At 66.2% G+C, this 57671-nt stretch carries 48 protein-coding genes and 2 riboswitches (2 of these 50 cut by a window edge); of the genes, 21 read left to right on the forward strand and 27 right to left on the reverse strand.

Features of this window, described 5'->3' with window-relative positions; translation table 11 throughout:
- The 5 genes from CDO81_RS00275 to CDO81_RS00295 form a co-directional block, all read left to right on the forward strand.
- Positions 1 to 277, forward strand: partial view of a porin gene (locus CDO81_RS00275; RefSeq protein WP_088481178.1) — the 3' end only. The gene continues 770 nt to the left of window position 1, outside the view; 277 of the gene's 1047 nt are visible here — the last part of the coding sequence; the start codon falls outside the window, past its left edge; it ends in the stop codon at positions 275 to 277.
- 63 nt (positions 278 to 340) lie between these two features.
- Positions 341 to 787 carry a flagellar basal body rod protein FlgB gene (gene flgB / locus CDO81_RS00280; protein ID WP_088481179.1) on the forward strand — a complete coding sequence of 149 codons (447 nt, stop codon included), beginning with the start codon at positions 341 to 343 and terminating at the stop codon, positions 785 to 787.
- A gap of 78 nt (positions 788 to 865) precedes the next feature.
- Complete coding sequence (locus tag CDO81_RS00285) at positions 866 to 1942, forward strand: ABC-three component system protein (protein ID WP_088481180.1); 1077 nt, start codon at positions 866 to 868, stop codon at positions 1940 to 1942.
- The gene (locus CDO81_RS00290) at positions 1939 to 2433 is read left to right on the forward strand and encodes an ABC-three component system middle component 2 (RefSeq protein ID WP_088481181.1); all 495 of its coding nucleotides are present in this window, start codon (positions 1939 to 1941) and stop codon (positions 2431 to 2433) included. The genes CDO81_RS00285 and CDO81_RS00290 overlap by 4 nt, the downstream gene beginning before the upstream one ends.
- Positions 2424 to 4286, forward strand: coding sequence for a hypothetical protein (locus tag CDO81_RS00295; protein WP_158218119.1), 1863 nt, complete (start codon positions 2424 to 2426; stop codon positions 4284 to 4286). The genes CDO81_RS00290 and CDO81_RS00295 overlap by 10 nt, the downstream gene beginning before the upstream one ends.
- A gap of 86 nt (positions 4287 to 4372) precedes the next feature.
- On the opposite strand, the gene CDO81_RS00300 is transcribed toward CDO81_RS00295, so the two are convergent.
- The 23 genes from CDO81_RS00300 to CDO81_RS00410 form a co-directional block, all read right to left on the reverse strand.
- A complete protein-coding gene (locus CDO81_RS00300; RefSeq protein ID WP_088481183.1) occupies positions 4373 to 5110 on the reverse strand; it encodes a ZIP family metal transporter in 738 nt (245 codons plus the stop codon).
- Complete coding sequence (locus tag CDO81_RS00305; RefSeq protein ID WP_241516792.1) at positions 5107 to 5547, reverse strand: DUF6328 family protein; 441 nt, start codon at positions 5545 to 5547, stop codon at positions 5107 to 5109. Before CDO81_RS00305 ends, CDO81_RS00300 begins: the two co-directional genes overlap by 4 nt.
- A gap of 55 nt (positions 5548 to 5602) precedes the next feature.
- The gene (locus tag CDO81_RS00310) at positions 5603 to 8308 is read right to left on the reverse strand and encodes a heavy metal translocating P-type ATPase (protein ID WP_088481185.1); all 2706 of its coding nucleotides are present in this window, start codon (positions 8306 to 8308) and stop codon (positions 5603 to 5605) included.
- A 162-nt stretch (positions 8309 to 8470) separates the two neighbouring features.
- Positions 8471 to 8833: a cation efflux protein, CzcI family gene (gene czcI / locus CDO81_RS00315; protein ID WP_088481186.1), complete on the reverse strand. Its 363-nt coding sequence runs from the start codon at positions 8831 to 8833 to the stop codon at positions 8471 to 8473.
- Between the two features lie 32 nt (positions 8834 to 8865).
- Complete coding sequence (locus CDO81_RS00320; protein WP_088481187.1) at positions 8866 to 9057, reverse strand: hypothetical protein; 192 nt, start codon at positions 9055 to 9057, stop codon at positions 8866 to 8868.
- Between the two features lie 30 nt (positions 9058 to 9087).
- Positions 9088 to 10479, reverse strand: a complete 1392-nt coding sequence (locus CDO81_RS00325) for a heavy metal sensor histidine kinase (protein WP_088481188.1) — start codon at positions 10477 to 10479, stop codon at positions 9088 to 9090.
- Positions 10476 to 11159, reverse strand: a complete 684-nt coding sequence (locus CDO81_RS00330) for a heavy metal response regulator transcription factor (RefSeq protein ID WP_088481189.1) — start codon at positions 11157 to 11159, stop codon at positions 10476 to 10478. Before CDO81_RS00330 ends, CDO81_RS00325 begins: the two co-directional genes overlap by 4 nt.
- A 97-nt stretch (positions 11160 to 11256) precedes the next feature.
- Positions 11257 to 14436, reverse strand: coding sequence for a CusA/CzcA family heavy metal efflux RND transporter (locus CDO81_RS00335; RefSeq protein WP_088481190.1), 3180 nt, complete (start codon positions 14434 to 14436; stop codon positions 11257 to 11259).
- Between the two features lie 13 nt (positions 14437 to 14449).
- On the reverse strand, positions 14450 to 16063 hold the full coding sequence (locus CDO81_RS00340) for an efflux RND transporter periplasmic adaptor subunit (protein WP_088481191.1): 1614 nt from the start codon (positions 16061 to 16063) through the stop codon (positions 14450 to 14452).
- A 24-nt stretch (positions 16064 to 16087) separates the two neighbouring features.
- A complete protein-coding gene (locus CDO81_RS00345) occupies positions 16088 to 17230 on the reverse strand; it encodes a TolC family protein (RefSeq protein WP_241516793.1) in 1143 nt (380 codons plus the stop codon).
- A 266-nt stretch (positions 17231 to 17496) separates the two neighbouring features.
- Positions 17497 to 17877, reverse strand: a complete 381-nt coding sequence (locus CDO81_RS00350; protein WP_088481193.1) for a DUF2946 family protein — start codon at positions 17875 to 17877, stop codon at positions 17497 to 17499.
- Positions 17878 to 18032: 155 nt separating this feature from the next.
- Positions 18033 to 18383 carry a CzcE family metal-binding protein gene (locus CDO81_RS00355; protein WP_144397095.1) on the reverse strand — a complete coding sequence of 117 codons (351 nt, stop codon included), beginning with the start codon at positions 18381 to 18383 and terminating at the stop codon, positions 18033 to 18035.
- 144 nt (positions 18384 to 18527) lie between these two features.
- Positions 18528 to 18845 (reverse strand): hypothetical protein, encoded by a 318-nt coding sequence (locus tag CDO81_RS00360; RefSeq protein ID WP_144397096.1) that lies wholly within the window; start codon positions 18843 to 18845, stop codon positions 18528 to 18530.
- Positions 18846 to 19146: 301 nt separating this feature from the next.
- A complete protein-coding gene (locus CDO81_RS00365; protein ID WP_158218120.1) occupies positions 19147 to 20442 on the reverse strand; it encodes a hypothetical protein in 1296 nt (431 codons plus the stop codon).
- Positions 20443 to 20585: 143 nt separating this feature from the next.
- The gene (locus tag CDO81_RS00370) at positions 20586 to 20972 is read right to left on the reverse strand and encodes a P-II family nitrogen regulator (RefSeq protein WP_193466477.1); all 387 of its coding nucleotides are present in this window, start codon (positions 20970 to 20972) and stop codon (positions 20586 to 20588) included.
- Positions 20969 to 24136 carry an efflux RND transporter permease subunit gene (locus tag CDO81_RS00375; RefSeq protein WP_088481196.1) on the reverse strand — a complete coding sequence of 1056 codons (3168 nt, stop codon included), beginning with the start codon at positions 24134 to 24136 and terminating at the stop codon, positions 20969 to 20971. Before CDO81_RS00375 ends, CDO81_RS00370 begins: the two co-directional genes overlap by 4 nt.
- 13 nt (positions 24137 to 24149) lie before the next feature.
- Positions 24150 to 25331 (reverse strand): efflux RND transporter periplasmic adaptor subunit, encoded by a 1182-nt coding sequence (locus CDO81_RS00380; RefSeq protein ID WP_088481197.1) that lies wholly within the window; start codon positions 25329 to 25331, stop codon positions 24150 to 24152.
- The gene (locus tag CDO81_RS00385; RefSeq protein WP_088481198.1) at positions 25328 to 26644 is read right to left on the reverse strand and encodes a TolC family protein; all 1317 of its coding nucleotides are present in this window, start codon (positions 26642 to 26644) and stop codon (positions 25328 to 25330) included. Before CDO81_RS00385 ends, CDO81_RS00380 begins: the two co-directional genes overlap by 4 nt.
- 85 nt (positions 26645 to 26729) lie before the next feature.
- Positions 26730 to 27071, reverse strand: coding sequence for a cobalt-zinc-cadmium resistance protein (locus tag CDO81_RS00390; protein ID WP_144397098.1), 342 nt, complete (start codon positions 27069 to 27071; stop codon positions 26730 to 26732).
- A gap of 180 nt (positions 27072 to 27251) precedes the next feature.
- Positions 27252 to 27719: a Wadjet anti-phage system protein JetD domain-containing protein gene (locus CDO81_RS00395; RefSeq protein WP_158218121.1), complete on the reverse strand. Its 468-nt coding sequence runs from the start codon at positions 27717 to 27719 to the stop codon at positions 27252 to 27254.
- Between the two features lie 194 nt (positions 27720 to 27913).
- Positions 27914 to 28513 (reverse strand): hypothetical protein, encoded by a 600-nt coding sequence (locus tag CDO81_RS00400; RefSeq protein ID WP_144397099.1) that lies wholly within the window; start codon positions 28511 to 28513, stop codon positions 27914 to 27916.
- A 180-nt stretch (positions 28514 to 28693) separates the two neighbouring features.
- Positions 28694 to 29677, reverse strand: coding sequence for a hypothetical protein (locus CDO81_RS00405; RefSeq protein ID WP_088481202.1), 984 nt, complete (start codon positions 29675 to 29677; stop codon positions 28694 to 28696).
- A gap of 339 nt (positions 29678 to 30016) precedes the next feature.
- A complete protein-coding gene (locus tag CDO81_RS00410) occupies positions 30017 to 30295 on the reverse strand; it encodes a DNA-binding protein (RefSeq protein WP_088481203.1) in 279 nt (92 codons plus the stop codon).
- Positions 30296 to 30402: 107 nt separating this feature from the next.
- Between CDO81_RS00410 and CDO81_RS00415 the strand changes: the two genes are divergently transcribed.
- Both CDO81_RS00415 and CDO81_RS00420 read left to right on the forward strand, forming a co-directional pair.
- Positions 30403 to 30858, forward strand: coding sequence for a helix-turn-helix domain-containing protein (locus tag CDO81_RS00415; RefSeq protein ID WP_088481204.1), 456 nt, complete (start codon positions 30403 to 30405; stop codon positions 30856 to 30858).
- Entirely contained in the window at positions 30855 to 31571 is a 717-nt protein-coding gene (locus tag CDO81_RS00420) for a hypothetical protein (RefSeq protein WP_088481205.1), read from the forward strand. Before CDO81_RS00415 ends, CDO81_RS00420 begins: the two co-directional genes overlap by 4 nt.
- 396 nt (positions 31572 to 31967) lie before the next feature.
- Here the strand turns inward: CDO81_RS00420 and CDO81_RS00425 are convergent, their stop codons facing one another.
- Positions 31968 to 32396, reverse strand: coding sequence for a helix-turn-helix domain-containing protein (locus CDO81_RS00425; protein WP_088481206.1), 429 nt, complete (start codon positions 32394 to 32396; stop codon positions 31968 to 31970).
- 250 nt (positions 32397 to 32646) lie between these two features.
- On the opposite strand from CDO81_RS00425, the gene CDO81_RS00430 reads away from it, so the two are divergent.
- From CDO81_RS00430 to CDO81_RS00445, 4 genes are all read left to right on the forward strand, one after another.
- Entirely contained in the window at positions 32647 to 33669 is a 1023-nt protein-coding gene (locus tag CDO81_RS00430; protein ID WP_088481207.1) for a zinc-dependent alcohol dehydrogenase, read from the forward strand.
- Between the two features lie 11 nt (positions 33670 to 33680).
- Entirely contained in the window at positions 33681 to 34514 is an 834-nt protein-coding gene (locus CDO81_RS00435; RefSeq protein ID WP_088481208.1) for a universal stress protein, read from the forward strand.
- Between the two features lie 85 nt (positions 34515 to 34599).
- On the forward strand, positions 34600 to 35616 hold the full coding sequence (locus CDO81_RS00440) for a S1C family serine protease (RefSeq protein ID WP_158218123.1): 1017 nt from the start codon (positions 34600 to 34602) through the stop codon (positions 35614 to 35616).
- 46 nt (positions 35617 to 35662) lie between these two features.
- On the forward strand, positions 35663 to 38332 hold the full coding sequence (locus CDO81_RS00445) for a bifunctional acetate--CoA ligase family protein/GNAT family N-acetyltransferase (RefSeq protein WP_088481210.1): 2670 nt from the start codon (positions 35663 to 35665) through the stop codon (positions 38330 to 38332).
- On the opposite strand, the gene CDO81_RS00450 is transcribed toward CDO81_RS00445, so the two are convergent.
- Genes CDO81_RS00450 through CDO81_RS00460 form a run of 3 tightly spaced genes read right to left on the reverse strand, consistent with a single transcriptional unit; the run spans position 38316 to position 41426 of the window.
- The gene (locus tag CDO81_RS00450) at positions 38316 to 39014 is read right to left on the reverse strand and encodes an ABC transporter ATP-binding protein (protein ID WP_420893067.1); all 699 of its coding nucleotides are present in this window, start codon (positions 39012 to 39014) and stop codon (positions 38316 to 38318) included. The two genes, CDO81_RS00445 and CDO81_RS00450, sit on opposite strands and share 17 nt — an antisense overlap.
- Entirely contained in the window at positions 39007 to 40236 is a 1230-nt protein-coding gene (locus CDO81_RS00455; protein WP_088481211.1) for an ABC transporter permease, read from the reverse strand. Before CDO81_RS00455 ends, CDO81_RS00450 begins: the two co-directional genes overlap by 8 nt.
- Positions 40233 to 41426, reverse strand: a complete 1194-nt coding sequence (locus CDO81_RS00460; RefSeq protein ID WP_088481212.1) for an efflux RND transporter periplasmic adaptor subunit — start codon at positions 41424 to 41426, stop codon at positions 40233 to 40235. The genes CDO81_RS00455 and CDO81_RS00460 overlap by 4 nt, the downstream gene beginning before the upstream one ends.
- A 248-nt stretch (positions 41427 to 41674) precedes the next feature.
- Between CDO81_RS00460 and CDO81_RS00465 the strand changes: the two genes are divergently transcribed.
- The 10 genes from CDO81_RS00465 to CDO81_RS00510 form a co-directional block, all read left to right on the forward strand.
- Positions 41675 to 42538 (forward strand): LpxL/LpxP family acyltransferase, encoded by an 864-nt coding sequence (locus CDO81_RS00465; protein ID WP_206602054.1) that lies wholly within the window; start codon positions 41675 to 41677, stop codon positions 42536 to 42538.
- Complete coding sequence (locus CDO81_RS00470; RefSeq protein WP_088481214.1) at positions 42535 to 43455, forward strand: aspartyl/asparaginyl beta-hydroxylase domain-containing protein; 921 nt, start codon at positions 42535 to 42537, stop codon at positions 43453 to 43455. Before CDO81_RS00465 ends, CDO81_RS00470 begins: the two co-directional genes overlap by 4 nt.
- Before the next feature lie 14 nt (positions 43456 to 43469).
- Positions 43470 to 46058, forward strand: coding sequence for an ATP-binding protein (locus CDO81_RS00475; protein WP_088481215.1), 2589 nt, complete (start codon positions 43470 to 43472; stop codon positions 46056 to 46058).
- A 60-nt stretch (positions 46059 to 46118) separates the two neighbouring features.
- Positions 46119 to 49376 carry an amidohydrolase family protein gene (locus CDO81_RS00480; RefSeq protein ID WP_088481216.1) on the forward strand — a complete coding sequence of 1086 codons (3258 nt, stop codon included), beginning with the start codon at positions 46119 to 46121 and terminating at the stop codon, positions 49374 to 49376.
- 53 nt (positions 49377 to 49429) lie between these two features.
- Positions 49430 to 50710 (forward strand): MFS transporter, encoded by a 1281-nt coding sequence (locus tag CDO81_RS00485; RefSeq protein ID WP_206602070.1) that lies wholly within the window; start codon positions 49430 to 49432, stop codon positions 50708 to 50710.
- Positions 50711 to 50712: 2 nt separating this feature from the next.
- A riboswitch (glycine riboswitch) is annotated at positions 50713 to 50810 on the forward strand.
- 32 nt (positions 50811 to 50842) lie between these two features.
- Positions 50843 to 50957: riboswitch (glycine riboswitch) on the forward strand.
- 27 nt (positions 50958 to 50984) lie between these two features.
- Positions 50985 to 52097, forward strand: coding sequence for a glycine cleavage system aminomethyltransferase GcvT (gene gcvT, locus CDO81_RS00490; RefSeq protein WP_088482375.1), 1113 nt, complete (start codon positions 50985 to 50987; stop codon positions 52095 to 52097).
- Between the two features lie 136 nt (positions 52098 to 52233).
- Positions 52234 to 52608, forward strand: a complete 375-nt coding sequence (gcvH, locus tag CDO81_RS00495; RefSeq protein ID WP_088481217.1) for a glycine cleavage system protein GcvH — start codon at positions 52234 to 52236, stop codon at positions 52606 to 52608.
- 24 nt (positions 52609 to 52632) lie between these two features.
- Positions 52633 to 55521, forward strand: a complete 2889-nt coding sequence (gene gcvP / locus CDO81_RS00500) for an aminomethyl-transferring glycine dehydrogenase (protein WP_088481218.1) — start codon at positions 52633 to 52635, stop codon at positions 55519 to 55521.
- A gap of 134 nt (positions 55522 to 55655) precedes the next feature.
- Positions 55656 to 57044: an L-serine ammonia-lyase gene (locus tag CDO81_RS00505; RefSeq protein ID WP_088481219.1), complete on the forward strand. Its 1389-nt coding sequence runs from the start codon at positions 55656 to 55658 to the stop codon at positions 57042 to 57044.
- 16 nt (positions 57045 to 57060) lie between these two features.
- Positions 57061 to 57671 carry the 5' portion of an NRDE family protein gene (locus tag CDO81_RS00510; protein WP_088481220.1) on the forward strand. It continues 190 nt past the right edge of the window, so 611 of the gene's 801 nt are visible here — the first part of the coding sequence; its start codon is at positions 57061 to 57063; its stop codon lies beyond the right edge, outside the window.

A 57671-nucleotide genomic window follows, 5' to 3' on the forward strand; every position in this document is an offset into this window, starting at 1 on the left:
CCCGGTGACCCAAGCAGGTTCGTTCCGGGTCGGCTACACCACCGTCAATCGCTCCGGTGGCCCGGTCGGCTCTGGCTATGCCGACGCCGACGACAGCACCCGCGTGGCGCTGGGCTACGTGCACGAGATGTCCAAGCGGACGGCGCTCTACGGCACCTACGCCAACATCAGCAACAAGGGTGCGGCGCGCAGCTCGGTTCTGTACACGACGCCGACCGGCATGCGCGGTGGCGAGAGCTCGTCCGGCTTGGAAGTCGGCATGCGCCACAGCTTCTGATCACCAAGGCAACTGCGAGGGGATGCGCTTCGGCGCTCCCCTTTTTCTCCGGTGGAGGTGTCCATGTCTAACGCACTCCGTCCCACGCCCAGCACAGGCACGCCTTCGGCGGCGCCGGATGACGACTGGAAGGCCACGGCTCTGGTCTTCAGGGGTCAGCGTCAGGCGCTGATCGCCAGCAACATCGCCAACGCGGATACGCCGCACTACCAGGCACGCGACATCAGCTTCTCGGCGGCGCTTGAAGAAGCCAGTCGACCCAAACCTGCGGCGCCGATGGCAACCTCATCGCCCGGCCACATCGCGCCCGACCTGGTGGCGCCCCGCAGCACCCTGCAGTTCGCGGAGCACGCCCTGCCGTCCCAGACCAACCTCGACGGCAACACGGTGGACATGGACAGGGAACGAGCGTCCTTCCTGCAGAACTCCATCCTCCACCAACTCGCCGTGGCCTCGCTGGATGACGAGCTGAAGGAGTTCAAGATGGCGGTCTCCGATCCGCGCCGCTGACCCCGGCGTCCGGGCTAGCCCCCAGGCGCGAGCGCGCCGGCGTCCACGAGAATCGTCTGCCAGCGATGCTCTCCATCCATGCCGCAGAACTCAGGCAAAACCCGTACACCGCGAACGAACCAACTGGTCGCCAAGGGCGGCGTTATCCAGCCGTCGGCACAAGTCATCCTGCTGAATCCCGATCAGTGGGAAGAGTTCATCCTGGCCGCCACGCGCCAGCGGCTGCTGCCCAGTGGTTCACCCTACGCGAACGTCAAGCGCCTCGGCGGCGCAGGCGACGGGGGCCGCGACATCGAAGCCCGGTATGGCCAGGCCCTCGTGCGCGACGGTTGGGATCTGTACCAGGGCAAGCACTACGCCTCCGGACTGAAGCCCAGCGAGGCCTTCCCCGAGATGGCCAAGTTCTTCAAGCAACTGGCCTTGAAGACCTACCCCCGCCCGAAGCACTACTACTTCTGCTGCCCGCACGCGGTCGGCAACCTGCTGCACAACATGATGGCCGCCGGTGCGGCTACCTTCAAGGCCAACTTCCTGGCCGCCTGGAAGGGCGAAAACACGGGCATGCAAGGCATGGCCGCCGAGCTGACCCAAGACGTCCAGGCCGCGATCGACGACTTCGATTTCGACGATTTCATCGAATGTCCGGTGCATGACCTGCTGGCCTGGCACGCGCTCGACCGGACGGCCCACCACGAGATGTTCGGCATCGTGCCGAAGCGCGGCGATGATGCGCCGATGCCCGCCCAACCGGCCAAGCACGAGACCGTCTACGTCGACCAGCTGCTTCGCGTGTATTCCGAAGACAAGACGTCTCCTGTCACCCTCGCCGATCTGGCCGGCAGCGAGTACGAAGAGCACTTCGATTCGCATCGCCAGCTCTTCTACTGTGCTGAGGGCCTGCAGCGGTTCAGCCGCGACATCTACCCCACTGAGCATGAGTTCGAGCGGCTGCTCGACATGGTTCATGCAGGCGTCCGGCCGACGGTGGCCCAGATCCGGCACAAAACGGGCATGGCGCGCGTCGACGCGGCCGTGGAGAAGGCATCCACCCTGCAGGTTTCGGAAAGCTGCCTGTCACCCCAGCTCCGGCCGGGTGACCTGCCCGGCACCTGCCATCACCTCGCCAATGGCGGTAGGCTCAAGTGGGTCAAATGACGAAACCCAAGCCCATCGCCGCCTTCAATTCGCCGTTCGAGCTGGGCGTGCGGATGGTGTATCTGCTGAATTCCCTGCAGCCGGCCGGTGCCGACCTCCAGAAGCTCGTCCTGCTCGACTACGCCGTCGTCTACTCGGACGATCTGGGGGGGCCTCCCAGCCTTCACACGCCGGTGCCGTACCGTGGCAGCGAATACCTCAGCCGCCGCGATCTCATTGCCCAAGGCCTGTACCTCATGAGCACCCGCGGCCTGGTCGCCGTTTCCATGGACGAATGCGGTATCACCTACTTCGCTGGCGACAGCGCACGGAGCATGGTTGGCGCGCTGACGTCGCCCTACCTGCGTGAGCTGGAAAACCGGTGCCGGTGGGCAGCCGCCACCTTCGCAGCGCTCAGCTCGCGCGACTTGACCGATAGATTCGCTCAGGAAGGGCGGCTGTGGGGCGCCGAGTTCGAAGGCGCCAACGCGCGGGGGCATCAATGGCAATAACGCTGAAGCGCCTGTCCGTCCACGGCCCTGGCTTGCTGCCGGCCGTGGTCGCGTTCGACGACCGTCGCACCCTCATCCGCGGCCCCAGCGACACCGGCAAGTCGCACATCTGGGACTGCATGTGGTTCCTGCTCGGCGGCACGGCGCAACCTGAGCAATTCCCAAAGTCGGCGGGCTATGACTCCCTCGAGCTCGCCTTTCTCCATGGCGAGCACGAGTACCTGGTGCGCAAAGCCGTGTCGGGCGGAGGCGCACGCGTCTTCGTGCGAATGGATGACCTGTGGGTCGAGGACGGCGCGCCGAACCCGCTCGAAGAGGTTGCACAGGAACTCGGCGATCTGCTCGTCAAGCTGTCCGGTGCTGAGGGGAAAAAAGTGCTCCATGCACGCAGCAAGAAGGGCGCCGTCACCGGCGACGACCTGCGGCATTGGGCGTTGCTGGCGCAGCCCAGCATGATTGCCAAGGATCCGACCAAAGGCAAGGGCCATGGGTCGGACAAGCGCGTCTCTTCCTATGCGCTGTTCCTGAGCGGCCTCGACGACTCCGCGGTCGAGCTGTACAAAAGTAGCGCGGTGAAGGACCAGGCCAAAGGCAAGCTGGCGGTAGCCCAAGCTGAGCTGGCGCGCGTGCAGAAGCTGATTCCGGCCGATACGGACCGTGCAGCTGCCGTCAAGGCTCTCGCCCGAGTCGACGAGCGACTGGACATGTTCTCCTCGCAACTTCAGGCGCGATCCTCCGTGCTCAAAGATGTCCGCCAGCAGATCGCTGCGGAAGGAGCGGCTCTTGCCGAGGCGTCAACTGAACTCGCCGGCGCCACATCGATGCGCGAGCGATTCGCGTTGCTCGACCTGAAATATTCCAGCGATCTTGCCCGGCTGGGAGCGACGGACGAGGGCATTGCCTTCTTCCAGGCCTTGCCCGAGACGCCCTGCCCGCTCTGCGGCACGCCGGTGGAACAGCACGCCGATCCCGACAGCCTGAAGCCCCGTGCGCCTTCGAAATATCGCCGCGCCATTGCCGCCGAGGCGGAGAAGATTCGCGACCTGCGCCGTGGATTGCAGCCGTCCCTTGCCCACCAGCAGGCACGCCTGGCGACGGCTGCCGCGGATGTGAGCCGTCTGACGGTGTCGTTGAAGACTCTTGAGGAGCAGGAAGCTCTCCTCCTGCGAACCGCCGGCGAGGAGTTCGATACCGACCCTCGCGAACTGGCTGCGTCCCATACCCGCTTTTCGTCCCTGATCGATGCCTTCGACGAGGCTAGCCGATTGCAGGGTGACATCGCGCGCCTCGAGCAGGAAACGAAGCAGAAGAGGACCGCGCTCGTGCGCAACATCGGGCAACACGGCGCCGAGGTCGGTGAGGTTGCTCGCCAGATGCTCAACGATTGGGGCTTCACCGGCATCAAGTCGGTCTACGTTGACGCTGCGGCGTGCGATCTGATGATCGATGGGCGCCGTCGCCTGAGCTATGGCGCCGGCAAGCGGGGCATCTTCCTGTCTGCGATGTTCATCGCGCTGATGCAGCACGCATTGAAGGAAGGTCACCCCCACTTGGGCACCGTAGTGCTGGATTCGCCGCTGAAGGCTTATGCACAGAAGCAGTCGACGGACACTGACCGCGACGTCGCGATTGCGACGGTGAACGACCGCTTCTATAGCTGGTTGTCGCGTTTCGAGGGCCCTGGCCAAGTGATCGTCCTGGAAAACGAGGAAGTGGATGCCGCCATGGCCGCCGCCTTGAATGCCATCGAGTTCACCGACGATTACGCGCAAGGGCGCCAGGGGTTCTACCCTCCCCGGCCCACGATCGCGGCAGCCCCGCCCCCTCCTGCGCCGCTCGACGATCTCGCTTAGCTTCTGGCAGCCCGCCGTGCATGCGGAAGTGGCTACCTCGAACTGCCCCGACGCTCCTTCATTCGGCGCAGGCTACGGTCGTCAGATCAGACCATCATCTCGATCATCAGGAGCGCCAGGAACCCGACGAAGAACATGGACGTCAGAACGGGTGTTTCGTCGACCTCATGAGCCTCCGTCAACAACTCCTCCGTGACTAGATAGAGCAGCGCAGCCACACCAAAAGACAGCACGCCGTCCAGCACGATAGGACTGGCGCTGGCCAGGAAGTAAGCCCCAATGCCTGCGCCGGCCATGAGCAGCACAGCAAAGGTGATGGTCGTGGCCAACACCAACCGACGCGCGTTTAGCCCTCGAACTGCAGCTGCGGTTGCCACGCCGAGGAATAGCACCTCGAGCGTCATCGCGATCGTGATCAGCAAGCCCTGCCGCTCCCCGGCAGCAAAGCTCACGCCAATCAACAGCCCATCCAGGGCGATATCGAGCGCTGAGGCCAGCAACAGGCTCGTGGGTAGCGCGGAAGGCGCGGTCTTCTCCTCGCGCTCCTCGAGCCGGCGCGCCAGCGCCTTGAGGAGGAGCATGGCAATCACACCCAGCGCGAAGCCACCCAGAGTCACCCACGGCAACCGACGGTGAACGACGTCGGGAAGAAGCTCAGTTGCCAACGCTGCGAAAAGCACGCCGGCGGCAACGTGCTGAACGGCGCTCTGCACCTTCGGGCCTGGCGTGCGCACTGCCGCCACGACACCGCCCACGATCACTGCCGCCGCAGGCACTGCGGCAAACATCATCACGCCGGCAAGCGATATCGGCTGGGCGCTCATGCGGACTGCTTTCGGTTCCAGGTCAGCGGCACCAGCAACCACATCAGGCCGATGAGCGTTCCGATGACGGCCGCTGCGACGTTGCCAACGGTGTGCCCCAGCACCTCAGACAGCACGAACTGCGTCGCCAGGACCAACGCGATCGCTAAAAGTGCTGCGCCGACCAGCATCTGCCTGCTCGCCCTCGCCTTGAAATCCGCCCGCCTTCGCAAGGGCCGCATCAGCCGGTGCTGGACAGCCGGCGCCGTGAACAGCACCAGGGCCGCCACCGAGAGCATGAACGTGGCCAGGAAGACGTTCTTCTCAGCCTGGACGATGCTCTTGAATCCCGGTGCGAACGGAACGGCGATCAGGAAGGCGGACAGCAGCTGGGCGGTGGGTAGCAGTACCCGCAGCTCTCCCAACATGTCTGTCAGGTCGCCGTCGTCATCGTCCATGGCCTGAACCGTCGGTGTCGGACGATTCTGTTGATCCTCGGGTCTCATGGCAGCCTCAGCCCTTCGCCTCGGCGGGCTTCCCAGCGTCAGCCGCCTTCGCGCTCTTGTCGAAGGGCTTGTAGGCCAGCAACCGCAATGCGTTGAACACCACGAGCAGCGTCGACCCCTCGTGGAAGATCACGGCGGTTCCGATGCTCAGGCCGAGGATGGTCGAAGGAATCAGCACCGCAACGACGCCCAGGCTCACCCACAGGTTCTGCTTGATCACGCGACTCGTGCTGCGAGACAGGCCTACCGCGAATGGAAGCTGCGCCAGGTCGTCTGCCATCAGCGCAACGTCGGCCGTTTCCAGCGCAACGTCGGAGCCGGCTGCACCCATGGCGATGCCCACGGTCGCGTTGGCCATGGCCGGTGCATCGTTGACGCCGTCTCCCACCATCGCGACCTTCCCGTGCTCGGTCCGGAGCTTCTTGATCTCCTCAACCTTCTGCTCTGGCATCAGGTCGCCCCGAGCCTCGGTCAGACCGACCGTCTGGGCTACTGCTTCGGCCACCTTCTGGTTGTCACCAGAGATCATGATCATGCGCTCGATGCCCAGCTTGCGCAGCTCGGCCATGACCTCTCCCGCCACGGGCCGCGGCGTGTCCATCACTCCGATCACGCCCAGGAACTGGCTGCCCTTGCGAACGATCATGGTGGTCCGCCCGTCGGCCACGAGCTTCTTGTTCGCCTCGTCGACATCCGTGGGTACGTTGGAGTCGGGCAGCTCGGTGAACAACACCGGCTTACCGATGTGCACGGTCTCGCCGCTGAGCTGCGCCTGCACACCCCGTCCCGTGATGCTCTTGACCTCAGACGCCTGCAGCAAGTTGGCCTTGTCTCCCAGACGCTCCTTGGCACCCGTCACGATGGCGGCCGCGAGCGGGTGGTCGCTGTGCTCTTCCACCGCAAGCGCCACTGCCAGCAATTCCTCCTCAGGCACCCCCTGCGCAGGCACGACGTCGGTCAGCTTCGGCTTGCCCTCGGTCAGGGTGCCGGTCTTGTCGAAGGCGATGGACGTCAGCGTGCCCAGGTTCTCCAGCGGGCCGCCACCCTTGACCAGCACACCGCCGCGTGCCGCGCGCGCCACGCCGCTCAAAACGGCGCTGGGCACGGAGATCGCCAAAGCGCAGGGGCTTGCAGCCACCAGCACGGCCATTGCCCGATAGAACGTCTGCGAGAACGGCTCGTCGATGACGAAGCCTGCGCAGAGCAACAGGCCAACCAGCAACAGCACTGATGGCACAAAGATCCGCTCGAACTTCTCGGTGAACTGCTGAGTCGGTGACCGCTGTGCCTCCGCCTCTGTCACCATCTTGATGACGCGCGCCATCGTCGATTGGTCGGACTTGCGCGCCACCATCACGTCCATTGCGCCAGCGCCATTGATCGTGCCGGCGAAGACTCGGTTCTCCGCGGCGACTCGCTCGAAGTTGCCGATGGCCGTCTTGCCGTCTTCCACAGGTCGCTTGTCGACCGGCACGCTTTCACCGGTGACCGGCGCCTGGTTGACGCTCGAAGTTCCCACCACGACCACGCCGTCCGCGGGGAGGCGCTCGTTAGGCTTCACGACGACGACATCACCCACCTGCAGCTTGTCCAGAGCTACCACTTCGGTTCCGGAGTCGCGTCGGACTGTGGCCGTTTCCGGCGCGAGCTTGGCCAACGCCTCGATCGCGCGCCGCGCCCGTCCCATGGCGTAATGCTCCAACGAGTGACCCATGCTGAACAGGAACAGCAGCAGAGCGCCTTCAGCCCACGAACCCAGGGCGGCGGCGCCGGCCGCGGCGACAAGCATGAGGGTGTCGATCTCGAATCGCTTGGCGCGCAGGTTCTCGATCGCTTCCTTGACCGTGTAATACCCGCCGAAGAAATACGCGAGTACGTAGCACGCCGTCGGTAGCCAATCGGGTCCCGTGCCTGCGCGGCCGATCAGCCAGCCGGCCAAGAGGGCCATGCCCGACAAACTGGCAAAGATCAGCTCTGTCTTTTCACCGAACAGCCCGCCGTGTTCATGGCTGTGCTCGCCGCCCTCCCCCTCCTTGTCGTGGGAATGGCCGGCATGCCCTTTCTCATCGTGCTTGTGCGCAACCTTGCCCTTTTCCTCGCCGGCATGGTCATGGCTGGCCTTCGGGTCGTGGTCATGGTCGCTGTGGTCGTGTCCCGCGTGCTCATCGTTGGCAGCCTTGTCCGCAGATTCGCCCGGTTCTGGCGCGGCAGCGACGGGTTGGCTGGTCGTTTTGCGAACCGGGGCTTTCGATGCGCCTTTGTCGCCGTCGATCGTGATGTCAAGCGAAGTCAGACGCTGGTTCAGTTTGGCCTCGTCGATGCGCGTCCGATCAAACTCAATGCGCACCACGCCGCCGGGCGAAACGTCCGCCTCGATGACACCCTCCAAAGCCCGGAGCTGTTCAGCGAGCCGCTGGGCAAATCGCGCGTGCATGGGCAGGTTGACCCGTCCCAGAATATGCGCGAACCGATCCGTGAGTTCGAGCCCTTCAGACTCGACCAGCTCGCGAACGCGGCCTAGCGAGATCACGTTGGGGTCGTAGTGCACGCATAACTGGGGCTTGCCCTCGGCAACGCCAGTGACGTGGGCGGCATCGATGCCAGGTCGACCGGCCAGCTTGTCCTGCAGGCGCTTCACGCAGGGATCGTCGGTGCCGTGGATGTCCGGCAGCACCAACGGGAGATCCAGCCGCAGCTTCTGGTTCTTGCTCATGAACGGCGTCGCTTTCTTGGAAGGCGGCGGCCAGCAGTTGGGGTGAGGTTGTGCTGGCTGCCTGCTGATCGGACTCGCTTTGGCCAGCGGCCATGGAGTCCATCGGTATCGCCGGCTGAACGTTTCCGGCGGCCTACCCGTCGCTTGCGCGCCGGGCTCAGATCAAGTCAGCGATGCCCATTTGGGCCGGTCAATGGTGGGTACCAGCAACCTGGAGTGCGCTCCCCGAACGGTCGTGACCGGCTGAGCGATCTGGTCGACCCTGGGAAGAGTCTGAGCGTCCGACATCACAGTGCCGCCACTCATGTGGCAAGCAATGCAGTCGGCGTCATCGGCGCCGCCCTGCTGGCTCTTGTCGGCCGAGGCGTCGGAGGTCTTGGCAAACTTGCCTGCGTGCTTGTGCGCGTGGTGTCCAAAATGGCTCACCTCCGTGCCCTGCTCGTGCTGACAGTATCCAGCGGCCGCCCCCCAGACGAACTGGAAAGGCAGCACTGCGAGCAAGAAGGTCAGGAGAGCTTTGCGCACCGAATGATCCTAGCAGTGGCCTGTGTAGGAGGTCACCGCTTTTGGCGTGCCCGACGGCGCTTGTCACGACGCTCCTCGCGCCGCTGTTCCTTCTTGGCGCGGTCCTGGCGAAGGAAGTAGATCAGCAGCAGCAAGGAAATGACGATGACCGCAACGGAGGTGCCGAAGATGTAGGTCGCCAACCCCGGATGCCGCTCACGCAAGTGCTCAAACAAGTTCAACATGGCGGCCTCCTTTCCAAGGTGTGTTTAAGGTCATGACGGCCTCCCCGACGCGGCAGGGGCCGCCACCGCCTTCGCGTCAGACGCACCAGGGTCCTCCAGCGTGAAGCGGATGTACGTACCTTGATCCGTTGACTCCGCGATGGCGGTCCCACCGTGCATGCGTGCAATGGCTGCGACGATGGACAGTCCCAAACCGTGGTTTCGGTCGGCATTTGTTCGTGACGGATCGACGCGGTAGAACCGGTCGAACAGACGCGGCAGATGCTCGGCCGGGATGACCGGCCCCTGGTTGTGCACCCCGATCGAAACGTGCCGAGGATCGACTCGCGCAATGCGCACCTCGATCAGGGAGCCACGGGTGGCATAGCGCGACGCATTGCTCAGCAGGTTGGACATCGCCCGCCGAACCAGGCCGGCGTCTACCGCTGCGCGTGCATCTCCACGCACCTCCACGCGCAGTTCGGCCTCTTCCAGGACGAACTCGTGAAAGTCCGCGACTTCCGCTGCGAGGTCGGCAATGCTCATTGGAAAGGATCGGCGCGCAGGTGTTCCGCGTTCAGCGCTCGATAGAAAGAGCATGTCCGCCACGATGGTCGCGATCCGTCGCAGCTCCTCAAGGTTGGAGGAGAGCGTGTCATGCAGTTCAGCCGCAGATCGAGGCCGCCTGAGGGCCACTTCGCAGCTGCCGATCAGGATTGAAAGCGGATTGTTCAGTTCGTGCGCGACGTCGGCATTGAATGCCCCCATCTGCTGGTACGCGACTTGTAGTCGGTCCAACAGCGCATTGAACTGCAGGAGCAGCGACTGGACTTCCTCAGGCTGGCCCGCCGCATCCAGCCGCTGATCAAGGCGGCTCGCATCGAGCTCGGAGGTCCGACGCGCCAACGCATTCAGTGGCGCCAGCCCTCTCTTCACCAGTACGAAGCCTGTCGCCGAGACCGCAAAAGTCCCCAGGATGGAGGCGGTCAGCAGCGTCCACCACAGGCGGCTCAGCAGTGATTCATCCTTACTGACGTCGTAGATGAGTTCCGCCTGCCCTGCCCCGCCCAGCTCCGTCGGTAGCTGAACCGGGAAGCTCAGCCGCTTGCTCATCGAATCAGGGCGCTTGGGATCGTCCTTCTCGAAGACAGCGGCACGGTTCTCCTGCCGAACCACCAGTGACAGATCGTCATGACCGGCCAGGAAATCACTCATCAGGTGCTTGATGCCCGGGATGTCATGGACTTCCTGCCCCTCCTTGAGAAGTCGCTGGACCGCGATCCGCTTCTTGACCAGGGTGTCGTCCTGGCGAGCGGACAGCGTGAGCGAGATCACCAGGTAGACCGCGCCGCAGACCAGGCTCAGGCCGACCATGGTTTGCAGGGCAAACTGGCGCGACAACCGCGCTCGAAGGCTCGGTGCTTGGATGCTCGACACATTCATGGCCGTTCCTCCAGCACGTACCCCACGCCGCGCACGGTGTGGAGCAGCGGTTTCTCGAAGGGCTGGTCCAACTTCGCCCGCAAGCGACGGATTGCCACCTCGACGACGTTGGTCTCGCTGTCGAAGTTCATGTCCCAGACCTGGGCCGCAATTTCCGTACGCGAGAGCACATGGGTCTTGCGCCGCAGCAGCAAGATCAGCAGGCTGAACTCCTTGGGTGTGAGCTCCAGGCGCTGACCTGCCCGGGTCGCCTTGCGGCGCACCGTGTCGACCTCGAGATCGGCCACCTTCATGACCAGCGTTTCCGTGTCATTCCGGTGCACGCTTCCCCGACGCAGGAGCACCTGGACGCGCGCGACCAGCTCCGAGAAGGCAAATGGCTTGATCAGGTAGTCGTCCGCCCCACTCTGCAGGCCGCGCACCCGATCCTCGATCTGGCCGCGCGCGGTCAGCATGAGGACCGGAACCGACCGCGTATGACGCAAAGCCGAGAGGACCGCCAGCCCATCGATGCCCGGAAGCATCCAATCCAGGATGACAAGGTCGTACTCGTTCACGGACGCCATGTGGAGTCCGTCGACGCCGGTGTGAGCTACCTCGACTTGGTAGCCCTCCTCGGTCAGTCCTTTGCGCAGGTAAGCGGCCGCCTTGACTTCGTCTTCGACGACCAGGATTTTCATGAGGCCCTGCGGCCTTGCGGCCGCCCTCCATGCCAGAGGCTCAGGTCCGCGAAACACCGGCCTTGCGGCCGGTGCGCCGCGCAATGCGGCAGTGCGTTCATGCAAGCACCTCCTGATCCGGCTTGGCGCGCGGCGCAGGCGCGTCTTCCTCGTCATCCTTGCGGTGGGCGATGCGATACAGCACCGGCAGCACCAACAAGGTCAGTGCCGTCGAAGACAAGATGCCGCCGATCACGACCGTGGCCAACGGACGCTGCACCTCGGCGCCCGTGCCGGTAGCGATCGCCATGGGCACGAAGCCCAGCGATGCGACCAGCGCGGTCATCAAGACCGGTCGCAACCGGGTGATGGCGCCTTCGAAGATGGCCTCGTCCAGGCTACGACCCGACTCCCGCAGGTTGCGGATGAAGGAGATCATCACCAGGCCGTTCAGCACCGCCACGCCGGATAGCGCGATGAAGCCGACTGCCGCGGAGATGGACATCGGAATGTCCCGCAACCACAGAGCCACGATGCCGCCCGTCAGCGCGAACGGGATGCCGGTGAACACCAGCAAGCCGTCCTTGGCATTGCCGAACATCACGAACAGCAGCGTGAAGACCAGCAGCAGGGACACCGGCACGACGATCTTCAGGCGATTCGTCGCCGACTGCAGGTTCTCGAACTGGCCGCCCCAGGTCATCCAGTAGCCCGTGGGCAGCTTGACCTGTTGCTGGATGGCCTGCTCGGCCTCAGCGACGAAGGTGCCGATGTCGCGGCCGCGCACGTTGGCGCTGACCACCACGCGGCGCTTGCCGTTCTCGCGGCTCACCTGGTTGGGACCAGGTGACAGCGACAGATCGGCCACCTCGCTCAGCGGGATGAACTTCCGGGCGCTGCTGGTGCCGCTCGCAGGCAGAGGCACCGGCAGGCGCTTGATGGCCTCCAGGTCCGAGCGCACGTTCTCGGGCACGCGAACGATGATGTCGAAGCGACGGTCACCCTCGAACATCGTGCCGCCTTCCTTGCCGCCGACGGCGGTGGCCAGCGTGTCCTGCACGTCCTGGACGTTCAGGCCATAGCGCGCCGTCTTCTCCCGGTCGATCTGCACGCTCAGCATCGGCAGGCCAGTGGTCTGCTCGATGTTGACCTCGGTCGCGCCGGAAATGCCCTTCAGCACCGCAGCGATACGGCCAGCGGCGTTGTTCATGACGTCCATGTCGTCACCGAACACCTTGACGGCCACGTCGGAGCGCACGCCGGAGATCAGCTCGTTGAACCGCAGCTGGATGGGCTGCGAGAACTCGTAGTTCTGGCCCGGCATCTTCTCTACCTCGGCCTTGACCAGAGCGGCCAGTTCGTCACGCGTCTTGCGCGGCTCCGGCCATTCGGACACGGGCTTCAGCATCACGTAGGCATCCGAGATGTTGGGCGGCATGGGGTCGGACGCGATTTCCGCGGTACCGGTACGGGCGAACACACGCTCGATTTCCGGGAACTTGGTCTTCAGCGTCGATTCCAGTTGCTGCTGCATCGCAACCGACTGCGACAGGCTGGTGCCCGGGATCCGCAAAGTCTGAATGGAGAAGTCGCCTTCATTCAAGCTCGGCACGAACTCGCTGCCCATGCGGGTTGCAAGCAGGCCGGACAGGAACACCGTGACCAGCGCGAAGGTGATGACCAGCGGCTTGGCGTTCATGACACGCTTCAGCGCCGGCTCATAGGCGCGGCGCGCCCAGCCCATCAGGAAGTTTTCCTTCTCGGCGACCTTCTCGCCGATGAACAGCGCGACGGCTGCCGGCACGAAGGTCATCGACAGGATCATGGCGCCCACCAGCGCGATCACGACCGTGAACGCCATCGGGTGGAACATCTTCCCTTCGACGCCAGCCAGCGCAAAGATCGGCAGGTAGACGATCATGATGATCAGCTGCCCGAACAGCAGCGGACGCCGGGCCTCCTGCGACGCCAGGAACACCTCGTGGAAGCGTTCTGAGCGCGTCAGCGACCTCCCCTTGTGCTCCTGTGCATGCGCCAGGCGGCGTACGCAGTTCTCGACGATCACGACCGCGCCGTCGATGATGATCCCGAAGTCCAAGGCTCCGAGGCTCATCAGGTTCGCACTGACCTTTTGGTTCACCATGCCCGTGAACGTGAAGAGCATGGACAGCGGGATCACCATCGCGGTCAGCAGCGCCGCACGGATGTTGCCGAGGAACAGGAAGAGGATGACGATCACCAGGATCGCGCCCTCCATCAGGTTCTTCTTGACCGTGCCGATGGCTTTGTCGACCAGGGTCGTGCGGTCGTAGACCGTGACGGCGTGGATGCCGGCCGGGAGGTTCTTGTTGATCTCAGCCATCTTCTTGTCGACGGCCTGGGAAACGGTGCGGCTGTTCTCGCCGATCAGCATGAAGACGGTGCCCAGCACCACTTCTTTGCCGTTGTCGGTCGCCGCACCCGTGCGCAGTTCGCGGCCGAGCTCGACGCTGGCCACATCCTTGATGCGGACCGGCACGCTGCCCTCGTTGCGCAGGACCACGTTGCCGATGTCGGCGATGGAGCGGACCTGGCCCGGGGCGCGGATCAGGTACTGCTCGCCGCGGCGCTCGATGTAGCCGGCGCCCACGTTGGCGTTGTTGCGTTCCAGCGCGTTGACGACGTCCGCCAGCGTGATGCCATAGGAAGCCAGACGGCTCGGATCGGGAGCAACGTGGTACTCCTTGGCATAGCCACCGATGGTGTTGATCTCGGTGACACCGGTCACGTTGCGCAACTGGGGCTTGATGACCCAGTCCTGGATCTCGCGCAGGTCGGTGGCCGTGTAAGGCTCGCCGTTGGGCTTCTTTGCCCCCGGCTGCGACTCGACCGTCCACAGGTAGATCTCACCGAGGCCGGTGGAGATGGGACCGATGTTCGGCTCCACACCGGCCGGCATCTGACCGCGAGCGCTTTGGATGCGCTCATTGACCAGCTGGCGGGCGAAGTAGATGTCGGTGCCTTCCTTGAAGATCACCGTGACCTGGGACAGGCCGTAGCGCGACAGCGAGCGGGTCTGTTCAAGGCCGGGCAAGCCCGCCATGACCGTTTCGATCGGGTAGGTCACGCGCTGCTCGGTTTCGAGCGGCGAGTAGCCGGGCGCCTTGGTATTGATCTGGACCTGGACGTTGGTGATGTCGGGGACCGCGTCGATGGGCAGCTTCTGGTAGCTGAAGACGCCCAGCGCGGCCATGCCGAGCACAGCCAACATGACGAGCCATCGATGCTCGATGGCAAAACGAATGATGCGTTCAAACATGTGGACGCCTCTTTCAGTGCTCGTGGCTGGCCGAGGCCTTGCCGGCTTCAGACTTGATGACGAAGCTACCCGACGTCGCGTACTGCGCGCCTGCCTTCAGGCCGGACGTCACCTCGGTGCGCTTGCCGTCGCTTCGACCCAGCTCGACCGGTACCGGCGCAAAGCCGCTCGGCGTACGGACGAACACGATGGACTTGCCCTCCATGGTCTGGATGGCGTCAGCAGTCACCGAGACCGGGACGCTGGATTCGCCAGCCGAGACCTCGACGTTCACGAACAGGCCGGGACGCCATGCGGTGTTGGGGTTGTCGACAACGACGCGCGCCTGGGCCGTGCGGGTTTGCTCGCCAATCAAGGCGCCGACATAGGCCACCTTGCCGACGGCCTTCTGCTCGAAGGCGGTGGACTTGATGACCACGTTCTCGCCGATGCGCACCTGCGGCAGGTCGCGCGCGGGCACATTGATCTGAGCCCAGACGGACTTCAGATCAGAGATGGTGAAGACGTTGGTGTCCTCACGCACCTGTTCACCCAGCGCGATGTGCTTCTCAACGATGATCCCGTTGAAGGGCGCGCGCAGCTCGAACCGGTTCAGGGCCGACGAGTCCGCCGACGCGCCAATTGCCTGCAACTTCTGGCGTGCGTTGGCGACGGCGATCTCGGCTTCGCGCATGGCCTGCTCAGCCTGCTGAACGTCCTGCTGGGGCGAGATTCGCTGTTCGAAGAGCTGCTTCTCACGTTCGTAGGTCGTGCGAGCCAGTTGGAGGCGCTTCTGGGAGTTCTGAAACTCGGCTCGCTGGTCGGAGACGCTGGAGCTGCTGATGACAGCCAGGACCTGGCCCTTCACGACCTGTTGACCCAGGGACACGGCGACCGATTCCACAACGCCACCAACACGCGGCACGACGTGAGCGGTCCGGTCTTCGTTGAAGGCGATCTCGCCGGGCAATTGGAGCGCCGAACGGATGGTTGAAGGCGCGGAGGTATCCAGCGAGATGCCCGCTGCCTTGATCTGGTCTGCGGTCATGGTGACGGCACCCTCATCCTTGACAAAGGGGAACTGGGCGACGCCACCGCCGGTCTGAACCTCAACGGTGCCCTTGAACAGGTGCGGCTCGCTGATGATCTGGGCGCTGACCAGGGCACCGCCTTCGAGTGCGAACGCGATCTTTTCGGGGTTCTGCCCGGGACGCTCCAGCGTCACAGCCACTTGCTGCTGGCTGAGCTGCAGCGGCTTGCCGCCCTTGGTCAGCCACAGCTTGATGCGAGGAGATCCGCCCTGGTCGGCCAGGAGAAGCTCAACGCTGACTTCCTTCTGCGTGCCGATGACGTCACCACCGTTGGCGCCCTTCTTGGCTTCTTCGTGGTGCTCGCCGTCACCGTGACCTTCGGCGTCCTTGTGACCCTTTTCGCCCTTGGCCTCGCCATGGTGCTCACCGTCGGCGCGCCCCTTTGCTTCATCGTGGCCGTGACCATGCTCTTCCTCGGCGGCAGGTGCACTGCCGCCCATGCGAAGGATGGACACCGTACCGACGGCGCCCAGCGCCAGCACGGCGGCAATGGCGATCAGTTGCTTCTTGCCCAGGCTGCCACGCAGGCGGTCGAGCGTGCTTTGCTTGTCGTTCATCGTGAATTTCATGTTGGGTGTGCCTCAGGGGCGATCAGTCGTGGTGCCGAGCTGGCGGTCGATCTCTGCAGCAGTGCGGTGAACTTGGGCCACCGCGGTGTAGTACTGGCTGCGGACCTGAAGCCAGGTGCGCTGGGCATCGAGGGCGTCCAGGAAGCTGAACTTGCCGAGCTCGAAGCCGGTCTTGGCCGCCTCGTAAGCACTCTGCGCACCAGGCAGCACCTCGCGGCGCAGCGCTTCGACCTCGTCCTTGCGCGCCTGCAGGAGGTCTGCCATCTGCAGCACTTCAGAGCGCAGGCGCAGCTCCTCGGCCTGGGCGTTGGCTTGCGCGGCGTCCCGGCGACGCAGAGCCTCCAACTGGGCGCCTTGGTTCCGGTCAAAGAACGGAAGCGGCACCGACACGCTGAACACAGCCTGCGTCCGACCCAGTTCCTGGGCGCGGCGGGCACCAACGCCCACAGTCACGTCCGGCACGCCTTTGGCACGAGCAAGGGTGTAGCCCGCATCGGCGCGCTGGACCTCAAGCAAAGCGCGGCGCACGGCCGGCGCATCGGGCAGCCGCGCCATGATGTCGGGCGCTGACGGGGCTACCGGCAACACGTCGACGCTGCCGTCCAGGCGCTGGATGGTGCCCTCAGGCACGCCCATAACGGCGGTCAGCGCACGCAGCGCGGCCGAACTCTCGGCTTGCGCTTGGCGCAGATCGATTCGAGCGGTTGAAGCAGCGACTCGAGCGCGCGTCTCCTCCGTGGGCGACACCTTCCCGGCGGTCACCCGACGTGCGGCGGCATCAACGCCACTGCCGGCGATCCGCAGCGATTCTTCAGCGACCTTGACGCGCTCTTGGGCCGTCAGTGCGTCAAAGAAGGCCTGGACGGCCGTGGCACGGATGTCAGCGCGGCGAGCGATCAGATCCAGCGCTGCAATGTCCTTGCCGCGCTGTGCCAGCTCAACCCGCGCCGCTCGCTTGCCGCCGGTCTCCAGCGTCTGGCTGAGTTGCATCGTCGTGACGCGGGTGCCGGACTTGAGGTCCTCTTGGTCCACGCCAAGCACCGGATTCGGGATGAGGCCGGCCTGGCGGACAGTGCCGTCATTGGCATCGAGCTCGGCTGCGGCGGCACGAAGCTGGGGGTTCTGTGCCAGCGCCGTGTCGACCGCCGTCCTCAAGGACAACGGCGTGGTTTGCGGGGCGACCGTCGGGGTGGCTGGTACTGTCGCCTGAGCGATCTGAACGTCAGCGGAAGCGGGAGGGATCCCAGACGACTGCGCCTGGGCAAGGGAGGAAATGAGTGCCGCGCATGCAAGCGGCACGAAGGTTCTGCGCATCGAAAACTCCAGGGTTGTAGGGACAACGCGAGGGTTTCGGCGAGTGCAGTGCTGCGGCTAGGGCCGCATCAAACGAGAGGGGTTGGAACGAAACTGCGCTCGCCGAATCAGGCGACGCGCCAGTTGGGGCGTTCGAGGAGGTCAGGCCCGCGCGAACGGAAGGCCTGGTTGGACGCAGGGTCCAGAGTGAATGCGACGTTGTTGTCGAATTGCAGCGCGACGGGCACCAGCGGCTTCGCGAAGCTCAATTGGCAATAGCCACAGTCGTTGTCCCCGAGCAGCTTGCCGCCCTTGGAAGGCGACTTGTCGTCGAGATGCTTGCCGGACACCTTGGATCCGGCATCACCGGGTACCCCATGCTCATGGGCATGGTGACCGATGTGCGCCTTGGCAGGGATCTGCTCGTGCTGGCAATAGGCTGCCGCTGCCGACCAGGCGAACTGGACGGGCAGGATGAACAGCAAAAGGATGGTCAGCCAGCGACGCATGGACCGGATTGTGTCTTGAAACGGTTAAACGAGGGTGAATTGGCCTTGGCTGTTCCAGTGAAATCGTTCGCAAAGCAGCGGTGCTTCGCCTTACTGGAAGCTGTTCGCCCAGACCCGCGGTTCGTTTCCGACCGCGGATCGCAGGGCTCGGAGGGTCATGCGCCTTCGCTATCGGCGCGGGACACGTAGACCATCAACTTCTTGTCGGTGAAGCCTTGGGGCGCGATGTCGCGGACGTCGAGTGCGCGATGGCTGGCGGAACTGAATTTCCACGTGAAGCTCTTGCCCGCGCTCTGGAACGTCACCACGTCGCCGCAGTTCACGTTGATGGCCTTGCCAGCATCGACCTTGACCACACGCGCGCCTTGGGTGGCGGTGACGGCCTCGCCGTGGACCGACTTGCCGTTGAACATGCGGTCGTTCCCAGCGGCAGTACCTGCCTGGGCAGCGCCCACGGCGAACACAAGGCTGGCGATCAGGGCGGAGGCGGAAATGGTGCGGTTCATGAGAGTTCCTACTTCGGCGGACGGGTGACTCGGGAGAGCCACCTGAGGCGTTCACCATGGAAGGAACTTTAGAAATCCGTCCCCAACGGGAAGCGTGGCCTTCGCATTACAAATCCGTCATGTTGGCGCCAGCGTGACCCGCGGCTACTGTCCTTTGCATTTGCCGCTGGCCACCGTGTGCAGGTAGATCGCGAGCTGGACCAGGTCTGCCTTCAGGTCCTTGCGCGGCCCCAGGCAATCGCGCTTCTCGGTCCGAGTGATTGCAAGCGCGATGCGTTCGTCCTTCGACAGCCCGCCGAGCTGGAGTGCGACGCCAGCGCTATCGGCCATCCTGCGGAACTCCGGGCGCGCGCCGGCCATGGCCACGCCAAGATCAAGACGGATCGGCGGTGGCACGGTGCCGGGTTCAAGCTGTTCTGGCTCACCTGGCTGCTTGTCGGCATTTACATCCTGACCAGCCATTGGAGCCGTGCCCGACGGCTGCGCGTTGCTCGCGGCGCCCCTATTCCATCCCGTCCGTGAGCTTGCCGCTTGAGGCCTTCTAGCAGGGACGGCCGCGACGACCTCAGGTGCCGCGCGGCGCAGGGGTACAAGTCTGACGCTGATCGATGGGCCAGGGGCAGCTCCAACTTGAGGAATCCAACGCAAGTGGCTGGCGCTGAGCACGTGGATAAACAGACCACAGATCAACACTGATGCGGCGGCCGCGGTGGCTCGAACACGCCAGCCGGGTCTCGCCACCGCGTTCCAGTTCTCGGTAGGCCTACCGGAACCAGTCGTCATCCAGCACGTCCTTGCCCAACGCAATTTCCCGCTCAGCCTCGAGCATCACCCGGGAGATCTCTGAGTCAGGCAGCGTGACACGCACAAGGTGGGAACTTGAGACCGTCACAACGGCGTCCGGATGCGCCTCATGAACGCGGGGTTCGGCCAGGATCCGGGTTGTCTCCTTGTCCAAAGGGCTGTACGGCTTCATTTCCTCCACAGCCTCCCGGAATTTCATGAGCTGGTATTCGAGTTGGCGGCGAAGGTCGAGATCGATGTCGGCCTGGCGCTCAGCAAGCATCTCCGCGAAGGCGCTCGACTCGCGACCGACCTGATCGGCCAGCTTCTTCTCCGCCGCTTCGGCGTCTCGCAGCGCCCTCACTGCCGTCGAGATGCCTACATACAGGGATGCATACATCTGCGTGACTGGCATGTTGTAGTCAGGGGTCCCAATGCCCTGACGAGGCTTCACTTGTGAGCTCGACACCTGGTGATAGAACGTACCTGCGCCATAGGCATCCCTTGCCCATTCAAACCGCTGTCGGACGGCATCCAGTATCTGTGGATAGACCGTGCTCCAGACCCCACTGACGGCAGGCCCGCGGTCTTCCGTGAAAAGCCTGTTGACGGGGAGAACCGTGCACCGCCCCTGATCCGCCATCGCCTTGATCTCCCGCTGGTACCGCTGCGCCACCTCCGCGCCCCGGGCGTCGACGATCAGAATGAAGTGGCACTTGTCGAGTCCAACCTCTTCGAAGGCCCTGAAGATTTCGCAGATAGCACGCCCTGATACGACCGTGTCCACGAAGATGAAGTTCTCGGTTGGGAGCTTGCTGGGCAGCGCTGCCAGCCAGTTCCTCTTGGCCAGGTTTTCGACCAGTACCTTGTAGAACGTGAGGTAGGGATCAGTCCCGTCACGTCGCACGATCCCAGCAAGAACGCGGCTCCAGTAGCGCCTGATCGCCGCCGTAGTCTGCGTTGCGTCCTGCGGGTCGGCGGAGAACGGCAGGATGAGCTTCTGATGGAACGGGGAGTAGGTCAGCTCACTCATTTCCTTCAAGCGCTCGTCATAGGTCGGCAGCGATCGGATATCGAGACGCCAGGCAGCCGCGGCAGCGCTGATGAACGGTACTGCGCCTCGGCTAGGCACGACCAAGTGCCGGTAGCCCTCCTTGACCAGCACGCGGATGTACTCCGACAAATCCTTCGACGCGCGTGCGTAGTCGATCAGGTTGTCGGCGTTGAACTCGTTCTGCCAAAGCGCCGTCAAAGGCAGCGCTGATTCATTCGTCACTTGGCACGTCCTCCTTGTCGGCACGTCCTTCGGGTCGATCAATCCCTTCTGCCAGCACGACGCGAACCTCGTCCGTTTCCGGCTTCCCGAGCTGAACCAGCCACGCAGAAATCGGATTGGCCGCCCCACGCGGCTCGTCATCCTTAGGATCGAACTCCAGACCAACCTTGGCATGCGTCCATAGCACGCTGGTCAGGTACAGAACGTCCTTGTAAAGCTGTTTCCTCGACGAGGTCAGCCGTGCGCTGGCCCGTGCGCGCCGATCGTCGGATCGCCTTGACGATCTCATCGACGCAGTCGTCGTCGCAATGCAGCTCGAGCCGCACTTCGTTGACCACCGCGAGGCCGAGGTTGACGGAGAAGTGCTGTTCGGCGTCGTCGATCGGCGGAAGGGTTCCCTGCGAAGGCGTGGCGCTCAGGTGGTAGTGATGCGGGTCGCCGTCCAGGATCTCCCAGGCCTTCGTGGACTTGATGGCCTCGATGACGTCTGCTGCGCGATGGCTATGGATGTAGGCCTTGATCTGCTTCATGTCGACTCCTCGGGTGGTTCTGGGTGGTGCACGCCAATCTCGTTGGCGGCGTGCGACGCGGCCGGCTCCCTAGCGGCCTGACGTGCTGCCGCGCGGGACTCGGACCATTCGTAGATGAGCGGCAGCAGCAGCAGGGTGAGCGCCGTCGACGTGAAAAGGCCGCCGACCACCACCGTGGCAAGGGGCCTCTGCGTTTCCGCTCCGACTCCAGTCGAGATCAGCATCGGGATGAGACCCAGGATGGCCACCGAAGCCGTCATCAGCACCGGTCGCAGGCGCAGCGCTGCCCCGTGGCGCACCGCCTCGCGAATCGGCAAGCCTTGGCGCCTCAGGTCGTTCAGGAACGAGACCATCACGATGCCGTTCAGCATGGCCACGCCGAATACCGCGATGAAGCCGATGGCTGACGGCACGGACAGGTACTGGCCACTGATGAAGAGCCCGACGATGCCGCCGATGATGGCGAAGGGCACGTTGGCGATGATGAGCGTCGCGTGCCGGACCGAGTTGAATGCCGTGTACAGCAGGATGAAGATCAAGCCGATGGTCAGCGGCACGATCACCGCCAGGCGCGCCATGGCGCGCTGTTGGTTCTCGAACGCCCCGCCCCACTCGACCCAGTAGCCGGGCGGCAACTTCACGTTAGCTGTCAGGCGAGTGCCGGCCTCCTTGACGAAACTGTCCACGTCCCGGCCTTTGACGTCCATCTGCAGGACGGAGTAGCGCTGCAACGATTCCCGGCGCACAAACGAGTAGCCCTCGGCCATCTCGATCTTGGCCACCTGCGAGAACGGCACGAGCGCACCCTCCCCTGTGCGGATCGGAATGGCCGCGATCGAAGCTGGGTCGGCGCGGAACTCGTCAGCGAGGCGTACCGCGATATCGAAACGTTTGGTTCCGTCGATCAGCGTGCTGACCGTGGCCCCGCCGATACCGGCCTGAACCACCTCCAGGATCTCGTCGGCATTGATCCCATACCGTGCTGCGGACTCCCGATCGACCTTGATGACCAATTGCGGCTTGCCCTTGTTGGCTTCGGCAGATAGGTCGGCCACGCCCGGCACCTTGTTCAGCACGTTTTTGATCTCACCAGTGAGTCGGTCCAGCGTGTTCAGATCCTCGCCATACAACTTCAGAGCCAACGTGGCGCGCACGCCAGAGATCAGTTCCTCCACCCGCATCTGAATCGGCTGCGTCGCGCCGAAGACGGCCGTCGGCACCTGCTTCTCCAGCGACTCTTGCATCTGGGACGCCAGGCCACCGTAGGAGATCTTGTCCGGCCACTCGGACTGCGGCTTGAGCTCCAGCAGCACCTCCATGTAGTTCACGTCCGCCGTCTCGCCCCGTTCGGCGCGCCCGATGGTTGCCAGCACGGTCTTCACCTGCGGAAAGTTCTTTCGCAGGTTGGCGTCCACCTCGTTCGAAACCCGAATCGATTCATCCAGCGATGTGGACGGGATCCCGGTGATCCGGAACATGATGGAACCTTCCTGCAGTTGGGGCATGAACTCCTTGCCCAGGAAGGGGAACAGGGCCAAAGAGCCGATCAGCAGCACGACCGCGATGCCTACGACCAGGCGCTTTCTGTCCAGCGCCCAGTCCAGCAGCGGCAGGTACACGCGCTTGGCGCGCGCCACGATGAAGGTGTCCTTCTCCTCTTTAGGCTTGAGAATCAAAGCGGCAAGCACCGGTACCAAGGTCAGCGATAGGAGCAGTGAGCCGGCCATCGCGAAGGTGATGGTCAGGGCCATCGGCTTGAACAGCTTCCCCTCCAAACCGCTGAGCGAAAACAGCGGCATGAAGACCACGATGATGATGAGGATGGCAAACGCGATCGGGTTGGCCACCTCGCGCGCAGCCTCGAGGATCAAGTGCGTCTTGTCGATCGGCCCGCCCGACTCCTTCGCGTGGGCCAGAAGCCGGAAGGCGTTCTCAACCATGACGACAGCCCCGTCGACCATCATTCCGGTCCCGATCGCCAACCCGGCCAGTGACATCAGGTTGGCGGAAAGACCAAACTGGTTCATCAGCAGGAAGGCGATGAGCATGGCCAGCGGGAGGGTCACGATGACCACCACGGCCGAGCGCACCTCGCCCAGGAACAGGAACAGGACGATCGCGACCAGCACCGAGCCTTCGACCAGGGCGCTCTCGGCCGTCTTCAACGCCTTGGCGACGATCTCCGTGCGGTCGTAGATCGCCTTGAGTTCTACACCCTTAGGCAACGCCGCCTGGGCGGTCGAGATCTTGGCCTTCACCGCGTCGACGACGCTTTTGGCGTTCTCGTTGACGCGCGCCAGGGCCATGCCCAGCACGGTCTCCTTGCCGTTGCGGGTCACGGCACCGAAGCGCAACGCCGGCGCTTCTTTCACCTCGGCTATGTCGCGAACGTAGATGGGCGCTCCATTGCGCTCCTCGACGACGATGGTTCCGATGTCAGCTGTGCCTGTGACGAGCCCAAGGCCTCGCACGAGGTACTGCTCCGCGCCGAGGTTGATGTACTGGCCGCCGACCTGCTTGTTGTTGGCTGCCAGGCGCTCCATCACCTGTTTAAAGCTCAGGCCGTACTTAATGAGCTTGCGCGGATCGATCTGGACCTGGAACTGTTTCTCGTGACCGCCCCAAGAGATGACATCGTCCACACCCGGTGCCGTGCGCAGGATGAGCCGAACTGTCCAGTCATGCAGCGTGCGCAGATCCATCGCGGTCAGCTTGCTGTCCGCCGACTCGATCGTGTACCAGAACACCTGCCCAAGGCCGGAGCTGTTCGGTCCGAGCACTGGCTCCCCGTAGCCTTGCGGCAGGCGCTCCTTGGCCTCCTGCAGCTTCTCGCCAACCAGGCGGCGCGCGAAGTAGATGTCGACGTTGTCCTTGAAGTAGACGCCAACATAGGACAGGCCAAAGAGGGAGACCGAACGCACCTCCTCCACGCCCGGCAGGCCAGCCATGGCGCCTTCGATGGGTGTGGTCAGCAGCTTCTCCACATCCTCCGCAGCGAGGCCAGGGGATTCGGTATAGATGTTCACCTGTATGGGCGTCACGTCCGGAAACGCGTCTACAGGGACTTCCCGGAAAGCCTGTACCCCCAGCCCCACCAGCACGGTGAAGGCGACGATGACAAGGACCTTGTAGCGCAGGGAGGCGTCGACGATGGCATTGAGCATGGTTGACTCCTGCTCAGTGTTCGTCGCCGATTTGCGACTTCAGCACGCGCGCCTTGAGCGCATAGGTGCCTGCGATCACGACCTGCTCGCCGACCACCAACCCCGACTTGACAACAGTACGTCCGGAGAGCTTGTCGCCGAGCTCAACGGCGCGCTGCTCGTACCCGCCCTTGGCGAACAAGAAGACGGTCGGCTGCCCCTGCATGAGGACGATGGCAGCATCTGGCACGCTGATGGCCGTAGACGTCGGTGCGTCGCCGCCCGTATCGATGATCGCTTTGGCGAACATCTCAGGCTTGAGTCTGCCGTCCCTGTTGGCCACCTCGATTCGTGCGGGAATGGTGCGGGTCTCCTTGTCCAGCAAACTCGCCACGTAGGTGACCTTCCCCTGAAAGGTCTGGTCTGGATAGGCCGCCACCACCACACCCGCCGCGACGCCGGGCCTCACCTTGCCCAGCTGGTTTTCGGTGAGATTGGCTTCCACCCAGACGGTCGACAAGTCAGCAACGGTGAAAAGCGGGTCACTGGGCGTTCCCAATTCGCCAACGGTGGCCTTCTTCTGCACCACGGTGCCAGTCAGCGGCGCCGTCAACGGGAACGTGGATTCGACGCGGCTCAGCCGCTTGGGATCCACGCCCAGCAACTTCAGCCGGTCCTCGGCGGCACGCAGGGCGACAGCGGCGCGCTCGCGCTCGGCCTTGAGCCTGAGGAAGTCCTTCTGCGCAATGATCTCCTCAGCGTTCAGCGCGGATGCGCGCTTGAAGTCCGCCTCAGCCGCACGATCGGTGGACTGCGCCTGAAGCAAGGCCACCGAAGCTTCACCGATGGCAAGGCTGTCCAGTGTGGCCAATGGTTGCCCCGCCTTCACCTGGTCTCCCAGATTGGCCGACACCCCGACGATGCGTCCTTCGACCCGCGGCGCGACGCGCGCGATACGGTCCTGGTTCACGCGGATGGTGGCCGTGACGCTGATGACGTCCGGTACCGGCTTGTTTTGCACGGTCTCGTACTGGATGCCGGCACGCTGTGCCTCGTCGGGCGCTAACTTGAGTCCTTCAGGACCACTGGCCTTTCCCGAGGGAGCCTCGGCAGACTTGGCGGGATCAGGCTTGTCGGACTTGCCGCATCCACTGAAAGCCAAGACAACGGCCATCGCTGCGACCGATGCCAAGATGGCGACTGGGCGGTTCTTCATGGTTGGGTTCCTTGATCCTCGGCGGGAACCCGCCCTGCGGCGTGTTCCAAGGCAATGCGGGTGGTCTGGAAATCGACCAGTGCGTCGATGAGGTCACGTCGCGCGTCCAGCGTCTGCCGGTTCACGACGATGAGTTCCAGGAGACCAATCTCTCCCGCGCGCTGCGACTTCAAAGACAACTGCTCGTTGTCCGCCAGCGTGGGCAGCACGGAGCCTTTAAGGCGCTGCACCCTCTGCTTGAGGCTCTGTAGGCGATACCAGAGCACCCGGACCTGGCTGTCGAGATCCCGCCGGGCCGCCTCGCGTTCGATCTGTGCCTGCGTCAGGTCCGTGGACGCTTGGCCGATGGCCGCGTCGTTGCGACGGAAGACCGGCAGGGGCAGGGACACCGACAGCGTGGTGAGGCGCTCACGCGCGTCCATGCTGCCTTCCCGACCGACGTTGACGCCAACTGTGACGTCCGGGTACCGCCCTGCCCGCTCGAGTCCAAGCTTGGAACGCGCGCTGTCGACGCGCGCCGTCAGCGACCGCAGTCGCGGCTGCGAGGACGCTGTCGCGAGCAGGTCGTCCACGTTCGGCAGACCTGCATCCAGACCTCGCTCCAGGTCCCCGGTAACCTTAGGCAGGATGCGGCTGGCAGCCTGCATCGCGACACCTAGCTCAGCCGCGGCGTCATCGCGCTGCTCTTGCAGCATGGCAAGTTGGTTATGCGCTCGCTCCGACTCGACGGCGGCTAAGTTGGCGTCGAGCTTGGTGTCCTCGCCGGCAGCCCTGCGCTTTTGAACGGCGTTGGCAGTCCCTTCAAACAGGCGCACCGCCTGTTCTTCGACGGTGATTCGCTGCTGCAGCCCGAGCACGCGGAAGAACTTCTGCGCCACCTCGGCGCGAACATCCCGCCGGGTGGCCTCGATGTCTTCTTGTACGGCCGTGAGTGACGCGCCGGCGATGTCACGGCGCAGGCCCTGCTGTCCGGCGATTTCCAAAGCCTGCGTGATGCCCGCACCCCACTCCCACCGGCGGTCAGTGGGCAAGCCTGCCTGCGGCACATCCCGCCGCGTGCGGTCGATCGACACCTGCGGGTTGTTGTAGAGCGGCGAACGAGCCTCCCGGCGCGCGCCGTGAGCGGCGTCAAGCTGAGCCTGCGTGGCCCGCAAGGTGGCGTTGTTGGACTCCGCGATCTGCAGAGCCAAAGCCAGGGTCAGGTCCGGCTCTTTACCGGCCGGCGCAGACGCCGGCTGTGCTGAAACCTCCACCCAACACATGGCGGCGGACATGAGCACAGCGCTGGCAAGTACCAGCGAACGTTTTCGCATCGAATTCTCCTAGTGGCATGAACCAACGGGGAATCCGACGAGACGTCGTCGAGGTCAGAGAGGGGATAGCGCGCGTCTCGCCGGATCAGGCGATGCGCAATCTGTCAGGTCGTTCTGGCAGCCCAGGGATATGGGACGCGTGCTCTAGCGGCTCCGCAAAGACATCCTGGTTGGGGGGTGAGTCGGCGGTGATCAGCACATCCACGCTCGGAACGCTGAAGCCGAAATGGCACATCTCGCAATCAGCATGCGACAGGCTGGCCGCCTTGGTTTCCTTGGTCTGCGCCTGGCCGGAATGCTTGTGCTCGTGATGGCCGAAGTGCTTCGCGGCAATGCCGCTTTCGTGGCCGCAAAACCCGGATGCCGCTGCCCAGGTGAACTGCACCGGCAGGACGATCATCAACAGGATGACGAAAAGGCGTCTCACGCGGTGCAGTGTATCCACGGCCAAGAGAATTGCCAGCGTCGACGTGAAGGACTGACGAGCACGCCCCCAAATTCGTCATCCGAGAGCGCTTCGAGAAGCGCTTCAATCTATCTGTCTAGACGACCAAGTACGTCCCGCTGCAGCTTTGACTCGAGCGCCAGGCACAGCTGCGGCGCCTGACTATCGTGGCGTCGGCACGATGACCCGCATGCCTTCCTGTTCATACGCAAGCTTTCGCTCGTCGACAAAGGCCCATTCCCGGTTCCAGTCGCGCGACGCGCAGATCCGGCGAATCGTCCGGAGCTCGCCATCGTCGAGGGCCTTGCGGGCGCCCTCGCTTGCTTCTTGGGTCTCTCTATTCAGCTCCCCACCCATGCCGTACAGCCTGAGTGCCCGCCCCTCATCTTGGCAGGCGGCGGCGAGCCGGTTCGCAATTCGGAACCCGCCGGCGTCGATGTCACACCAGTGCCTGACTTCAGCTGCATCAGGTAGCGCCTTCAGCATCAGACGGTAGATCCGCAGCCATGAGGGGCTGGGCATGCCCGCTGTGTAGATCAACGCGCAACCCCGGTCCGCCAAAGGAAGGCGTGCCAACTCATGGAAGGTGGATAGGTTCTCGACGGTCAGCAATGTGTCGACCTCGCCCATCGGCTCAACCCCGTCGATATGCGTGGGCGACAGGCCTAGATACGGCCGACAGACATCCAGGGCGTGCCCGTTATACATCACTCGGACGCTCACACTCAATGGTGAAGCTGTTCTCGGGATCCCTCCAGCCGCTCCAAGCCCGCCACGCCTCAAATCGCCGCCAGCCATAGACCCGGATCACATCCGTCGCACCTCTATGCCACTGCCAGTCTGACGACTTCGACAAACGGACCTTCGAAGCACCGTTCTCCTATCCGCCACGCGCTTACGGCAGCAACAACCAGCAGCGTATTCCCAGGAATATGCGCTCCCTCCTTTGGAGTGACGCGGCCGGTCCAGGTCATGTTGACGCGCTCGCACACCGGTACCTCCTCGGCCACCAGTGAGTCATCGATGCAGATGTTGAAACGGTCCTCCATGTACGCCCCGCCGATCGACGCAAGGACGTCAGGGTCTGCAAGCATCTGTTGTCCGACCATGCGCTTCAACGCCTCTTCGAAGATCTTGAAGTCGGTGTGCACTTCAGCCCATTTGCTTCGAGTAGAGAAAGCCACCGAAAGCAGTTCCTGCAGAGAGCCGGCCAGCGCGCTGTGCCCAAGTGCCAGCGCTCGGCACCGCGCCAAATCCAGATCGATGACCACGTGCCGCGCCTTATGGAAGTTCCTGAGCTCAGACCCCACTGCTTGGGCTGTCTGCAAAGCAGACAGCGAGGTGTAGCCCAGGCAAGCCGCGACCAGTTCCAGAGCATGGCCGAGCTTGATTGAAATGTCGTCTGCAGCGGCTTGCTTGCTCACGGCCCTCGCAATTGCAGAGATATCAATGGTCATAATTAGTTACTTTGGTTTTGGCGTGGTCGGCTGCCGGCGGCCGTCAACGCCAGATGCCACCCCTGGACGAAGATGGGCGACGCAGGGGCAACCTCTAGACACGGCGCTGGGATCTACAGGCCGGAATCCGGCCCAGGCCACGGTTGCTTATGGCTGTGACACCGCACCGAGCGGCGGGTCGCCAGGCAAAGACAGGGATGGCTTTCCCGCGGTCGTCGAGGTCACCAGACCCAGCGTCGAGGCGTCCTCTGGTGCTTCGATCAGCCAGTGCCTCCGGTAGCGCGAAGCCAGGCGATCCACCGTGTTCAAGTCCACATGGGTCCGAACTTCGAACTCGAGTCCGCCCGGCTCGGCTGTCGGGCGCAAGCGCCAGGGCAGCAGGAAAAGCGCCTGATCGGGCAACTCGGACCACGCCACCTGAACGCCGTACCGCAGCTTGCTCATCCGGATGAGGCTGCGAACGAACAATGCTTGCACCTGACGGGCAACCAGGAGACGCATCGCGCCCGTGTGCGATGGCAGCCAAGACCAAAAGGGTTGACCGGCCACATGAAGCCGGGCCAGGCGTGCCCTGATCAGGTCACGTGGCGCGTCGATCTGCGAGCAGAGCTCGGCCAGCGTCCTGTTGCCCGTGGCCACCAACGCCACCAGCGCGTCGTCGTATTCGCTGCCCTTTCGTACCCACAGCACGGCCACTTGGCGGAGCTTTTCCCACCACCAGAACTCGTCAGCGCGAGTGCGGATTTCGGCGCGTGTACGGACAATGACTTGCGCGCCGTTGGCGGCCGCGATCTTGCCAAGGGCCCGCATCGCTGGGGTGGACGCATCGGTCTTGGCCACGAAGACATAGTCAACCGAGTCATCTCGCCGCGTCACGACAAAGGTAGCTTTGGCGCTGCGATCAGTGCCCGCGATGACGGCCTTCACGTCCGTTGGTTTGCGCGTCAACGACTTGGTCGTCGGCGAGAAGCGCTCCAGCACCCAGGCCTCGTAATGGAGGTCGGAGCCGAATTGCAGGGGTTGGACGCCGAAAGGGTCGTGAGCCCGGTTCTGGGTCCGCTTGAACTCGCGATAGCGTTCCTGACGGCCGCCCCAATGGGTCACGACCGAGTGGTGGTCTTGTTCTTTCATGAGAAGTGTCCAGGCATGAGCCACCATCCGGTCGGGGCACAGCCCGACCGCCAAGGCTCGATGGGATGGGTCCAAGTGCGGCTCGAAGGCCGCCCATGGCTGCGCTGGGACGGGCTGTCCTGGCCCGTCGTCTTTTCGCCGCTGGGCGCGGTGACCGAAAAGCTCAGCAGGCGCTTGACGCCTGCCCAAATCCGCCGGACACTTCCTATGTAGGTGTTAGGAAAAAGTCCCGACGCGTCAGTGGATCCCCATCCCTGACGCGTTTGGCGTTTTTGGGTCCCAGATTTCGGACGACTTGGTCCTTGCGTCTGGCACCACCTCCTGTTTTTTGCCTAGGTCCTAGGCGGATTCGAAATCGTCGACCGGCACTGATTTCATGCCCAGCGCGACGGCAATCTGAAAACTGCTTCCTCGGACAGCCTTGCGGGTCCCGGCGAGCACCTGGTAGACCAAAGCTGGGCTGAACCGCCGCTCAAGTGCCCACTCAGTGATCGTGATGCCGCGGTCGGCGAACCACTGCGCGGCTTCTTCCTTCGTCTTCAGCTTGACGGCCCTGCCTCGTCCGGTAGAAGCGGGGCCGTCAAGCTGACTTTCCTCAGCGGGCGCAATAGGCTGCATGTGTTCCACTTGCTGCGAAGCATTTCAAACTAAATAAATACTTTTGTACTTGTTTTGTTTGAAGCGCGAGTCTGCGCGCGGCGCGCCGGGTGTGTCAATCGCTGAAAATGGCCGGAAGACCTAGAAAAAACCCTGAGTTCCCTCTCCCTCCACCCGAAACCGCGGGCGAGCGGTTGGCTGCCGAACGTCGCCGCCTGGGACTTACGCAGGAGGAACTGGCAGGCATCTTGGACGTTGCTCACTCGGCTGTCCAAAAATGGGAGCAGGGCCGCAACTCCATTAAGACGCCTGTTCTTCATGCGATGCGCGAGGCGAAGATCGACGTCAATTTCGTCGTCTATGGGAAGGATCGCGAAGCACTTGAACCCCTCGATGCAGCCCTCTGGGAACGGGTAAAAGCTTGGGATGCCACCAATCCCAACGACGTCGACGGCAAGCCGCTGAATGAATACGCCCGATACCAGCGCATCACGCTCTTCTATCGATGGCTCAGGGACGGTCCGCGCAACGAGGCAGAAGTCGAAGAACGGTTGAGCCAGCTGTCGGGACGGAAGGCTGCATGAGCAGGCCGCGGCTGACTGCCGAGAGCATCACCCAGCGATCTCTGGAGCTGGCGATGGTGTTTTCGCAAAGGACGGTTGGCGGTGCCGACGTTCAGTGGCAGCAGATCGCCCAGGCAATCAACTGGCACCGCCTTTCATGCCGATCTCTTCGGATAGCCCTGCGCTGGTACCAGGCGCTGCTCAGCCGCCGGTTGACCAAGTGCTTTGCGCTAATTGCGGAGCAGAGGGCCATGCTGGAACTGGCTGCGGACGATAGTTCTAGCGACGAGGCACTCCTAGATGCACTGATCGCGCTTTCCAGGTCTCAGGTCCATTACGAGCTGGGGCCGAGCGCGACTCCGAAGCAACTTTTGGGTCTCGAGGTCTGCGAGATCCCTGAAGTCCGAGCCCGATACGCCCACCTGGTGCGAAACGGCGAGATTTCGAGCACCGCTGAAGGCCTGACGCTGACAAGAGCGAAGCGCCGAAGAATCGCCGGCTATTCACTCTTCGCCATGTTCGTGGCCTGGCTGGCATTCGTATTCGTGTGGATGGCCATCGATGGCAAGCTGAACATGACCCAGTTGATCGGCTATTTGGTCGGAAGCGTCGTAATGTCCGCTGTCTTGACTCGCGGCTTGTTTACCGAACTGACCTCCGATGAGCGCACCGTCCGAGACTTGAATCAGCGTCTGCGGCCGCGGCCGGTCGACGGAAAACCAACGGTCAAGTGATCGAACATCCTCTGGCTGTATTACCCAACGATGGTGACCAACTGGCTGCATTACCCAACGATCGCCTACAGTGGCTAGGTCGCCCAACGTTGGCGTCCACTTTCCGAGAGGTAAACGCTGGGCGTTCGAATCTGGAAGTCGTTCAAGATCAAGAACTTACTTGCAAACGCCCTGCCCAGCGTTCACGTCGTACGGCCAGCCACCAGACCAAGAAGCTGCCGGCTAGCCCTACGCCCACCCACGCAGCGTGGCTGGCGTCGGCGAGCGTGAAGAAGCACGAGACCAACGCCGCTGGGCGCCAGGAGACTCAGGCGAAACGAAGACGGTCGTGGCGGCGCAGGATCTGCGCGCCATCGTCCGTGCCAGGCGAATCGAACCAGCGCCTGAGTGATGCGCTCAGGGTCCGAGGCCGATCTTGCTGGCCAAGACGACAGCGCCTGCGCGGTTGTTGACGCCGAGCTTGCGGTAGATCGATTTGATGTGGTCGTTCACCGTCACACTCTGGATGCGCAGCATGCCGGCGACTTCTGAGGATGTGCAGCCGCGGCTCAGCAGGGTCAGCACCTCGGCTTCACGTTTGCTCAGGGGCCGTTGAGCGCCCGTCTTGGGGGCTACGGTGGTGGCGTGCTGCTGCCGCTGGCGGGCCAGTTCGTCCAGCATCAGCAGGCGGTCGGCTTCGCGCTCGGCCGACTGGCTCATGAAGTTCTCGACGGACAGGCCGTTCATGGATGCCGCCCGTTTGAGCTTCAGGAAGAGCGGCGCGGTGACGACGAGTTCGAGCGAGGGGTCATAGCCGTAGCCAGGCAACTTGAACAGATCATTCATGCGGAGTCTGCGTTTTCGTTGATCGGGGACTTAAGCCCCAGGGAGAAGCCCCGGGGCTGGGCGCAACAGTAGGTGCGAGCCCCAGCGCCAGCCGAAGTTCGCGACGAACGACCCTCTGCCAGGAATGAAACGGATGCCATGAGCACCGTGTGTCGGCACCTCTCCCCTGTTTGATCGGCCTCAAAGCGCTCCGGGACGCGAATTCCTACGCTGTCGGCATGGCATCTGTGCCATGTCCCCAGGAGTCGCCATGCCAAGCATGAAAGCCGCCGTCGTCCGCGCCTACGGTGCGCCGCTGAGCCTTGAGGAGGTGCCGGTCCCCGAGGTGGTGCCCGGCCAGATCCTTGTGAAGGTGGCGGCCTGCGGCGTCTGCCACACCGACCTGCATGCCGCCGATGGCGACTGGCCGGTCAAGCCGCCGCTGCCCTTCATCCCCGGGCATGAGGGCGTCGGTACCGTGGCTGCGGTGGGCGCTGGCGTGAAGGGCATTCGCGAGGGCGATCGCGTAGGTGTGCCCTGGTTGCACACCGCCTGCGGCCACTGCGAGCACTGCCTGACCGGCTGGGAAACCCTGTGCGATGAGCAGCAGATGACGGGCTACACCGTCAATGGCGGCTTCGCCGACTACGTGCTGGCCGACCCGGCCTATGTCGGTCACCTGCCCCCTGCCCTGTCATTTGAGTCGTTGGCGCCCATCCTTTGCGCGGGCGTCACGGTCTACAAAGGGCTGAAGGTGCTGGATGCCCGACCGGGCCATTGGGTGGCCATCGTCGGCGTCGGCGGCCTGGGGCACCTGGCTGTGCAGTACGCCCGGGCCATGGGCCTGCGCGTGGTGGCCGTGGACATCGACAGCGCCCGCCTGAAGATGGCCCGCGACCTGGGCGCCGAGTTGTGCATCAACTCCGCCGAAGAGAACCCGGTCGAGGTGCTGCACCGGGACCTCGGCGGCGTGCAGGGCGCGCTGGTCACCGCGGTATCGCGCGAATCCTTTGCGCAGTCGCTGGGGATGCTGCGCAAGCGGGGCACGATGTCGATGGTCGGCCTGCCGCCCGGGGACTTCGCTTTGCCGATCTTCGACGTGGTGCTCAACGCCAAGACGGTGCGCGGCTCCATCGTCGGTTCGCGCCAGGACCTGAACGAGGCTTTGCAGTTCGCCGCCGACGGCGCCGTGCATGCGTGCACCACGCCGTACCGCCTGGATGACATCAACCGCATCTTCGACAGCCTTCGCAACGGTCGCATTGACGGCCGCGCCGTGCTGACCTTTGACTGAGACCCGACACCATGAACTATCGCAGCCTGCTCGTTCACCTCGACGCCACGCCCGCCAATGCGGCACGCACCCAGATCGCCATCGCGCTGGCACGCAGCTGGGGGGCGCACGTCACCGGGCTCGCGCCGGTCACTGCTGCGGAGTTGCAGCAGTTCCAGAGCGCAGCGGCCCTGGACGGGCACATCGCCGGCACCACGGCTGCGCTGCTGGGCCGCGCAGAAGACCTGGCGCAGGAGTTCGTGTTGCGCTGTGACGCGGCCGGCCTGCCGTCATTCGACGCCGTGGCGGATCGTGCACCCACGGCCGACTCGCTCGCCCAGCAAGCCCAGGGCGCGGACCTGCTGCTGATGGGACAGCCCGATCCGTCACTGCCTCACTACAAGCAGGCGCTATCGGCGCTGGAGGGGCTGCTCCTGAGCTGCGCCCGCCCGGTGCTGCTGATTCCTTACACGCACCTGGATCCGGTGCGCCTGCGTCGCGTGCTCGTGGCCTGGGATGGCAGCCGCGAATCTCTGCGAGCGACGACCGATGCGCTGCCCGTGCTCAAGGCCGCCGAGAACGTCACCTTGGTGCATTGGCGTACGGACGCCCAGGACAGCAGTGCCCTGCCTCATCTCACCCGGGTGCGCGACTGGTTGGCGCGGCACGGCGTGCCTGCCGAGTTGCGCCATGACGTGACGACGCTGTCCGTGGGCGACGCGCTGCTGAATGCGGCCTCGGACCACGGCGCCGACCTCGTCGTCATGGGCGCGTACGGCCATGCGCGCTGGGCTGAGCGTCTGTTCGGCGGTGTGTCACGCACCCTGCTCACGTCGATGACGGTGCCGGTGTTGATGTCCCATTGACGGGGTCTTTGCCGCGCGGATGTCGCGCCGCTTGACCCGCATCAACGGCCATTGCAGCCTGACCCGTTAGGGTGGGCGCATGCCCATGCGCCCTGCTTCCCTGACCCGTCGAGCCCTGGCTCGCTGCGCTCCCCCTGCCCTGGCTGCCCTCCTCGGTGCGCTGCTGTGCCTGACGAGCCCGGCCTTCGCGACACCGCCCTCCTCCGCTCGGCCCGTGCCCACCAGCCTGGCCGATGCCTTCCAGCGCGGCGTGGGCTGGAGCGTGGGCGTCTATATGTTCGCGCCGGGTGAGGACGAGCCTCGCGTCGGCGCGGGGTTCTTCATCGACGACCAGGGGCGCATCGCCACCGCAGCCCATTTGCTGGGCGACGTCGAGCAGATCCTCGTCGCGCTGCCCGACAAGCGCCTGGTGCAGGCCGAGGTGCTGGGGCGTGACGACACGACCGACATTGCCCTGCTGCGCGTGGAGGGTGCGCCCAAGGTGCGACCGGTGTTCGCGCCGGGAGCGCGGTTGCGTGTGGGCGACTGGGTCATGGCGGTTGGCGAGCCCTTCGGGCTGGAGCATTCCGCCTCAGCCGGCATCGTCAGCGGCAAGGATCGGCACTTCGGCGACGACGGCGAACTCGTGTTCATCCAAAGCGACGTGGCCCTCAACCCTGGGAACTCCGGCGGACCTTTGCTCGACGCCAACGGAGCCATCGTCGGCATGAATGCCCGCACCATCGTCGGCCCTGCGGGCAGCCCGGGCGCCAGTCTGGCGGTGCCCATCGACATCGTGCTGCAAATCGTCGGCGAGTTCCGCACGCCCGGTGCCTCGGCAGCCCGGCCCCGCCTGGGCGCGCAGTTTGACGACGTGCCACCGCTGGCCGCCTGGGCGGCTGGCCGGCATGAGGCCACGGGTGCGCTCATCCTCGCCGTGCCCCAGGGCAGCCTCGCCGAACAACTGCAGCTTCGCGTGGGTGATGTCATCGTTGAGATGAACGGCCACCGCGTCAACGGCAGTGCCGACCTCGTCACCGCCCTGCTCGCCTGGCGCAAGTTCAACGGCACGCGCATCAGCGTGCTGCGCGGGGGCAAGTCCGTCCTGCTCACCGCCGATTGACCTTGCGCAAGCCCCGCGCCCGGGCCGGCCGCCAACATCGCGAGCCATGACACAGCGCCATCTCGACCGCCTGCTTCGCCCCAGCGCCGTTGCCGTCTTCGGCGCGTCTGACAAACCGGAGCGTGTGGGGACCACCGTGTGGCGCAATCTGAAGGCAGGCGGCTTCGCCGGGCCGTTGGCGCCCGTCAACCCACGGCTGAACACGCTGGACGGTGAGCGTTGTTACCCGCGCGTGTCGGCCCTGCCCTTCACGCCGGATCTCGCCGTGCTGTGCACGCCGCCAGCCACTGTGGCCGGGCTGGTCGCGGAGCTGGGCGCGGCCGGCACCCGGGCCGCCATCGTGATCACGGCCGGTCTCACGCCAGCCCAGAAGCAGTCCGCCCTGGACGCGGCCCGGCCCCACGGCCTGCGGCTGTTGGGCCCGAACTGCATCGGCCTGCTCAGCCCCCACCTCGGGCTGAATGCGAGCTTCACCCAGGCCAACGCGCGGCCCGGTTCGCTGGCGCTGGTCTCGCAATCCGGCGCGCTGCTGACGGCCTTGCTGGACTGGGCGAACGGCCAGGGCATTGGCTTCTCGCACCTCGTGTCGCTCGGTGAACACCTGGACGTGGACTTCGGCGACCTGCTCGACCACCTGGCGCTGGACCCTCACACCCGCGCCATCCTGCTCTACATCGAATCGATTTCGTCGCCGCGCAAGTTCATGTCGGCAGCCCGAGCGGCGGCGCGGGTCAAGCCGGTCATCGTCGTGAAGGCCGGCCGCGCGGCTGCGGGCCAGAGGGCGGCCGCATCGCACACCGGCGCCCTGGCGGGTGAAGACATCGTCATCGACGCCGCCATCCGCCGCGCGGGCATGCTGCGAGTGGACACCCTGAAGGAGCTGTTCATCGCAGCGCAGACGCTGGCGCGCTTTCGCGACCCCACGAGCCCCGCGCTGACCGTCATGACCAACGGCGGCGGCGCGGGCGTGCTGGTGGCTGACGCCGCCTCATCGCTCGGCGTGCCCTTGGCCGAGCCCGGCCCGGTGTTGATGCAGCGTCTGAAGGCGGTGCTGCCGGCGAACTGGTCGCGTGGCAACCCGATCGACATCATTGGCGACGCCCCGCCGCAGCGCTATGTGGACACCCTTCAGGCGCTGTTCGACGCGCCGGAAGCCGGCGCCATTCTGTTCGCACAGGCGCCAACGGCCATCGCGTCGAGCACAGCCATCGCGCAGGCCTGCGCGCCGCTGATTGCCGCGCACCCGGGGCGAGTGCTGAGCTGCTGGCTGGGTGGCGAGACCGCAGCACCGGCGCGTCAGGCTTTCGAGCAGGCGGGCATTGCGGGCTACGACACGCCGGAAGAAGCCGTGCGCGCCTTCTCGCTGATGCAGACCTACCGGCGCAACCAGGTTGCCCTGCGGGAAACGCCCGCGGCCAGCACCATCGCGGCGCCCGACCGTGCCGCCGCACGCCGTCTGGTCGACGCCGCGCTGGCCGATGGGCGTGAATGGCTGAACGAGGTCGAGGCCAAGGCCTTGCTGTCCGCCTACGGGATCGCGGTCGTGCCGGGTGCCCAGGTGCCTGCCACCCCGGACGCCGCGGCACAGGCGGCCAGCGGCATGAGGGGTGCGCTGGTGCTCAAGATCCTGTCGCCAGATCTGTTGCACAAATCCGATGTCGGCGGTGTGCGACTCGGGCTGGTGGGGCCCGAGGCCGTGAGGCAGGCCGCGCAGCAGATGCTCGACAGCCTGGCGCACAGCCACCCGCAGGCGCGCCTGCAGGGCTTCAGCGTGCAGGCGCTGGTGCAGCGCCCGCTGGCCCAGGAGCTCATCGTTGGCGCGCATGTCGACCCCATTTTTGGCCCGGTGCTGCTGTTCGGGCATGGCGGGGTGGCGGTGGAGGTACTCGCAGACCGGGCGGTGGCCCTGCCGCCCCTGAACCGGGCGCTGGCGCGCGATTTGATCGATCGCACCCGCGTACGACGGCTGCTCGCCGGCTTTCGTGGCCGTCCGCCCGCCGATCTGGACGCCATCGCTGATGTGCTGATCGCGGTCGCCCGCATGCTGGCCGACCTTCCCGAGCTGGCCGAGCTCGACATCAACCCCCTGTGGGCGGATGCGCAAGGTGCCCTCGCGCTGGACGGCCGCATCCGGCTCTCGCCCGCCAAGCCGGCCGGGGTGGCGCATTTCGCCATCCGGCCCTATCCCGATGAATGGGAGAGCCGCCTGGCCTGGCAGGGTCAACCCCTGCTGCTGCGCCCGATCCGCCCCGAGGACGAAGCGGCGCACCAGGCCTTCCTGGATGCCGTCACCCCGGACGACCTGCGCTTGCGCTTCTTCCAGGCGCCGCACCGGCTGTCGCATGACGAACTCGCACGCCTCACGCAGATCGACTACGAGCGCGAGATGGCCTTCATCGCGGTGGATGCCGCGCAGCAGACCCTGGGTGTCGCCCGCCTCGTGCGCGACCCTGACAACACGGAGGCTGAGTTCGCCGTGCTGGTGCGCAGCGACCTTCAGGGGCGCGGCCTGGGGCGGCTGCTGATGCAGCGGCTGCTGGACTATGCCGCGGCCCGGGGCACCCAACGCATCGTGGGAGACGTGCTGCGCGAGAACCACGGCATGCTGGGTCTCGTGAAGGCCTTGGGCTTCGAGGTGCGGGCCGATGCGCACGACCCGGCGCATGTCGTGCGTGTGACCCGGACCGTGAGGCCGACGCTCAGTCCGCTCGACTGATTCGGCCGTCCACCACCTCCAGCGTCCGGTCGCAGCGCGCGGCCAAGGCTGGGTTGTGGGTCACGAACAGCACCGCCGTACCGTGTTCGCGATTCACCTCGCGCAGCAGGCCGAACACCACTTCTGCGGATTGGGTGTCGAGGTTGCCCGTCGGCTCGTCGGCCAGCAGCACGGCCGGCTGCATCGCCAGCGACCGGGCCACGGCCACCCGTTGCTGCTCGCCGCCGCTCAGGTGCGTCGCCAGGTTGTCCGCGCGATGGGACAGCCCAACGCTCTTCAGCAGCGCCAGCGCCCGCTCACGCATGGCCGAGGTCGGAAAGCCGGCATCTCCCAGCATCGGCATCATCACGTTCTCGACCGCCGTGAAGGCGCCGATGAGGTGGTGGTACTGGAAGACGAAGCCGATGCTGCGGCCCCGCAGGCGGGTGAGGGCTGCATCGTCCAGCGCGGTGGTTTCCTGGCCGCACACCGCGAGCTGCCCGGCCGTGGGGCGATCCAGCAGGCCGATGATGTTCAGCAGCGTGCTTTTGCCCGAGCCGGACGGCCCAATGACGGCGCAGAACTCGCCGGCGCGCAAGTGCAGGTCGATGCCGTGCAGCACCTCCACCTCGGAAGGCTGCCCCAGGTTGAAGGCCTTGCGCACGCCCTGCAGGCGCACGACGGTATCGGACAGTTCAACCACGGATGGCCACCACGGGGTCGAGCCGCGCTGCCCTGAGCGCTGGCGCCATGGCGGCCAGCACCCCCGTCACCGTGGCCAGCAGCAGCGCCACCACGAAGAGCGGCGCCTGCAAGGTCACCGGCACCAGCGGCTGGCCGTCGGGGCCGCGTGCCAACTCGCGCCACAGGATGAGCGCGACTGCCCCGACGACCGAGCCAACCGCCGAGCCCGCCAGGCCCAGCAGGCCGCCCTGCAGCAGGAACAGCCGCAGCACCCGCTGCCGGGTCACGCCCATGGCGCGCAGGATGCCGATCTCGCGGGAGCGCTGCACCACCGACACGAACAGCACGCTGGCGATGCCGAAGGCGACCGACAGGCCCACAAAGAAACGGATCGCGGTGTTCGCGCTGACCTGGGCCTGCACCGCGCTGAAGAACTGGGCGTTGGTCTTGATCCAGCTGTCCGCCTGCACCCCGGTGCGGGCGGTGATGCGCTGGGCGACGTCCTCGGCGGCGTAGATGTCCGACACCGTCACCTCCAGGCTCGACACCCCGCCCTGCAGGCCCAACAGGCTCTGGGCCGTGTGCAGGGCCACGAAGGTGTTGCGCTGGTTGGCGCCCTTGTTGCCCAGGTCGAAGATGCCGCTGACGGTGAACACCATGTCGCCGCCGCTGCCTGCGGTCACGCGCAATTTGTCCCCCACGGCCAGGCCGAGGTCATCGGCCAGCTCGGTGCCGATGAGGATGTCCGCCGCGTTGAGGCGGGTGCTGCCGGTCACGATCTTTTCCGGCAGGGCTACGATGCGGAAGTACAGCGCGGGGTCGATGCCTGCCAGCGTGATCGCCCGGCTGGCCTCGCCGCGCACCACCAGGGCTGAGCCGGCGGCCGTGGGCGACACGGTGACCACTTCCGGCAGGGTGCGGATCTGCGCCGCCGCGGCTTGCCACTGGTCGATGGACTTCTGCCGTTGCAGCGGCGCTTGCAGCGTGGCGGCGGCCTGCTCCCCAGGCGCGCCATGGCGCAGGGCCCTCACCGCCTCTTTGGGCGGCAGCAGCTGGATGTGGGCCTGGGCCGTCAGCACCCGGCGGATGAAGTTCGCCTGGAGGCCGTTCAGCAGCGCCGACATGAACACGATGACCGCCACCCCGATGGCCACGCCGCTGATGATGAAGACGGTCTGCCAGCGGCCGTCGCGCAACAGTCGCGAGGCCACGATCCACTCGAAGGGCTGCCACGATTTCATGAGGATGCGCCGGAGGCCCTCACACGGGCGCCCTCTCTCGCCGGGCCGGCCGTGACCTCGTCGCCCGCGCGCAGGCCCTGCGTCACCTCCACCTGGCCACCGCCGCGCAGACCGAGCTGGATCGCCTGCTGGCGGGTGCGCCCACCCTCGATGACCCAGACCCAGGGCGAGCGGCCCTCGGCCTCATGCACCAGCTCCAGCGGCACGGCAAGCACATGCGGGCGCCGTGCGACCTCGACGTCCACTGAGACTGTCATGTTCTGGCGCAGATAGGCCGGGGGTTGCGGCACGCGCAGCTTCACCTCCACCGACCCGCGCTGCACGTCCACGCCGGGGCTGATCGAGATGACCTCCGCGGCAAAGCGCTGGTCGGGAAAAGCGTCGGCCGAGGCCAGGGCCGGCTGGCCCACCACGAGCAGGCCGAGGTTCTTCTCGTCGAACTGCACGATCAGCTGGGTCTCCCCGCTGGGCGACAGCACCAGCAGCGTCTTGCCCGGCTGGACCACGTCGCCCGGTTCGACGTCGCGCTTGATGATGGTGCCCGCCACCGGCGCGGTCACGGTGGCATGCTGGAGCCGTGCCCGGGCGGCCTCGGCGCCCGCCCGGGCCTGGGCCAGTGCCGTGGTGGCCATGGCCTCGTCGCTGCCGCCGGCGAGTGTCGTGTCGTGCTGGCGCTGGGCGGCGCTGAGCTGGGCGTCCGCCAGGGCCACCGCCTTGCGTGCCTCGTCCAGCGCGGCCTGGCCGATGTAGCCCCGGCGGAACAGGTCCTCCTGGCGCTGCAACTGTGCGCGGGCGTTGTCCAACGTCGCCTGCGCCTGTCGCTGGGCCTGGCCGCTGACCGGGCGCTGCACCTCCTGCAGCTGCCGCAGCCGGGCCTGGGCCTGGGCGACGGCGAGGTCGGCCTCCCGCGCGGCTGCACTGAGCTCGTCGGCTTCCAGCTGGATGAGGATCTCGCCGGCCCTGACCGACTGCCCTTCCGCCACCGGCACGGCGACGACCGACGCCACCATCTGCGCCCCGAGCTCCACCCGGTGTGGCGCTTCCACACGGCCGGTCGCCACCACGGAGCGCACGAGGTCGCGCGGCGCCAGTTGCAGGCTGCTGACCGGGGTGCCGATGAAGCGTGAGGCCGCGAGCAGCCCCGCCACCAGGGCGACGGCCAAGCCGGCGGCGACGTAGGCCTTGCGCATGGCTCAGTGCCCGACAAAGGCCCGCAGGCTGCGGATGGCGGAAGGCGAGGCAGGGCAAACCGGTGTCATGGCGGGTATCAGGCAATGGACCTGACCCTCACGATAGAGGCCGCCGCGCCGCCGGCCTTTGATCGCAGTCAAGCCCGGGTGAGTCGCCACCCCGGCGGGCAGCCACTACGATGCCGCCCCTGGAAGTCGTTGGAAACGTCAATGCCGGACATGCAAATCATCGAGGGGGCCGCGTGGGCGTGAAGTTGCTCGTGGGCGTGGTGTGGCTGCTGAGCTGGCTGCCCTTCCGCGCCATTTCGGCCCTGGGCTGGCTCGTCGGCAGCCTCATCTACCTGTTGCCCACGTCCCGCCGCCATATCGGCGAGGTCAACCTGCGCCTGTGCCTGCCTGAACTCGACGAGGCCGCCCGCCGCCGCCTGCTGCGGCGGCACTTCGTGGCCATGGTGCAGATGCTGCTGGAGTACGGCTATGGCTGGTTCGCCTCCCAGGAGCAGCTCAAGCGGCTGGTGCGCATCGAGGGCCTGGCGCATCTGCAGGCCCTGGAGGGCCGCAATGTGATCCTGATGATGCCCCACTTCACCGGGCTGGACCTGGCCGGCCTGCGGGTCTCGCTGGAAACCCGGGTCGTGAGCATCTATTCGGTGCAGAAGGACCCGTGGCTTGATGCCTTCTTCCGCGCCAAGCGCCTGCGTTTCGGCACCGGCATCATCTTCGCCCGCCAGCAGGGCACGCGCCCCACCCTGCGCGCGCTGCGCGACGGCTACCGGCTCTACTACCTGCCCGACCAGGACTTCGGCCACCGTGACTCGGTGTTCGTGCCCTTCTTCGGCGTGCCGGCGGCCACCATCGGCGGGCTGTCACGCATGGCCGCCGTCACGCAGGCGGCGGTGCTGCCCTGCTACCCGCGCCGCGAGGCCGATGGCTACACCCTCGTCATCGAGCCGCCGCTTGACAATTTCCCGACCGACGACGTGGTCGCCGACGCCACCCGCATGAATGCGGTCATCGAAGCCCAGGCGCGCCGACAATTGCACCAGTACTTCTGGCTGCACAAGCGCTTCAAGTCCCGCCCGCCGGGCGAAGCAGATTTCTACGCACGATGAACCACGACATCCCCTACTTCAAGATCGCCATCGTGGCGATCTTCATCGCCAGCACCGTCTATGTGCACTTCCGCGGCCGGGTGCGGCTGCGCTTCTTCCGCCAGTTGATGGACCACTCCACCTTCATGGCGCCGATCAACTGCCTGATGTACCTGTTCTCCAAGCTGCCGGCCAAGCCCTACCTGCCGGTGTCGGGCTTTCCGGAACTCAAGCTGTTGGAGGACCACTGGCAGGACATCCGCGCCGAGGCCTTCAAGCTGGCTGAAGCTGGCGAGATCAAGAAGAGCGACAAGTACAACGACGCCGGTTTCAACAGCTTCTTCAAGACCGGCTGGACGCGCTTTCACCTGAAGTGGTACGGCGACGCCCATCCTTCGGCCCGCGAGCTGTGCCCCGTCACGACCGAACTGCTGCAGCGCATCCCGACCGTGAAGGCGGCGATGTTTGCGGCGTTGCCGCCGGGCGGGCGCCTGGTCACCCACCGTGACCCGTTCGCCGGCTCGGTGCGCTACCACCTGGGCCTGGTCACGCCCAACGATGACCGCTGCTACATCTCGGTCGACGGGGAGCGCTACTCCTGGCGCGACGGCCAGGGCGTCATCTTCGACGAGACCTATCTGCACTACGCCGAGAACCAGTCCGACCAGATGCGCATCATCCTGTTCTGCGACGTCGAGCGGCCGCTGAACAACCCCATCGCGCGGGCTTTCAACCACTTCATCAGTCACACGCTGATCCGGGCCGCAGCAGCGCCCAACTCTGACAGCGACAAGACCGGCGGCATCAACAAGGCCTTCGGCTATGTGCAGCAGGTGCGCCTGTTCGGCAAGCGCATCAAGGCCAGGAGCCGCTTTGCCTACTACGCCATCCAGTGGGTGGTGTTCGGCGGCCTGCTGCTGTGGTGGCTGTGGCCCTGAGCTGACGTCCTCACATGCTGCGCCTGCGGCTGCTCGGAGGGCTTGAAGTCGAACGCGCAGGCCGCGTCGAACTGACCCGGCTGCCCAGCCGCGCCGCCGTGCTGCTGCTGGCCCGGCTGGCCCTGCAGCCTCGCCGGCAGCATCCGCGGGAAGAACTCGTCGAACTGCTCTGGCCCGGGGTGGAGCTGGACGTGGGCCGCAACCGGTTGCGCCAGACCCTGTCCACGTTGCGCGCCCTGCTGGAGACCGAGGAGGCCCCCGTCTTCCAGGCCGACCGCATGCAGATCTCATTGCTGCCCGGCGCTCTCGTGACCGACGCGGCCGAGTTGGAGGCCGGGCGGCTGCCTGCGCAGGAGCGCGGCGAGCTGCTGCCAGGTTTTTTTGATGACTGGGTGGTGGCCGAGCGACATCGGCTCGGGGCCCTGGCCGACGCCTTGCCGACGCCGCGCCCGCCGGTTGTTCCGGATGTGCCGGTCGTGCCGGCCGCCGTCCCGCCATCGCCCGCGGTGGCGACCATGGCCACCAGCCTGCCGCGTTACCTGACCCGCTATTTCGCGCCGCCGGGCCGGCTCGACGCCCTGGCCGCGCGCTGGCCCGAGACCCGGCTGACCACGCTCATCGGCCCGGGCGGCGTGGGCAAGACCCGTCTGGCGGTGGAATTGGCCTGGCTGCAGTACCGGCAGCAGCACTGGAGTTGCGGCATGGCGGCGCTGGCCGAGGTGCGCGATGAAGCGGCGCTGGTGAGCGCGCTGGAGCGCGCCCTGACCGTGCCTCCCGGCGGCGGCTGGCCGGCCCTCGAGGTCGCTCTGCAAGACCCTGCCGCCGTGCGCCTGCTGGTGCTGGACAACGCCGAGCAGGCCATCGGCGTCGTGGCTGCTGCGGCTGAGCGGTTGCTGGCGCTGTCGCCTGCACTGTGCCTGCTCGTCACATCGCGGCATGCGCTGGAACTGGATGGCGAGACGCTCGTGGACGTGCAGCCCTTGTCCGACGAGGGAGACACGGCCCAGGCGCTGTTCATCGACCGCGCCCGGGCCGTGCGGGCGGACTTTCATGCAAGCCGCGAGAACCAGGCCGCGTTGACCGAGCTGATCGCCGCCTTGGAAGGCCTGCCGCTGGCGCTTGAACTGGCCGCGGCGCGCGTGCGCAGCTTCTCACCCGCGCAGATGCTGGCGCAGTGGCGCGAGGCGCCAGCCGATGGCAACGCCATGCCCTCCTGGCTGGCCAACCCGACGCGTGCGCCCCGGCATGCCTCGATGGTGGGCCTGCTCGACTGGAGCCTGCGCCTGCTGGGCGATGGCCCCCGTGCGCTGCTGGACCGCCTCGCCGCCCTGCCGGGCCCGTTTGCCTGGGCCGATGTCGCCGCCCTCGACGGCACCCCCGAGGCTCTGGCTGAGCTGACCGGCCACAGCCTCGTGCAGACTGGCGACGACGCCGAGCCGCGCTACCGCCTGCTGGAGCTGCTGCGGCGTGGCGTGCTGGCTCGCGTGACGCCGTCCGCGCAGCGTGCGGCCCGAGGTCAGCTGCGCGCCGCGCTGCGTGACTGGGCGCTGGCGCTGGGCTGGCAGGCGCCCATCACCCACTGGCACCCCCGTCGCGACCTGGCCCGGGCGTTGATCGGCTGCGCCGTGGATGACGGTGACGCCGCCACGGGACTGCAGCTGGCGCTGGCCATGCGCCCCTGCTGGGAGAGCGATGGCGTGGACCGGCGGCTGGTGGACCAGCTCGGCCATTTGCTGCAGGCGGCGCCACCGCAGTCTGCCGGCCATGAACTGCGGGCGCACCTGGCCTTTACGCATGGCGACCGGGCGCTGGCGCTGGCTGAGGCAGAGCTGGCGCTGCAACTTGCCGGCAATGACCCGGCGGCCCGCGCCCCGGCCCTGGTGCGCCGAGCCTGGGTGCTGCTGGCCGGCGACAACCGGGAACAAGGCCAGACGCGACCGCTGGAAGAGGCGGTCTCCCTGGCGCGCCGGGTGGGCGATGCGGCCACCGAAGCCCGTGCCTGGCAGCAGCTCGCCGCCATCGCCATCTCACGGGATCAGCCGGCGCAGGCCGAGGCGCTCTACGCGCGATCGCAGGAGCTGTGGGAGACGGTCGGCCACGCTCGCCAGGCAGCAGCGCGTCTGCGCAACCGGGCGCAATGCCTCATCGAACTGGGCGACGTGGCGACCGCCGTCGAGTGGATCATGGCCTGCCAGCGCATGGCCCAGGCGGACGGCGACGGCGTCGGCCAGCTCGATGCGGCCTACACCCTCGCCATGGCCCACGCGGCCCGACGCGACTGGACGGCGGCACTCACCGCGGCGCGCCAGGCGCTGGGCATCGCCCACGCCCGGCATCACCTGCATGCGCGTGCGCTCAGCCTGCAGATGTTCCCGCGGCTTCTTGCGCGACTGCGTCAGCCCGAGGCAGCACTGCAGTTGGCAGCCTTCAGCCAGCACTACTGGCAACGGCATCTGGGTGCCCTCGGGGTGCGCGAGTCCCGCCAACTGGCCCGGGTGCGCCGGCTCGCGGCGGTTCAGCTCAGCCCGGCGCAGGCGCAGCTGGCCTGGTCCTCAGGACAAACCCTCGAATTGGCACAAGCCCTGAGCCTTGCCGGGGCGTGACGAACGGAGCGCCTTGCGGGCGTGACTAGCATCGACGGTTTCGTCTACCCGACACCGCCCATGCCCCGTCTGACCGCCGCCCCCGCCCTGCTGCTGGCTGCAGCCCTGGCCGCGAACGCCCAAGAAGCGAACAAGCCTGCCGCGCCCTCCTGGAACGTCAACACGCCGCCCGGCGTGGCCAAGACAATCAACATCGACACCCAGACCGGCACCTGGATGAGCGTCGATGTGAGCCCCGACGGCAAGACCCTGGTGTTCGACCTGCTGGGTGATCTTTACACCCTGCCCATCGGCGGTGGCGAGGCCAAGCCGCTGACGCATTCCATCGCCTGGGAGCACCAGGCCCGCTTCTCGCCGGACGGCAAGCAGATCGCTTTCCTGAGCGATGCCGGCGGCGGCGACAACCTCTGGGTGATGAACGTCGACGGCAGTGGCGCGCGCGCCGTGACCAAGGAAGACTTCCGGCTGCTGAACAACCCGGCCTGGCACCCCAGCGGCAAATACCTGCTCGCCCGCAAGCACTACACCGGGACCCGAAGCGCCGGCTCCGGCGAGATCTGGCTCTACGCCGTCGATGCCGACGCCAGCAAGAACAAGGGCGTGCAGCTCAACGAGAAGCCCAACTGGCAGAAGGACCTCGGCGAGCCGGCCATCTCGCCGGACGGCAAGTATCTCTACTACTCGCAAGACACCACGCCCGGCCGCACCTTTGAATACAACAAGGACAGCAATGGCGAGATCTACAAGATCTTCCGCCAGGACCTGAGTGACGGCTCGGTGGAGCCCTTCGTGACCGGCCCCGGCGGCGCGGTGCGCCCGACGCCCTCGCCCGACGGCAAGTACCTCGCCTTCGTGCGGCGTGTGCGCAACCAGAGCACCCTCTTCCTGAAAGACCTGCAGACCGGCCGCGAGTTCCCGGCCTGGGATGGCCTGTCGCGCGACCTGCAGGAGATCTGGGCGATGTGGGGCATCTACCCCAGCTTCGCGTGGATGCCCGGCAGCAAGGAGCTGGTGGTCTGGGCCGAGGGCAAGATCTGGCGCGTCGATCCGTTCAAGAGCACGGCCAGCGCCATTCCCTTCCATGTGAAGGACACGCGCGAACTGCGAGAGCCGATGCGCTACGCGCAGACCGTGGCACCCGAGAAGTTCGCCGTGCGGCAGCTGCGCGGCGCGCAGGTCTCGCCGGATGGCAAGCGGGTCGTCTACTCTGCGCTGGGTGCGCTGTACCTGAAGGACCTTCCCGAAGGCGCGCCCCGCCGGCTCACGAAGCAGGACGAGTCGTTTGAATTCGCCCCGAGCTGGTCGCGTGACGGCAAGAGCATCGTCTACGCCACCTGGCGCGACGACACCCAAGGCAGCATCCGCCGGCTGGACATCGCCAGCGGCAAGGAGATCGTGCTGATCAAGGAGCCCGGCAAGTACCTGGAGCCGCGCCTGTCTCCTGACGGCAAGCAGCTCGTCTACCGCAAGGTGCGCGGCGGCGCGCTGACCAGCCCCTGGCACAGCCTGGACACCGGCCTCTACCTGGCCGCAGCGGATGGCTCGGGCAAGACCGAACGCATCAGCAAGGAAGGCAGCGGCGCGCAGTTTGCAGCCCGCAGCGACGAGCTCTTCTTCACCAAGACCAGCAGCACGAGCGAGGTCGAGCAGCGCTTCTCGCTGATGCGCCTGAACCTGCATGACCGCAGCGAGACTGAAGTGGCTCGCAGCGATGCCGCAGCCGAGTACAGCGTCTCGCCCGACGGCCAGTGGCTGGGCTTCGTGGAGCGCTATCACGCCTATGTGATGCCGCTGCCGGCGGTGCAGGGCCAGGCCGGCAAGACGATCACGGTCGGCGCCAAGATGGATGCGCTGCCGGTGCGTCAGCTGGACGTGAACGCCGCCAACAGCCTGCACTGGAGCGGCGACAGCCAGAAGCTGCACTTCACGCTGGGCGAAAACCTCTTCACCGCCAGCGCTCAGGGCAAGGACAAGGCCACGAGCCAGAAGATCGGCTTCGACCAACCGAGCGACAAGCCCAGCGGCAAGATCGCCCTGACCGGCGCGCGGGTGGTCACGATGAAGGGCGACGAAGTCATCGAGGGCGGCACCGTGCTGGTGGACGGCAACCGCATCGTGGCGGTGGGCAAGGACGTCGCCATCCCGGCCGACGCCAAGCGCATCGACGCCAGCGGCAAGACCATCGTGCCGGGCTTCATCGATGCTCACTGGCATGGTGCGATGAACGATGCCGGGCTGATCCCGCAGCAGAGCTGGATCAACCTCGCCTCGCTGGCCTTCGGCGTGACCACGCTGCACGACCCGTCGAACATGAGCTCGGCCATCTTCACGCAGGCCGAGATGCAGCGCGCCGGCATCGTGACCGGCCCGCGCATCTACTCCACGGGCACCATCCTGTACGGCGCGCGCACGCCGTTCTACAGCTTGGTCAACAGCCTGGACGACGCCCTCACCCACCTGAATCGGCAGAAGGCCGAAGGCGCGATCAGCGTCAAGAGCTACCAGCAACCGCGCCGTGACCAGCGTCAGCAGGTGCTGGAGGCCGCCCGCCAGACCGGCATGATGGTCGTGCCCGAAGGCGGCGCGCTGTTCCAGAACAACATGACCATGGTCGTGGACGGCCACACCACGGTGGAGCATGCCCTGCCCATCGCCGAGGTGTGGGACGACGTCAAGCAGCTCTGGGGCCAGCAGGCCGTGGGCTACACGCCGACGCTGAACGTCGGCTACGGTGGTTTGGACGGCGAGCATTACTGGTATGCCCGCACCGACGTCTGGAAGCATCCGCTGCTCAGCCGCTACGTGCCGCGCACGGTGCTGGAGCCGCGCTCGGTGCGCCGCGAGACGGCGCCGGAGGAAGACTTCAACATCATCCGCGTGGCGCGCACCGCCACCGCGCTGCAGCGTGCTGGCGTCAACACCATGATCGGCGCGCACGGCCAGCGTGAAGGCCTGGGCGCGCACTGGGAGATGTGGATGTTCGTGCTCGGCGGCATGACCCCGATGGAGGCCCTGCGCACGGCCACCATCAACCCGGCCCGCAACTTCGGCTTCGACAAGGACCTCGGTTCGCTGGAGCCGGGCAAGCTGGCCGACCTGGTGGTCATCAACGGCAACCCGCTGGCCGACATCCGCCAGAGCGACCGGATCGCCCAGGTCATGCAAAACGGCCGCCTGTACGACGCTGCCACCATGAACCAGATCGCGCCGGTGGCCAAGGCCCGCAAGCCGCTGTTCTTCGAGGGCGCCGACGGCAAGACCATGCCCATCGACAGCGAGGCCCTGGAAGCCGCGCACGGCCACGGCAACGGGGACTGACCGCGCGGCTGAACCCGACCCCACCCCGGCAGCGGCGGGCGGGGCTGCCTACACTGGCAGCCCTTCCCGCCGCTGTTCCGTCTCCCTTGTCGTCTCCCGCCTCCGCCGCAGCCGCCGGCAGCATCTACCGCCACGCCGGCTTCACCCAGTTCCTCGTCGCGCGGCTCTTGGCCGTCATGGCCACCCAGATCCAGGCGGTCGTCGTGGCCTGGCAGGTCTATGACCTGACCCGCGAGCCCATTGCGCTGGCCTACGTGGGCCTCGCGCAGTTCCTGCCGATGCTGGCGCTGCTGCTGCCGGCGGGCGACCTGATCGACCGCTACAGCCGCAAGCCCATCCTCACGCTGGCCTGGGGCCTGAGCGCCGCCTGTGCGGTCGCGTTGTGGTGGCTGGCTGGCCACGGCTCGGCCGGCGTGGCGGGCATTTATGCCGTGCTCGTGGTGTTCGGCTGTGCCCGCGCGTTCTCGGCGCCCGCCCTGCAGAGCCTGCTGCCGCAGATCGTGCCGCGCGAGCAGCTGGCGCAGGCGCTGGCGGCCAACAGCATGCTGCTGCGCGTCGCCAGCATCGGCGGCCCCTTCGTGGGCGGGCTGCTTTACGCGGCGGGCGGCGGCACGCTGACCTACGGCGTGTGCGCGGTCAGTCTGACGCTGGCCACGGGGCTGCTGACCCAGGTGCCGGTGGCACGGGCTGTCGTGCTGGCGGCCACGGGCACCATCTGGCAGCGCTTTGGTGCCGGCATCCACTTCATCCGCTCACGGCCCATCATCCTGGGCACGATCTCGCTGGACCTGTTCGCGGTGCTGCTGGGGGGCGTGGTGGCACTGCTGCCGGTGTACGCGCACGAGGTGCTGAAGGTGGGCCCCGCGGGGCTGGGCGCATTGCGCAGCGCGATGGCGGCCGGCGAGGTGATCACCGGCTTCTATCTGGCGGCCCGGCCCTTCGACCGGCATGTGGGCCGCCGCATGTTCTGGGCGGTGGCGGTGTTCGGCCTGGCCAACCTGGTGTTCTCGCTGTCGCACTGGTTCTGGCTGTCCATCGCCGCCCTGGCAGTGGCCGGCGCGGCGGACATGGTGAGCATGTACATCCGGGGTGCGCTGGTGCAGTTCTCCACGCCCGACGACATGCGTGGCCGCGTCAACGCGGTGAACATGCTCTTCATCGGCTCCTCCAACGAGCTGGGTGAATTCCGCGCCGGCACGGCCGCTCACTGGCTGGGCGCAGTGCCTGCTGCGCTGACCGGCGCGCTGTGCACGCTGGGCGTCGTGGGCTTGTGGAGCTGGCAATTCGCAAGCATTCGCAAGGTCGACCGATTCGAAGAGGCTTCACCCCGCTAGAATGCCGCCCGTCAGGAGAGCGTCCCGGTGCAGTTGGGGGCCGCCGAAGGCGCAGGGTTTCACGATCCGAACGCTCAGGCAGAAGGACTGACACACGTCTTGAGGTGATGCCCGCTGTGGCTCACACTCCAGGCGTTCCTCACTGGAGAGAGGCGGGCCCCGGAGCTCGTCCACCGAAGGGGCAAGCTTGCGCGGGACTGCCAACCGCCTTGTCAATCTCTCAGGTACCCCGGACAGCGAGGACATCCAAACCCGAATGCCGTCGGAGCTCTTGATGTCCTCTTTGCTGAAAACGCCCCTGCACGCCCTCCACGTCGAACTCGGCGCCAAGATGGTGCCCTTCGCCGGCTACGACATGCCGGTGCAATACCCGACCGGCGTGATGGCCGAGCACAAGCACACCCGAGCGGCCGCCGGCCTCTTCGACGTGTCGCACATGGGCCAGGTGCGGCTGGTGGGCGCCGACGCGGCTGCCGCGCTTGAGACGCTGGTGCCGGTGGACATCATCGACCTGGGCGTCTTCAAGCAACGCTACGCCCTCTTCACGAACGACCAGGGCGGCCTGCTGGACGACCTGATGGTCTGCAAGCGCCCGGACGACCTCTTCGTCGTCGTCAACGCCGGCTGCAAGGAGCAGGACATCGCCCACATGCAGCGGCACCTCGCCGGCCGCTGCGAGGTCATCCCCGTGCCCGAGCGGGCGCTGCTCGCGCTGCAAGGCCCCGAAGCCGTGACCGTGCTGTCGCGCCTGAACCCCGAGGTCGCCAAGCTGACCTTCATGACCGGCGGCTTCTTCCAGCTCGACGGCATCGACACCTTCCTGACCCGCTCCGGCTACACCGGCGAAGACGGCTACGAGATCTCCGTCCATGAAGACGACGCCGTGGCGCTGGCCCGCAAGCTGCTGAGCCATGCCGAGGTCAAGCCCATCGGCCTGGGCGCCCGCGACTCGCTGCGCCTGGAAGCCGGCCTGTGCCTGTACGGCCACGACATCGACACCAGCACCACGCCGGTCGAGGCGAGCATCACCTGGGCCATCCAGAAGGTACGCCGCGCCGGTGGCGCCCGTGCGGGCGGCTACCCGGGCGCCGCTGTCATTGACGCGCAGCTCGCCAGCGGCCCGGCCCGCAAGCGCGTCGGCCTGGTGGGCAAGGAGCGCATGCCGGTGCGCGAAGGCGCCAAGATCGTGACGGCCGATGGCACCGAGATCGGCGTCGTCACCAGCGGCACGCTCGGCCCCACGGTCAACCAGCCGGTCGCCCTGGCCTACCTCGCCACGGCGCATTCCGCCGTCGGCACGGAAGTCTTCGCCATCGTGCGCGACAAGCGCACGCCCATGGTGGTCTCCTCCACCCCCTTCACCCCCAACCGCTACTACAGAGGCTGAGCCCACCCCGTACCGGCTTCGCCGGCCCCCTCAAGGGGGCGCACTCAGTGGCCCGGCAAAGCCGGCTCCACGAGTGCCGCTAGTTTTGATACGGTCACCGCCGCGATCTTTATCTCTTTCACCTGAGGAGTTTCCAATGTCCATCAAGTACACCCCCGACCACGAATGGATCGAAGTCCACGGCGACGGCACCGCCACGGTCGGCATCACCGTGCACGCCCAGGACGCCCTGGGTGACGTCGTCTTCGTGGACCTGCCGGAAGTCGGCAAGACCTACGCCGAGAAAGAAGTGGCCGGTGTCGTCGAGTCGGTCAAGGCCGCCGCTGACGTCTACATGCCGGTCGACGGTGAGATCACCGAGGTGAACGAGTCCCTGCGTGATGACCCGTCGCTGGCCAACTCCGACCCGCTGAAGGCCGGCTGGTTCTTCAAGGTCAAGTTGAGCAACCCCGCTCAGCTCGACCCGCTGATGGACGCCACCGCCTACGACGCCCTGCTCAAGACGCTCTGAACCCCCTGACGCTGTAGCCCTGCCATGCCGACGCCGCTCTCCATCCTCGAAGACGCCACCGAGTTCCACGCCCGCCACATCGGGCCGGATGCCGTCGATGAATCCCTGATGTGCGCCGCGATCGGCGTGTCCAGCCGCACCGCGCTGATCGACGCGGTCGTGCCGCCGGCCATCCGCCGCGCGGCCGGCATGCAGTTGCCCGAGCCCATCACCGAGGCGGGCGCGCTGGCCGAGCTGAAGACCATCGCCAGCAAGAACAAGCTCTACAAGAGCTTCATCGGCCAGGGCTACCACGGCACCCACACCCCGGGCGTCATCCTGCGCAACATCCTCGAGAACCCCGCCTGGTACACCGCCTACACGCCCTACCAGGCCGAGATCTCGCAGGGCCGGATGGAGGCGCTGGTCAACTTCCAGACCATGGTGACCGACCTCACCGGCATGGACATCGCCAACGGCTCCATGCTGGACGAGGCCACCTCGGCCGCCGAAGCCGTGACGCTGGCCAAGCGCTCGGTCAAGAGCAAGAGCAACACCCTCATCGTGGCGGGCGACGTGCACCCGCAGACCATCGAGGTCATCCAGACGCGCTGCAAGCCGCTGGGCCTCGAAGTGCTGGTGGGCATGGCGCCTTCGTTGATGGCCGAGCACGACTACTTCGCCGTCGTCTGCCAATACCCCAGCACCACGGGCCTGATCCACGACCTGAAGGCCTTTACCGAGCAGGCGCATGCCAAGCAGGCCGCCTTCATCGTCTGCGCCGACCTGCTGGCGCTGACGCTGCTCACGCCTCCGGGCGAGTTCGGTGCCGACATCGTCGTGGGCAACACCCAGCGCTTCGGCATGCCCATGGGCGCCGGCGGCCCGCACGCCGCCTTCCTGGCCTGCAAGGACGAGTTCAAGCGCTCCATGCCCGGCCGCCTGGTCGGCGTCAGCAAGGACGCGCAAGGCCACCCGGCCTACCGCCTCGCGTTGCAGACCCGCGAGCAGCACATCCGCCGCGAGAAGGCCACCTCCAACATCTGCACGGCCCAGGTGCTGCCGGCCGTCGTGGCCAGCATGTATGCCGTCTACCACGGTCCACAGGGCTTGAAGCGCATTGCCGAGCGCGTGGCCAGCTACACCGCCATCCTGCATGCCGGCCTGACCCGCATGGGCCTCAAGGTTGTGACGCCGCAGGTGTTCGACACCCTGCTGGTGGAGTGCGATGCCGCCGCCGTCATGGCCAAGGCCCTGGCCGCGCAGGCCAACCTGCGCAAGCTGAGCGACAAGCATGTGGGCGTCTCGCTGGACGAGACCACCTCGCGTGCGGACATCGAAGCCCTGTGGTCGTGGTTCGCACCGGCCGGCGCCAGCCTGCCGACCGTGGCCGAGTTCGCCGCCGGCGTGGAGAGCCTGATTCCTGCGCACCTGCGCCGCACCAGCGCCTACCTCACGCACCCAGTGTTCAACACCCACCACAGCGAAACCGAGATGCTGCGCTACATCCGCAGCCTGTCGGACAAGGACCTGGCGCTGGACCGCAGCATGATCCCGCTGGGTTCCTGCACCATGAAGCTCAACGCCACGGCCGAGATGATTCCCATCACCTGGCCCGAGTTCGCCCACGTGCACCCGTTCGCCCCGCAAGACCAGCTGGCGGGCTACGCGGAGCTGGACCAGCTGCTGCAGCAGTGGCTCTGCCAGGCCACCGGCTACGCCGGCATCAGCCTGCAGCCCAATGCCGGCTCGCAGGGCGAGTACGCCGGCCTGCTGGTCATCAAGGCCTGGCAGGAGGCGCGCGGCCAGCATCAGCGCAACATCTGCCTCATCCCTGAATCGGCCCACGGCACCAATCCGGCCTCCGCGCAGATGTGCGGCATGACGGTCGTCGTGACCAAGTGCGACAAGGAGGGCAACATCGACCTGGCCGACCTCAAGGCCAAGTGCGAGCAGCACAGCGACAAGCTGGCCGCCATCATGATCACCTACCCCTCCACCTACGGCGTGTTCGACACCCAGGTGAAGGAGATCTGCGCCCTGGTGCACCAGCACGGCGGCCGGGTCTATGTGGACGGTGCCAACATGAACGCCTTGGTGGGCGTGGCGGCACCCGGCGAGTTCGGCGGCGACGTGAGCCACCTGAACCTGCACAAGACCTTCTGCATCCCGCACGGCGGCGGCGGCCCGGGCGTCGGCCCGGTCTGCGTGGTGGAAGACCTCGTGCCCTTCCTGCCGGCGCACCGCACGGCGGGCATCGGCCAGCCCAGCAACATCGGCGCGGTCAGCGCGGCGCCGCTGGGCAACGCGGCCGTGCTGCCCATCTCCTGGATGTACATCCGCATGATGGGCGCCGACGGTCTCAAGAAGGCCACCGAGGTCGCCATCCTCAACGCCAACTACGTGTCGGCCCGGCTGTCCGAGCACTACGACATCCACTTCAGCGGCGGCATCGCCGGCGTGAAGGGCGGCGGCGTCGCGCATGAATGCATCCTGGACCTGCGCCCACTGAAGGACAGCTCCGGCATCAGCGCCGAAGACGTGGCCAAGCGCCTGATCGACTACGGCTTCCACGCGCCGACGCTCTCTTTCCCGGTGGCCGGCACGCTGATGGTCGAGCCGACGGAGAGCGAAAGCCGCGCCGAGCTGGACCGATTCATCGACGCGATGATCCAGATCCGCCACGAGATCGCCGCCGTCGAGGCCGGCAAGCTGCCGCGCGAAGACAACCCGCTCGTCAACGCGCCGCACACCAGCCTGGTCGCCAGCGCCACGGAATGGACACATGCCTACTCGCGTGAAGAAGCCGTGTTCCCGCTGCCCAGCCTGCGCCGGCAGAAGTACTGGGCGCCGGTGGGCCGGGTGGACAACGTCTGGGGTGACCGCAACCTGTTCTGCAGCTGCGTGCCCCTGAGCGAATACGAGGAAGCTTAAACAAGCCCACCCCCTACCGGCTTCGCCGGCCCCCTCAAGGGGGCGCTGCCAGTGGCCTGGCAAAGCCAGTTCCACGGCGGCAGCTGGATGTGTCGGGCGGCTACAAGCCGCCCTCTAACGAATCGAGGTCGTCCATGGCCGTTTCCGTTTTCGACCTCTTCAAGATCGGCATCGGCCCGAGCAGTTCCCACACGGTAGGCCCGATGCGTGCCGCGCGCCTGTTCGGGCTGCGGCTGCAGCATGACGGGCTGCTGGAGAAAACGGCCCGCGTGCAGGTGGTGCTCTACGGCTCGCTCGGCGCCACCGGCAAGGGCCACGGCAGCGACAAGGCGGTGCTGCTGGGGCTGGCCGGGCATGAGCCGGACACGGTCGACGTCGAGGCCATCCCGGCCTTGCTGGACGCCATCCGCGCGGGCGACCTGAACCTGGTCGGTCAGAAGTCCATCGGCTTCGACGAGGCCAAGGACCTGGTCTTCAAGCGCCGCGAGACCCTGCCCTTCCATGCCAATGGCATGCGCTGCCTGGCGTTCGACGCCGAGGGTAGCGAGATCGCCAACCGGGTGTACTACTCGGTCGGCGGTGGCTTCATCGTCAGCGACGAGGTGGCGGCGGATGGCAGCAAGCAGAAGGTCATCGCCCCCGACACCACGGTGCTGCCCTACCCCTTCAAGACCGGGGACGAATTGCTGGCGCTGACGAAGAAGTTCGGCCTGTCCATTGCCGAGATCATGCGCCGCAACGAAGGCCACTGGCGGCCCGACGCCGAGACGCGCGCGGGGCTGCTGAAGATCTGGGGCGTGATGCAGGCCTGCGTGCAGCGAGGCTGCAAGACGGAGGGCATCCTGCCGGGCGGCTTCAAGGTCAAGCGTCGCGCGCCCAGCCTCTACGGCAGCCTGACCTCCAACCCCGAGCAGGCCCTGCGCGACCCGCTGCAGGTGATGGACTGGGTCAACCTCTACGCGCTGGCGGTCAATGAAGAAAACGCCGCCGGTGGCCGCGTCGTCACCGCACCGACCAACGGCGCCGCCGGCATCGTCCCGGCCGTGCTGCACTACTACGCCCGCTTCGTGCACGGCGCGACGGAAGACGGGGTCATCGACTTCCTGCTCACGGCCGCCGCCATCGGCATCCTCTACAAGGAAAACGCCTCCATCAGCGGCGCCGAGGTCGGCTGCCAGGGCGAGGTGGGCGTGGCCTGCTCCATGGCCGCCGGCGCCCTGTGCGCCGTCATGGGTGGCACGCCCGAGCAGGTGGAGAACGCCGCCGAGATCGGCATGGAACACCACCTGGGCCTGACCTGCGACCCGGTGGGCGGCCTGGTGCAGATCCCCTGCATCGAGCGCAATGCCATCGCGTCGGTCAAGGCCATCAACGCGGCGCGCATGGCGCTGCGCGGCGACGGCACGCACTTCGTCAGCCTCGACAAGGTCATCAAGACCATGCGCGACACCGGCGCCGACATGATGACCAAGTACAAGGAAACCGCCCGCGGCGGGCTGGCTGTCAACATCGTCGAGTGCTGACGGCCGGGACGGTGCCATGTGCCTCGCCGCGTTCGCGCTGAACGCTGACCCGCGCTTCCCGGTCGTCATCGCGGCCAACCGGGACGAGTTCTTTGCGCGCCCGGCCGCGCCGATGGCGTGGTGGCGTGCGGGCGAGGTGGACGTGCTGGCGGGCCGCGATCTGCAGGCCGGCGGCACCTGGTTCGGGCTGACGCGCACTGGCCGGCTGGCGCTGCTGACGAATGTGCGCGAGCCCGAGCGGCAGCGGCCCGACGCGCCATCCCGTGGCGCCCTGGTGCTGGACTGGCTCACGCGCACCGAGTCGGCCGCCCCGTACGCCGCGAGCCTCGCCCAGGGCTACAACGGTTTCAACCTGATCACCGCCGAGCCGGGCGATGGTCCGTGGCACTGGATCAGCAACCGCGCTCCGGCGCCGGTGGCCCTTGGCCCGGGTGTGCACGGCCTGTCCAACGCAGCGCTTGACACGCCCTGGCCCAAGACCGAGGGGCTGAAGGCTGACTTGGGCCAGGCGCTGGCGGCTTCAGCGAACGAGGAAGACCTGGCCGACCGCCTGTTCACCGCGCTGGCCCGGTCCGAACCTGCCCCCGATGCGCAGCTGCCGGACACCGGCGTCGGCCTGCTGCGCGA

The sequence above is a fragment of the Roseateles puraquae genome, assembly GCF_002205845.1.
Classification (GTDB): Bacteria; Pseudomonadota; Gammaproteobacteria; order Burkholderiales; family Burkholderiaceae_C; genus Pelomonas; species Pelomonas puraquae.

Excerpts from the sequence above, each read along its gene's own strand:
- flgB (WP_088481179.1), top strand. The coding sequence starts at position 341 with ATGTCTAACGCACTCCGTCCCACGCCCAGCACAGGCACGCCTTCGGCG.
- CDO81_RS00285 (WP_088481180.1), top strand. The coding sequence starts at position 866 with ATGCCGCAGAACTCAGGCAAAACCCGTACACCGCGAACGAACCAACTG.
- CDO81_RS00290 (WP_088481181.1), top strand. The coding sequence starts at position 1,939 with ATGACGAAACCCAAGCCCATCGCCGCCTTCAATTCGCCGTTCGAGCTG.
- CDO81_RS00295 (WP_158218119.1), top strand. The coding sequence starts at position 2,424 with ATGGCAATAACGCTGAAGCGCCTGTCCGTCCACGGCCCTGGCTTGCTG.
- CDO81_RS00300 (WP_088481183.1), bottom strand. The coding sequence starts at position 5,110 with ATGAGCGCCCAGCCGATATCGCTTGCCGGCGTGATGATGTTTGCCGCA.
- CDO81_RS00305 (WP_241516792.1), bottom strand. The coding sequence starts at position 5,547 with ATGGACGATGACGACGGCGACCTGACAGACATGTTGGGAGAGCTGCGG.
- CDO81_RS00310 (WP_088481185.1), bottom strand. The coding sequence starts at position 8,308 with ATGAGCAAGAACCAGAAGCTGCGGCTGGATCTCCCGTTGGTGCTGCCG.
- CDO81_RS00320 (WP_088481187.1), bottom strand. The coding sequence starts at position 9,057 with ATGTTGAACTTGTTTGAGCACTTGCGTGAGCGGCATCCGGGGTTGGCG.
- CDO81_RS00325 (WP_088481188.1), bottom strand. The coding sequence starts at position 10,479 with ATGAATGTGTCGAGCATCCAAGCACCGAGCCTTCGAGCGCGGTTGTCG.
- CDO81_RS00330 (WP_088481189.1), bottom strand. The coding sequence starts at position 11,159 with ATGAAAATCCTGGTCGTCGAAGACGAAGTCAAGGCGGCCGCTTACCTG.
- CDO81_RS00335 (WP_088481190.1), bottom strand. The coding sequence starts at position 14,436 with ATGTTTGAACGCATCATTCGTTTTGCCATCGAGCATCGATGGCTCGTC.
- CDO81_RS00340 (WP_088481191.1), bottom strand. The coding sequence starts at position 16,063 with ATGAACGACAAGCAAAGCACGCTCGACCGCCTGCGTGGCAGCCTGGGC.
- CDO81_RS00350 (WP_088481193.1), bottom strand. The coding sequence starts at position 17,877 with ATGCGTCGCTGGCTGACCATCCTTTTGCTGTTCATCCTGCCCGTCCAG.
- CDO81_RS00355 (WP_144397095.1), bottom strand. The coding sequence starts at position 18,383 with ATGAACCGCACCATTTCCGCCTCCGCCCTGATCGCCAGCCTTGTGTTC.
- CDO81_RS00360 (WP_144397096.1), bottom strand. The coding sequence starts at position 18,845 with ATGGCTGGTCAGGATGTAAATGCCGACAAGCAGCCAGGTGAGCCAGAA.
- CDO81_RS00370 (WP_193466477.1), bottom strand. The coding sequence starts at position 20,972 with ATGAAGCAGATCAAGGCCTACATCCATAGCCATCGCGCAGCAGACGTC.
- CDO81_RS00375 (WP_088481196.1), bottom strand. The coding sequence starts at position 24,136 with ATGCTCAATGCCATCGTCGACGCCTCCCTGCGCTACAAGGTCCTTGTC.
- CDO81_RS00380 (WP_088481197.1), bottom strand. The coding sequence starts at position 25,331 with ATGAAGAACCGCCCAGTCGCCATCTTGGCATCGGTCGCAGCGATGGCC.
- CDO81_RS00385 (WP_088481198.1), bottom strand. The coding sequence starts at position 26,644 with ATGCGAAAACGTTCGCTGGTACTTGCCAGCGCTGTGCTCATGTCCGCC.
- CDO81_RS00395 (WP_158218121.1), bottom strand. The coding sequence starts at position 27,719 with ATGGGCGAGGTCGACACATTGCTGACCGTCGAGAACCTATCCACCTTC.
- CDO81_RS00405 (WP_088481202.1), bottom strand. The coding sequence starts at position 29,677 with ATGAAAGAACAAGACCACCACTCGGTCGTGACCCATTGGGGCGGCCGT.
- CDO81_RS00410 (WP_088481203.1), bottom strand. The coding sequence starts at position 30,295 with ATGCAGCCTATTGCGCCCGCTGAGGAAAGTCAGCTTGACGGCCCCGCT.
- CDO81_RS00415 (WP_088481204.1), top strand. The coding sequence starts at position 30,403 with ATGGCCGGAAGACCTAGAAAAAACCCTGAGTTCCCTCTCCCTCCACCC.
- CDO81_RS00420 (WP_088481205.1), top strand. The coding sequence starts at position 30,855 with ATGAGCAGGCCGCGGCTGACTGCCGAGAGCATCACCCAGCGATCTCTG.
- CDO81_RS00425 (WP_088481206.1), bottom strand. The coding sequence starts at position 32,396 with ATGAATGATCTGTTCAAGTTGCCTGGCTACGGCTATGACCCCTCGCTC.
- CDO81_RS00430 (WP_088481207.1), top strand. The coding sequence starts at position 32,647 with ATGCCAAGCATGAAAGCCGCCGTCGTCCGCGCCTACGGTGCGCCGCTG.
- CDO81_RS00435 (WP_088481208.1), top strand. The coding sequence starts at position 33,681 with ATGAACTATCGCAGCCTGCTCGTTCACCTCGACGCCACGCCCGCCAAT.
- CDO81_RS00440 (WP_158218123.1), top strand. The coding sequence starts at position 34,600 with ATGCGCCCTGCTTCCCTGACCCGTCGAGCCCTGGCTCGCTGCGCTCCC.
- CDO81_RS00445 (WP_088481210.1), top strand. The coding sequence starts at position 35,663 with ATGACACAGCGCCATCTCGACCGCCTGCTTCGCCCCAGCGCCGTTGCC.
- CDO81_RS00455 (WP_088481211.1), bottom strand. The coding sequence starts at position 40,236 with ATGAAATCGTGGCAGCCCTTCGAGTGGATCGTGGCCTCGCGACTGTTG.
- CDO81_RS00460 (WP_088481212.1), bottom strand. The coding sequence starts at position 41,426 with ATGCGCAAGGCCTACGTCGCCGCCGGCTTGGCCGTCGCCCTGGTGGCG.
- CDO81_RS00470 (WP_088481214.1), top strand. The coding sequence starts at position 42,535 with ATGAACCACGACATCCCCTACTTCAAGATCGCCATCGTGGCGATCTTC.
- CDO81_RS00475 (WP_088481215.1), top strand. The coding sequence starts at position 43,470 with ATGCTGCGCCTGCGGCTGCTCGGAGGGCTTGAAGTCGAACGCGCAGGC.
- CDO81_RS00480 (WP_088481216.1), top strand. The coding sequence starts at position 46,119 with ATGCCCCGTCTGACCGCCGCCCCCGCCCTGCTGCTGGCTGCAGCCCTG.
- gcvT (WP_088482375.1), top strand. The coding sequence starts at position 50,985 with ATGTCCTCTTTGCTGAAAACGCCCCTGCACGCCCTCCACGTCGAACTC.
- gcvH (WP_088481217.1), top strand. The coding sequence starts at position 52,234 with ATGTCCATCAAGTACACCCCCGACCACGAATGGATCGAAGTCCACGGC.
- gcvP (WP_088481218.1), top strand. The coding sequence starts at position 52,633 with ATGCCGACGCCGCTCTCCATCCTCGAAGACGCCACCGAGTTCCACGCC.
- CDO81_RS00505 (WP_088481219.1), top strand. The coding sequence starts at position 55,656 with ATGGCCGTTTCCGTTTTCGACCTCTTCAAGATCGGCATCGGCCCGAGC.